This is a genomic window from Rhodococcus koreensis, from assembly GCF_017068375.1.
In the GTDB taxonomy this organism is placed as follows: Bacteria; Actinomycetota; Actinomycetes; order Mycobacteriales; family Mycobacteriaceae; genus Rhodococcus_F; species Rhodococcus_F koreensis.
In genome coordinates this window covers 1,482,586-1,539,214 of sequence record NZ_CP070609.1, presented here as the reverse complement: position 1 = coordinate 1,539,214, position 56,629 = coordinate 1,482,586, and the positions used below count along the sequence as shown (strand labels likewise).

Genomic DNA, 56,629 nt, shown 5'->3' with positions numbered 1-56,629 from the left:
CAGGCCGGCCCACTCGGCGGGCATCGGCAGCCAGGGCTCGCCCGTGCTGAACCCGAACGGCGGTTCGGTGCCCTCCCACGGAACGGGCACCCGGCATCCGTCGCGGCCCCGTTCGGTGTGACCGGACCGTTCCCACACCGGGTCCTGCAACGCCGAATCGGGCAGGACGACGTTGGGCAGGCCGAGTTCGGCGCCGTTGTACAGGAACGCCGCACCCGGCAGCGCCAGTTCGACGAGGATCATGGCCCGGGCGCGTGCGGTGCCGATCTCGCCGCCGCCGTACCGGGTGACCTCCCGTTCGACATCGTGGTTCGACAGGGTCCAGGTGGGGGTTCCGCCGACCTGGTCGACGGCGGTCAGGGAGTTCTCGATCGCCTCCCGGACCGTCTCCGCCGAGAACTCGGCCTCCGCCAGCCGGAAGTTGAACCCGAGGTGCAGTTCGTCGGGCCGGATGTACTCGCCGAAGCGTTCGTTGTCGCGGACCCAGATCTCCCCGACGGCCGCCGTGCCCGGGTACTCGTCGAGGATCTTGCGGATGCCGCGGTGGATGTCGTGGACTGCGGGGTTGTCGAACCGCGGGTCGTCGTCCGAGTTGTGCAGCAGTTCGTTGGCGGACCAGTCGTGATCCGGCAGACCTTCCGGCTTCGCCATGCCGTGCGCGACGTCGATGCGGAATCCGTCGATACCCCGGTCGAGCCAGAACCGGAGCGTCTTCGTGAGATCCTCGACGACCTCCGGGTTGTCCCAGTTCAGGTCGGGTTGCTCCGCTGCGAAGATGTGCAGGTACCACTGGCCGGGCGTGCCGTCGGCCTCGGTGATCCGGGTCCACGCCGGACCGCCGAAGATGCTCGGCCAGTTGTTCGGCGGCTCCGCGCCGTTCTCGCCGCGGCCGTCGCGGAAGATGTACCGGTTGCGTTCCGGACTGCCCGGCGGCGACGCCACGGCGGCGCGGAACCAGTCGTGCTCGACGCTGGTGTGATTGGGCACCAGGTCCATCGTCACCTTGATCTGGCGCGCGTGCGCCGCCTCGATCAGGTCGTCCATGACCTCGAGGTCGCCGAACAACGGGTCGATGTCGCGGGGATCGGACACGTCGTAGCCGTGATCGGCCATCGGGGAACGCATGACCGGGCTCAGCCAGAGGGCATCGACGCCGAGCAGTTCGAGGTAGCCGAGTTTGTCCCGCACTCCCTGGAGATCGCCGACGCCGTCACCGTTCGCGTCGGCGAACGAGCGGGGATAGACCTGGTAGAAGACGGCGTCGGACCACCAGGGTGCCGGCTGTGTGTCGTCGGCGGATGTTTCGGCGGGAGTGCTCACAATCGCCCATCGTGCCAAACGATCGTCCCCGCCACGACTCGACCGGCGTAATCGGCGCGCGTCGGCTTCAGAAGGCGGAGTTCACCATCGACGCCGCGGCCATGTCCATGTACTCCCGGAGAGCCTTGCGATGCGCGTCGTCGAGGGTCCCGGAATCGATCGACGCGATCGCCGTGTGCATGCACCGCAGCCACGCGTCGCGCTCGATCGGGCCGATCTTGAACGGGTGGTGACGCATCCGCAGTCGCGGGTGGCCGCGCTCGTCCGAATAGGTGTGCGGTCCGCCCCAGTACTGCTCGAGGAACATCCGCATCCGGCGCTCGGCCGGACCCAGATCTTCCTCGGGGTAGAGGGGCCGGACGATGTCGTCCTTGGCGACTTCCTCGTAGAAGCGCGCGGTGAGCTTGCGGAACGTCTCCGCTCCGCCCACCGCCTCATAGAAGGTCTGCTGCACGTCAGTCATGGCGTCTTCCATTGTGCACGTGCGGGCGGGAACCGTCTTCGTCACCGTCTGTTCACCGAATGTCCTGCATTTTTGTGGGAAATGGGCGTGCGCACGCAGGCAATTCATGGTGCACTTGGTGGCAATCTCCCGGAGGTCGCATGAAGAATCGACACAGCGCCCGCGCGCACCGACAACTCGTGCCCACTGATGCCCGGAGTGCCGGGGTTTCAGGGGCGTTTGCTTTACAAGTGATCACCGAAGGCTCCGCGCACAGCGCCGAGCCTTCTTTCCCGGGCGAGAATGCGGTTCCGCTCTGGATCAAGCGCCGGGTGCTTCTCCTGAACGTCACCTACGAGCCGCTCACCGCCCTTCCTGCCCGCCGTGCCGTGGTGTTGATGACCTGCGGTAAGGCCGACACCGTCCACGAGGATCCCCAGGCCCCGGTAGTCCACTCCGAGCAGTGGTCCGTTCAGGTGCCGTCCGTGATCCGCCTCCGGAACTACGTCCGCGTCCCGTATCGCGCGCGCGTTCCGATGACCCGCGCGGCCCTCATGCACCGCGACCGGTTCCGCTGCGCCTACTGCGGGTCCAAGGCCGAGACGGTCGATCACGTGGTTCCGCGCAGTCGTGGCGGCGAGCATTCGTGGGAGAACTGCGTGGCCTGCTGCGCGCCCTGCAACCATCGCAAGGCGGACAAGTTGCTGAGCGAACTCGGCTGGACGCTCCGGGCCTCTCTGGTGCCGCCGTCGGGCCCGCATTGGCGACTGCTGGCGTCGACGAAGGACCTGCACCCGTCGTGGATGCCCTACCTCGGTGAAGGCGCCGCCTGAGCGTTCCGCGCGACCCCTCCGCGAAGTTCGGCCCTGACGCTTCCCTTCGCACGGTTCTGGGCTACCGTTTGCGTTGTGAGCATTCTTGAGACAGTGCTGATATTCGTAGGAATTCCGGCGTTGATCACCGCCTTCTTCGCGGCGATGTCGTTCGTCGGCAAGAAGACGCCGGGCCCCGTGCCGCCCGCGTTCCACCTCGGCGAGGAATGGACGCATGCGCCGGTGCTGTGGAGCGCCGTCGACGAGGTGACCACGCACGGTCATCACGGCGGGCACCACGGCGCGCACGCCGGTTCGGAAGACCTGATTGGAGGCTCGGCAAGTGGCAAGTGGTGACCTGATCCCCGCGACCGTATCCGCGGACAATCTGCCCGTCGGCAGCGTCGTGACCGCCAGCGGTCGCATCTCGGGCGTGCACCGCGTCGGTGAGCCCTTCACCGACGACCTGCCGTTCACGACGGACGAACTCGTCCGCCTCGACGATGCCCTCACCGAAGGCACCCGCAAGACGAAGGTGCGCTTCAACGCGTACGTCGGCGACCTCGGCGAGAACACCGCGGCCGGCGCCGATGCGCTCTTCCCGACGACTCCCGAGGCGGAACGGTCCGTCCTCATCGCGGTCTCGCCCAACCAGCGGACGGTCGAGATCCGCAGCGGCCGGGCCGTGGCCGACCAGGTCACCGACCGGGTCGCCCAGCTCGGGGCGACGGCAGCGGTGTCGTCGTTCGGCGACGGAGACCTCATCGACGGTCTCGTCAGCGCCATTCGCGTGATGAGCGCGGCGATCGCCTCGCCGTAGATCCGCACAGATCGGCTTCCGCACGGCCCGTCACCGTTCAGTCCCGCTGAACTGTGACGGGCCGTCGGTGTCTCGGCGGCCGAGGGGGCTGAACCGTCCTCGACTTCTGTCGGTGGTCGATGCGAACATATGTTCGTGTCCGATTCGCCGCGCCCGCGCATCTCGAGTGGCGCCGAGGCGACCATCCTGCACGCCGACCTCGACGCGTTCTACGCCTCGGTGGAGCAACGGGACGACCCCGCACTGCGGGGTCGTCCGGTGATCGTCGGCGGTGGTGTCGTGCTGGCTGCGAGCTACGAGGCGAAGGCGTACGGGGTGCGCACGGCCAGTAGCGGTGCGCAGGCGTTGCGCCTGTGTCCGCACGCCGTCGTGGTGCGCCCGCGGATGTCGGCGTACGCGGCGGCGAGCAAGGCCGTGTTCGAGGTCTTCGGGCACACGACACCGCTGGTCGAGGGTCTGTCGATCGACGAGGCGTTCCTCGACGTCGCGGGTCTGCGCAAGATCGCGGGCACACCGGTCGACATCGCGGCGCGACTGCGCCGCGACGTGCGCGAGCAGGTGGGTCTGCCGATCACCGTCGGCGTCGCGAGAACGAAGTTCCTCGCCAAGGTCGCAAGCGCGGTGGGTAAGCCCGACGGACTGCTGCACGTGCCGCCGGACGGCGAGATCGAATTCCTCCACCCGCTGCCGGTCGAACGGCTGTGGGGAGTCGGGGCGGTGACGTCGCGCAAGCTCCGCGACGCCGGGATTGCCACCGTCGGCCGGCTGGCCCACTATCCGGAAGAGTTGCTCGTGTCCATCGTCGGACCGGCTGCGGGCCACCACCTCCACGCGCTCGCCTGGGCGCGGGATCCCCGTCCCGTGCAGGTGGGACGCAGACGGAGATCCGTCGGCGCCCAGCACGCCCTGGGGCGCAGACCCACGTCGAGGGAGGACGTGGACGCCGCCCTGGTGACGCTGGTCGACCGGGTGACGGGCCGGCTGCGCCGCGGCAGGCGGGTGGGGCGCACGGTGGTGCTGCGGCTGCGGTTCGACGACTTCACCCGTGCCACCCGGTCGCACACCCTGGCGCAGCCGTCGGCGCAGACGCAAACGATCCTCACCACGGCCCGGGGCCTGCTCGGCAACGCGATGCCGATGATCGAGAGCAAGGGCATCACCCTCGTCGGCGTCGCGGTGGCCAACCTCGAGGACGACTGCCCGCAGCAACTGGCGCTGCCGTTCGATCCCTACACGCGCAGCACGCTCGACACCACGCTCGACAGCCTCCGCGACCGGTTCGGCTCCTCGGCGGTAACCCGCGCGGTCCTGTTGGGCCGGGATCAGGGGGTGAGCGTGCCGATCCTGCCGGACTAGGCCGGCAGGATCGGCCACCGATCAGCTCGCGTCGAACTTCCGGGCCGCGAGCGAACGGACGATTCCCGCGCGGCCCTCGACCACCAGGCGGCGCAGGGCCGGCGGACGGTCGCCGGCCAGGAACTCGTCGGCCGCCGCCACGGACTCCTCGCTGATCGACCACGACGGGTACAGGCCCACCACCACGGTCTGTGCGACCTCGCTCGAACGCCGCTCCCACACCGCGGGAATGTCCGCGAAGTAGCGGGCGACGTACGGCTCGAGGATGTCGGACTGACCGTGACCGGCGAACGCGCCGATGATCGAGCGGGCGGTGATGTTCGGCACGGAGTCGTCGCCGACTACCCGGTTCCAGGCCTGTTCCTTCACCGCGGCCTGCGGGCGGACGGTGGCCGCGGCGGCGGCGTTGCGGGCCCCTGCCGCGGTCGGGTCGCGTTCGGCTTCGGCGTCGATGAACGGCGTCTCGATGCCGTCGGCGTCGATCTCACCGGCCCCGGCGAGGGCGGTGACGAGACGCCAGCGCAGATCCGTGTCGACGACGAGCCCCGGCAGCCCGACCGTTTCCGGTGCGGCGTCCAGCAGTTCCTGCAGGACCTCGGTGTGCCACGGCGACAGCTGCGCGCCCGCCAGCGCGTTGACGAACGCCAGCTGGTGATCCGACCCGGCCTCGGCTTCCCGCGCCAGTTCGAGCAGGCGGTTCGCGAAGTCGGGCCAGCCGTGTTCCTTGGACCACCCGGGTTCGGCGTAGCTGTGCAGCGCGGTCTGGGCCTGCATCAGCAGTCGCTGGACCACGCCGACCTCGGTTTCGGCGCCGATGCCGCGCTGTACGAGGGCAACGAAGTCCCGCGCCTTGAGTTCTGCCTGCCGCGTCATCTCCCACGCCGCCGACCACACCAGGGTGCGGGGGAGCGGCTCCTCGATGTCGCCGATCCGCTCGATGGCGGCGGCCAGCGAGTCGGGGTCGAGCCGCAGCGAGCAGTACGTGAGGTCGTCGTCGTTGACGAGGATCAGCTGACCGCGTTCGACACCGACGAGTTCGGTGACGTCGGTGCGTTCGGTGGCGTCGACGTCGAGTTCCACCCGCTTCGTGCGGACGAGTTTGCCGTCCCGGTCGTCGTACACGCCGACCGCGATGCGGTGCACCCGGTGCTCACCGGCACCCGGTGCGGCGCCGGACTGCAGAACGGTGAACCGGGTGAACTTCCCGTCCGCGTCGACGTCGAACTCGGGACGCAGGATGTTGAGCCCGGTCGTCTTGAGCCACTGGGTGCCCCAGTCGGACAGGTCGCGGCCCGAGGACTTCTCGAGTGCGCCGAGGAGGTCGTCGAACGTGGCGTTGTCGAAGGCGTGGTCGCGGAAGTAGTCCCGCAGACCGGACAGGAAGGGGTCGAGCCCGACGTACGCGACGAGCTGCTTGAGGACGGAGGCGCCCTTCGCGTACGTGATGCCGTCGAAGTTCACCTCGACCGCGGCGAGGTCCGGGATGTCGGCGGCGATGGGGTGGGTGGACGGCAGCTGATCCTGCCGGTAGGCCCAGGACTTCTCGACGTTGGCGAACGTGGTCCAGGCGTTGGTGTATTCGGTGGCCTCGCTCTGGCACAGCACGGAGGCGAATGTCGCGAACGACTCGTTGAGCCACAGGTCGTCCCACCAGCGCATGGTGACGAGGTCGCCGAACCACATGTGCGCCATCTCGTGCAGCACGGTCTCGGCGCGCCGCTCGTACGACGCCCGCGTCACCTTGGACCGGAAGACGTAGTCCTCGAGGAACGTCACGGCGCCGGCGTTCTCCATTGCGCCCGCGTTGAATTCGGGGACGAACAGCTGGTCGTACTTCCCGAACGCGTAGGGGGTGCCGAAGTTGCGGTGGTAGAAGTCGAAGCCCTGCTTGGTTTCCGTGAACAGGCGCTCGGCGTCCATGTGCTGCCCGAGGGAGGCGCGGCAGTAGATCGCGAGGGGGATGTCGCCGTGCTCGTCGGAGTAGTTGTCGGTCCACTCCGCGTACGGGCCCGCGATCAGCGCGACGAGGTAGGTGCTCATCTTCGGTGTGGTGCGGAAGATGTGCCTGCCGGGTTCGGCCGCCACCGTCTCGACGGTCGCGGAGTTGGAGATCACCTTCCAGTCGGCGGGGGACGTGACGTGCACGTCGAAAGTCGCCTTCAGGTCGGGCTGGTCGAAGCAGGCGAACATGCGCTTGGCGTCGGCCGTCTCGAACTGCGAGTACAGGTAGACGGCGTCGTCGGTCGGGTCCACGAAGCGGTGCAGACCTTCGCCGGTGTGCGAGTACGCGCAGTCCGCCTCGACCACCAGTTCGTTGCGTTCCGCAAGACCGGTGAGCGTGATGCCGGTGGACTCGTCGTAATCCGCGACGTCGACGGGGGAGCCGTTCAGCGTTGCCGAATGCACACGCGTAGCGACGATGTCGACGAACGTGGACGCGCCGGGGGTGGCCCCGAACGTGACGGTGGTCCGCGAGGAGAACGTCTCGACTCCGGGCTGAATTGTCGTCCCGACTCCGGGCTGACCTGTCCCGTCGGTGAGGTCGAGTTCGATCAGGTAGTTGTCGACGGTCAGCAGTCCGGCTCGTTCGGCTGCCTGTTCGCGGGTCAGGTTCGGTGGGGCCACAGAGGTCTCCTCGTGATCGGCGGCGGTGCTCGTACTCGATGCTGCCATCCCATCACGAGTGGGCCCGGGGCGTTAACCGGACAGGTCGGTCAACGGCACCGCGGGGTCGGCCAGCCGGTCGGGATCGACCGGGGCGGCGGAGGACACCAGTTGCTTGATCTGATCGGTGGCGTCCCAGATGTTGACGTTCATGCCGGCGAGGACGTGGTTGTCCGCGTCGAGCCAGAACGCGAGGAACTCCCGTCCGGGAAGGTTGCCGCGCACCACAACCCGCTCGTACCCGTCGGACGGCGCGTACCCGGTGTACTCCATGCCCAGGTCGAACTGGTCGGTGAAGAAGTACGGCAGCCGGGTGTATTCGGCCTCCTGGCCGAGCATGGTCGCGGCGGCGACCGCCGGCTGGTTGAGGGCGTTCGCCCAGTGCTCGACGCGGATCCGGGTGCCGAGTTGCGGATGCAGTTGCGCCGCGATGTCGCCGACCGCGACGACGTCGGGGTCACTGGTCTGCAATCCGGCGTCGACGAGAACTCCGCCGTCGACGTCGAGCCCGGCCCGTTCCGCGATCTCGACGTTGGGCGCGGCGCCGACGGCGACGAGGACCGCGTCGGCGGGCAGGACCGTCCCGTCGCCGAGTCGTACGCCGGTGGCCTTGCCGTCCTCGACGACGATCTGATCGACCGTGGCGCCGAGATGCAGCTGAACACCGTGCTCGCGGTGCAGTTCCGCGAACACGGTGCCCATCTCGGGGCCGAGCGAGCCGAGGAGCGGGAGTTCGGCGGCTTCCACGACCGTCACGTCGGCGCCCTTCTCCCGGGCGGAGGCTCCCACTTCGAGACCGATCCAGCCGGCGCCGATCACCACGAGCCGCCTGCCATCGCCGACCGCGGCGATCAACCGGTCCGATTCGTCGACAGTGCGCAGGTAGTGGACGCCTTCGGCGTCGGAACCGGTGATCGGTGGGCGGCGTGAGCGCGAACCCGTGGCCAGCGCGAGCTTGTCGTACCCGAGCGTGGAACCGTCCGGCAGCGTCACCGTGTGGGCGCCGAGGTCGAGGGCGGTGGCGGTGGTGCCGTACCGCAGGTCCACGTGATGGTCGCGGTACCAGTCGCCGTGGTGGACGGTGAAGTCGCCGAGAGCCTTCTTTCCGGCGAAGTGTTCCTTCGAGAGCGGGGGTCGCTCGTAGGGGAGGTGTTCCTCCTCCGAGAGGAGAATGATCGATCCGTCGAAATCCTTGTCACGCAATGCTTCTGCCGTTTTCGCTCCGGCGAGGCCACCGCCGACGACGACGAACGTGCGAGTGGAGGACATGTGAAGATGCTCCCTTCCGGTCGACCACTTCCGACCCTACTGCCGTCGGCGGGGTCTCCGGGAAGGATTCCCGGCAGCGAGGTGTTGACTGGACGGGAATGTGTACATCACCGAGAAGGAGCATCACGTGAGTGCTGGGACGAACACCGGGACCACCAAGGACGTCGCTGATTTCTGGTTCGACCCCCTCTGCCCGTGGTGCTGGATCACGTCGCGATGGATCCTCGAGGCCACACAGGTGCGGGACCTGGAGGCGAACTTCCACGTGATGAGCCTGGCCGTGCTCAACGAGGGCCGGGATCTGCCGGACGAATACCGCGAGCTGATGACCAAGGCCTGGGGGTCGGTGCGGGTGCTGATCGCGGCAGCACAGAAGCACGGCGACGAGATCCTGCTGCCCCTGTACACCGCGATGGGCACGCTCATCCACAACGAGGGCAACAAGGACCTGGGCGACGTGATCGTCAAGTCGCTCGCCGACGTGGGGCTGCCGGCCGAACTGGCCGACGCCGCCGAATCCGACGAGTACGACGCCGCGCTGCGGGAGAGCCACGCCGCGGGCATGGACGCCGTCGGACCGGACGTCGGAACCCCGACCATCCACGTCAACGGTGTCGCCTTCTTCGGCCCGGTGCTGTCGCGGATTCCGCGCGGGGAGGACGCGGGCAAGGTGTGGGACGGCGCGGTGGCGCTCGCCGGCTACCCGCACTTCTTCGAGCTCAAGCGCACCCGCAACGAGGACCCTCAGTTCGACTGAGTCGCGTCCCGGTCACCGAGTGACGGGCCCGGCCGGGTCGCCCGCGTACTGCAGTTGCAGCGGATCGCGGTAGATCTGGCCGGGTTTGACGAACAGGTGGCCGTGCCGGGTCCGGTTCCGCAGGGCGGCGGCGCGCCAGGTCAGCACCGGATGTCCCGACAGCAGATTCACGAACCACGGGAAGAACCCGCGTTCGGTGGTGGCCCGGTCGGCGAGTTCGTCGAATCCGACGACGCTCACCAGATACTTGCCCGCGCCGAGCACACCCATCGCGCCGCGGGCGCCCTGGGGCCGCACGCAGAAGCCGTGATTGTCGGCGGTGTATTCCATCGACCGGAACAGGGCGGACCCGACGACGGGAATGTAGTTGGCGGCGAACTGTCCTAGTTGCCGCCAGTACGAGGCATGGCCGGCGGCGATGTGCCCGACCTCGTGGCCGATGATGAAGGCGAGGGCGTCGGGCTCGCGGGCCTCGCCGCCGATCTCGAACAGATCGCTGTACACGACGACGAAGCGGCGGAAGCCGTGCCCGGACGCGAATGCGTTGATCCGGCCGTTCCCGAGGACGACGTACGCGTCGGGCGGCTCGGCCATCCCGAACCGTGCGGCCGCTTCCGCCACCATCCGGTAGCCGTCGGGGAACTGGGTGGGCGTCATCTTGATCCCGTTCACCTGCTGCGAGCCGTACAGCTGGCCGCGGCCGACGGCGATGAGGATCGGCGCGACCAGCACGATGAGCACCCAGGTGGACACCACCCCGAGGAACAGCGCCGCGATAGCCGCCACGTAGGCGACGACGGTGAGCACGACCGCGGCCACGAGCAGCGGGATCTCCCACGAGTGCCGGGCGGGCCTGTCGTTCGGCATGAGGCCCGGCAACGGGGCCGGGGGATTCCATCCCGTCCCGCCGCCCCACTGCTGCTGCGCGGGGGCCTGCCGATGTCCCGGATACGCCTGTCCCCAGTTCTGTCCGTTGTCGGGATACATGCTGATCACGATAAGCGTCCCGGGGCCCCGGCACGATTCGCGAGGACGCCTGACAGAATCACCAGTCATGCGCGTATACCTGGGTGCCGACCATGCCGGATTCGAACGTAAGAACGAGATCATCGAACATCTGAAAGCCGCAGGCCACGAGACCGTCGACTGCGGTGCTCACGTCTACGACGCCCTCGACGACTACCCCGCCTTCTGCATCGAGACGGCACGTCGTGTCGTCGCGGACGAGGGCAGCCTCGGCATCGTGCTGGGCGGCAGCGGCAACGGCGAGCAGATCGCGGCGAACAAGGTGAAGGGTGCGCGCTGCGCCCTGGCATGGAGCGTCGAGACCGCGCAGCTGGCCCGACAGCACAACAACGCTCAGCTGATCGGACTCGGCGGGCGCATGCACTCCCTCGAGGAGTCCCTCGCGATCGTGGACGCGTTCCTCGCCGCCGAGTGGTCGAACGAGGAGCGCCACCAGCGCCGTATCGACATCCTGTCCGAGTTCGAGAAGACCGGTGTCGCGCCGGCCCTGCCCGAGGCCTGATCGTCCTTGCCCGAAGGTCACACCCTGCACCGGCTGGCCCGGCTACACCAACGCCGGTTCGCCGGTTCGCCGGTGCGGGTGCTGAGCCCGCAGGGCCGATTCTCCGAGGACGCGGCCCTCGTTGACGGCCGCGTCCTCGTCAAGTCCGAGGCCTGGGGTAAACACCTGTGGCATCACTACGAGTCCGGGCTGGTCGTGCACGTCCACCTGGGCCTGTACGGAGCGTTCACCGAAGCGGCCGTTCCCATGGAACCGCCGGTCGGGCAGGTCCGGATGCGGATGGTCGGCGCCGAATTCGGCACCGACCTGCGCGGCCCGACGGCGTGTGAGGTTCTCCACCCGCCGCAGGTCGCCGCCATCGAGGCGCGACTCGGACCGGACCCTCTGCGCAAGGACGCCGACCCCGACAAGGCGTGGAAACGCATCTCGGCGTCGAAGACCCCGATCGGGGCGCTGCTCATGGATCAGGCCGTGATCGCGGGCGTCGGCAACGTGTACCGGGCGGAGGTCCTGTTCCGGCGCGGGATCGACCCGGACAGGCCCGGCCGCGGACTGTCCCGCGACGAGTGGGACGCGCTGTGGGCCGACCTCGTCGCCCTCATGAAGGTCGGTGTCCGCCGCGGCAAGATGCACGTCATCCGCCCCGAGGACGATCACGGGGATCCGGCATACGCGAAGGACCGCCCCCGGACGTACGTCTACCGGCGGGCGGGATCGCCGTGCCGCATCTGCGGCACACCGGTGGCCCACTCGGTCATGAAGGGCCGCAACCTCTTCTGGTGCCCGAGCTGCCAGCCGTCCTGACGGCCGCGTCAGAAGTCGAAGCCGCCACCGAAGTCGAAGCCTCCACCGCCGTCCCCGCCGCCGAAGTCGAATCCGCCGCCGCCGTCGCCGCCGGCGTCCCCGCCCATGTCGCCACCGGAATCGCCGCCGGCATCCCCACCGGAGTCGCCGCCGTCGCCGCCGGCATCTGCGCCCGCGTCACCGCCGCCGTCCTGCGAGGCGTCGCCCGCGCCGCTCTCGAAGGCCTGCGCGTCGTACCCCACGCCGGCCATCCCGGAGAACATCGCCGAGAACAGGAACATCGAACCGAGGCCCCACGCGCCCGCGACGAGGGCGGGCTTCCACCACGGCTCCGAGTACCAGCCTGCGGGAACCGGGCGCCCCGCGACGCGACCGCCCGGGTAGTAGTTCGGTGTCTTCGACGACGGGTTCGGTGACGCCGCGACCTGCCTGCCCTCGAACTCGACCTCACGGTCCTCGGTGACCGCGCCCGCGGACTTCTGCCCGTCGATCGACGGGATCTCGGGGCCGGGGTCCATGCCCATGGCCGTCCGGGCGGCACGGATGTAGTAGAGGCCTTCGAGTGCCGTCTGCTTGGCGAGGCGTGCCTGGACGGGGGTGGCGGCCTGATCGATCTGGGAGCCCGCCGCCGTGTAGCGCTCGGACGCGTCGGCCAGTGCCTGCTGTGAGGCGGTGTCGGAGCCGGTGAGGCTGTACACCTGTCCGCCGAGTCGTTCGATGGCCTGGCGTGCGTCCGCCTTGGCGTCCTCGAGCTGGTTCGCGGTCTGCCCGGCGCGGTTGTTGCGGCTCCTCACCACCAGGAAGGCGACCGCCGCCACGATCACGAGAATGAGTAGCAGTTCCACGGTGGGCCTCCGGAGTTCTCGCGGACCGCCGGCTGCGGGGGCTGCAACATCCACGAGTAGGGGACAAATCGGACATCTCCCAGAGTACTGATCGATATCGGGGTTACGCGCTCGGCGAACGGGGGCGAGGGGTAAGGCCGGGGGTCGCTCGATCGACTGTGACGCATGTCATAGCGAATCAGATGTGCGCGACCGCCCATGTGCAAGAAAAAAGGAGCGTTCCCTGGGGTGGGAACGCTCCTGTGCGGAGGGGATGACGGGAATCGAACCCGCGTAATCAGTTTGGAAGACTGAGGCTCTACCATTGAGCTACATCCCCGTGCATACGACAACCTGGGATCGCCATGCATGTCGTCTGCGATGAGTGACTGTACCCAACCTCGCTTTGGATTTCATAATCGGGGGGCCGTAGGATTCTTCCTCGGGTCCTCGCGAGGTTGGCGAGAGCCGGCTTCGACCGGGGTGTAGCGCAGCTTGGTAGCGCATCCGCTTTGGGAGCGGAGGGTCGCAGGTTCAAATCCTGTCACCCCGACCAGAACCACAGGGCAGGTAACTGCCGCACAGAAAAAGCACGACCACACGAAGGAGCCAGTCCGTGAAGAGCACCGTCGAGCAGCTCAGCCCGACGCGAGTCCGTATCAACGTTGAGGTGCCCTTCGAGGAGCTCAAGCCTGATTTCGACAAGGCCTACAAGGCCCTCGCGCAACAGATCCGTCTCCCCGGCTTCCGTCCGGGTAAGGCACCGGCCAAGTTGCTCGAAGCCCGTGTCGGTCGTGGCGCCGTCCTGGAGCAGGTCGTCAACGACGCACTCCCGTCCCGCTACTCCGAGGCCGTCACCAGCGCCTCGGTGAAGGCGATCGGTCAGCCCGAGATCGAGATCACGAAGATCGAAGACGGTGAACTCCTGGAGTTCACCGCAGAGGTCGATGTCCGTCCCGAGATCACGCTGCCCGACTACAGCGAGCTGAGCGTCACCGTCGATCCGATCGAGATCACCGACGAGGCCGTCGAGGAGCAGCTGCTGTCGCTGCGTCAGCGTTTCGGCACCCTCACCGGTGTCGAGCGTGCGGTCGAGGACGGAGACTTCATCTCCATCGACCTGTCGGCCACCGTCGACGGTGAGGCCGTTCCCGAGGCCACCGCGAGCGGTCTGTCGCACGAGGTCGGTTCGGGTCAGCTCATCGAGGGCCTCGACGAGGCCGTCGTCGGCGTCAAGGCCGGCGAGTCCAAGGAGTTCACCTCGACGCTCGTCGCCGGTGACCACGCGGGCAAGGAAGCTGTCGTCACCGTCACCGTCGGCACCGTCAAGGAGCGCGAGCTGCCTGCCGAGGACGACGAGTTCGCTCAGCTGGCAAGTGAGTTCGACACCCTCGACGAGCTGAAGGCCGACCTGCGTGAGCGCGTCGGACGCGTCCGCAAGGTCGAGCAGGCCGGTCAGATCCGCGACAAGGTCCTGGAGACCCTGCTCGAGACCGTCGAGGTCCCGCTGCCCGAGGCCGTCGTCAAGGCCGAGGTCGACGCTGCGCTGCACGACGCCGTGCACGGACTCGACCACGACGAGGAAGCGCTGAACAAGCTCCTCGAGGAGCAGGGCACGAGCCGCGAAGAGTTCGACAAGGACGCCAAGGACAGCGCCGAGCGCTCGGTGAAGACCCAGCTCCTGCTGGACGCCATCGCCGACGCCTCCGACGTCACCGTTGGTCAGGACGAGCTCACCGAGCGCATCCTGTTCCAGGCGCAGCGCTACGGCATGGCGCCGGAGCAGTTCATCCAGCAGATCCAGCAGGCCGGTCAGCTCGGCGCCGTGTTCGCCGACGTGCGTCGCGGCAAGGCTCTCGCCGGTGTCGTCGAGCAGGCCACCGTCACCGACACCTCGGGTGCCGCTGTCGACACCGCCGAACTGTTCGGCAACGGTGAGGCCGAAGCCGAAGAGACCGCGTCCACGGACGAGGTCGCGTCGGATTCCGCCGAGGGCGAAGACCAGAAGTAATGCTGGTCGCGGGGTGTTTCCCTCGCGTTCGGCTGTGAGATGTTTTCCGCTTTGAGCGAAGTAGGGCGGCACCGGGACTCCGGTGCCGCCCTACTTCGTTAGTGTCTGTGTCAGCAATCAACGATTTACGGAGAAGGCAGGTACCGTGACTTCCAATCACCTGGAGACTTTGCAGAGTCCCGCCATGACTTCAGCCACCGCTGGGTTGAACCTCAGCGACTCGGTGTACGAGCGCCTGCTGCGCGAGCGCATCATCTTCCTCGGTACCCAGGTCGACGACGACATCGCGAACAAGCTGTGCGCCCAGATCCTGCTGCTGTCGGCAGAAGATCCCAGCCGGGACATCTCCCTCTACATCAACTCGCCCGGCGGATCGGTCAGCGCCGGCATGGCTATCTTCGACACGATGCAGTTCGCCGAGTGCGACGTCGCGACGTTCGGAATGGGTTTGGCCGCGTCGATGGGCCAGTTCCTGCTCTCCGCCGGGGCCAAGGGCAAGCGGTACGCCCTCCCGCACGCGCGGATCATGATGCACCAGCCGTCCGCCGGAATCGGTGGTACCGCGAGTGACATCGCGATCATGGCCGAGCAGTTCGCGCACACCAAGCGCGAAATGGCCGAGCTGATCGCCGAGCACACCGGTCAGACGGTCGAGCAGATCACCGCCGATTCGGATCGCGACCGCTGGTTCACCGCACAGCAGGCTCTCGAATACGGTTTCGTCGACCACGTCGTCTCCCGCGCGGCGCAGGCGGGCGGGACCGGGCAGTAGCAGCCCGGCTTCCTCACTGACCGCTCCCACACATCCTTTGGAGAACTGATGACCAACCTGTTCGATCCCCGCAGCCTGGGAGGCCAGGCGCCTACAGGCCCCCAGTCGCGCTACATCCTGCCGTCGTTCATCGAGCACTCGAGCTACGGCGTGAAGGAGTCCAACCCGTACAACAAGCTGTTCGAGGAGCGCATCATCTTCCTCGGCGTGCAGGTGGACGACGCGTCGGCCAACGACGTGATGGCTCAGCTGCTCGTTCTCGAGTCGCTGGACCCCGACCGCGACATCACCATGTACATCAACTCGCCGGGTGGTTCGTTCACGTCGCTGATGGCGATCTACGACACCATGCAGTACGTGCGCGCCGACATCACGACGGTGTGCCTCGGCCAGGCCGCATCCGCTGCCGCGGTGCTGCTGGCGGCCGGTAGCCCCGGCAAGCGTCTGGCCCTGCCGAACGCTCGTGTCCTCATCCACCAGCCCGCGACCGGCGGCATCCAGGGTCAGGTCTCCGACCTCGAGATCCAGGCTGCCGAGATCGAGCGGATGCGTCGCCTGATGGAGACCACTCTCGCGAAGCACACCGGCAAGGACGCCGCCGTGATCCGCAAGGACACCGATCGCGACAAGATCCTCACGGCCGCCGAGGCCAAGGATTACGGAATCATCGACGACGTGCTCGAGTACCGCAAACTCAGCGCCCAGAAGTGATTTCCTGCCGCCCCGGCTCGGGCGACACGCCGTGACGGCGCGGTTGCCGCGAGCCGGGTGCGGGATCGGCAAGGCTGGCTTTCCCGGAAGATCGGTGCGCGAATCACCGACAACCAGTCGACCTCGCTCGCGATCTGCGGGTACGGTCACATAACGGGCTTTCGTTTTCGGTCGGTGCGCGCACGGCGTGGGATCGGTTCGATGGTTGCACGTAGACGAAGGAAGTAGGGACCTGACGAGATGGCACGCATCGGTGACGGCGGGGATCTGCTCAAGTGCTCTTTCTGCGGTAAGAGCCAGAAGCAGGTCAAGAAGCTCATTGCTGGGCCTGGGGTGTACATCTGCGACGAGTGCATCGACCTGTGCAACGAGATCATCGAAGAGGAGCTGGCCGAGTCCAGCGAGGTGAAGCTCGACGAGCTGCCGAAGCCGGCCGAGATCCGGGATTTCCTCGAGAACTACGTGATCGGCCAGGATGCCGCCAAGCGGACTCTCGCCGTCGCGGTCTACAACCACTACAAGCGCATCCAGGCCGGCGACAAGGGTCGTGATGCGCGCGGCGAGACGGTCGAGCTGGCGAAGTCGAACATCCTCATGCTCGGTCCCACGGGCTGCGGCAAGACGTATCTGGCCCAGACGCTGGCGAAGATGCTCAACGTTCCCTTCGCGATCGCCGATGCGACGGCGCTCACCGAGGCCGGCTACGTGGGTGAGGACGTCGAGAACATTCTCCTCAAGCTGATCCAGGCCGCCGACTACGACGTCAAGCGCGCCGAGACCGGCATCATCTACATCGACGAGGTCGACAAGATCGCCCGCAAGAGCGAGAACCCGTCGATCACACGGGACGTGTCCGGTGAGGGTGTGCAGCAGGCTCTGCTGAAGATTCTCGAGGGCACGCAGGCCAGCGTGCCGCCGCAGGGAGGTCGCAAGCACCCGCATCAGGAGTTCATCCAGATCGACACGACGAACGTCCTGTTCATCGTGGCGGGCGCGTTCGCCGGCCTCGAGCGGATCGTCTCCGATCGCGTCGGCAAGCGGGGCATCGGTTTCGGTGCCGAGGTGCGGTCCAAGGCGGAGATCGACACGCAGGACCACTTCGCGGAGGTCATGCCGGAAGACCTGATCAAGTTCGGGCTCATCCCCGAGTTCATCGGCCGTCTCCCTGTCGTGGCATCGGTGACCAACCTCGACAAGGAATCGCTCGTCCAGATCCTGTCGGAGCCGAAGAACGCACTGGTCAAGCAGTACAACCGGTTGTTCGACATGGACGGCGTGGAGTTGGAGTTCACCACGGACGCGCTCGAGGCCATCGCCGATCAGGCGATCCTCCGCGGCACCGGTGCTCGTGGTCTGCGCGCGATCATGGAGGAGGTCCTGCTTCCGGTCATGTACGACATCCCGAGCCGGGACGACGTCGAAAAGGTCGTGGTCAGCGCGGAGACGGTCAATGACAACGTGCTCCCGACCATCGTCCCGCGCAAGCCGGAGCGGGGAGAACGCCGGGACAAGTCCGCCTAGGCGGGGCGCGCTGTATCCTGGGTGCGAACTAACTCACTAGTTCGTACAAATGGAGGTAATGCGCGCGATGACCGCTCCCGGACCGATCTTTGTTCTCAACGGCCCCAACCTGAACCTGCTGGGGCAACGGCAGCCCGAGGTGTACGGGCGGGAGACGCTCGACGACGTCGTGGAGTTGTGCCGCACCGCCGCCGCGAAGGCGGGACGTGAGATCGTCGCGCGGCAGTCCAACCACGAGGGTCACCTGATCGACTGGGTGCACGAGGCCCGCACCACGGCGTCGGGCGTCGTGATCAACCCGGGTGGTTTCACGCACACGTCGGTGGCGCTGCGCGACGCCCTGGTGACGCTCGAGGTGCCCCTCGTCGAGGTGCACATCAGCAACGTGCACGCCCGCGAGGAGTTCCGGCACCACTCGTACGTGTCCGGGGTCGCCACGGGAGTGATCGCCGGACTCGGCATCCTCGGCTATTCGCTGGCCGTCGACTTCATCTGCAACAAGGGCTGACGGCGCCATGGGACGACAGGTTCGTACGAGCGTTGCCACGGTGTCCCTGAGTGGATCGCTGGAGGAGAAGGTCACCGCGATCGCGGCAGCCGGGTTCGACGGATTCGAGGTGTTCGAACCCGATTTCGTGAGCTCGCCGTGGTCGCCGCGTGAATTGGCATCCCGCGCAGCGGATCTCGGGCTCACCCTCGATCTGTATCAGCCGTTCCGCGATCTGGATTCGGCCGACGACGCGACGTTCGCGCGCAACCTGATCCGGGCCGAACGCAAGTTCGACATCATGGAGCAGCTCGGCTGCGACACCCTGCTGGTCTGCTCGTCGCCACTGCCCGAGGCGGTGCGCGACGACGCCCGCCTGACCGAGCAACTCCACACCCTCGCCGAGCACGCACACGGCCGGGGGCTCCGCATCGCCTACGAGGCGCTGGCCTGGGGCACGCACGTCAACAGGTACCGGCACGCGTGGAAGATCGTGCAGGACGCCGACCATCCCGCCCTCGGTACCTGCCTCGACAGCTTCCACATCCTCTCCCGCGGCGACGACCCGTCCGGCATCCGTGACATCCCGGGGGAGAAGATCTTCTTCCTGCAGCTCGCCGATGCGCCCCGGATGTCGATGGACATCCTGCAGTGGAGCCGGCACCACCGGAACTTCCCGGGGCAGGGCAACTTCGATCTCGCCACGTTCGGTGCCCACGTCCAGGCGGCCGGATACACCGGGCCGTGGTCGCTGGAGATCTTCAACGACACGTTCCGGCAGTCGTCGACGGGTCGCACGGCCGCCGACGCGCACCGCTCGCTGCTGTACCTCCAGGAGGAGGTCGCCCGGGTGCAGGCCGAGCACGGTGAGGACACCGGTCGGGGTCTGGCGCTGTTCGAGCCGCCGCCGCGCGCACCGCTCGAAGGCATCGTGTCGCTCCGGCTCGCCGCCGGTCCCGGTAAGGATTCCGACCTCCGGCAAGCGTTGCAGCACATCGGATTCCGTCTGGTGGGCCGGCATCGCAGCCACGACCTCCAGTTGTGGCGGCACGGCCGGATGACCATTGTGGTCGACGCCACCGCGGGCACGGTGTGGACGGCGCCGGGTCTGCCGGCGCACCTTCCGGTGCTCACCCAGATCGGCATCCGGTCGAGCGACCCCGACGCGTGGGGGGAGCGCGCCGCGGCGCTCGAAGTCCCGGTGCACGAGGTCCTGCTGCCCGGTGTGGACACCGCTCCCGAGTCCGATGTGGTGCGTCTCAAGATCACCGATGCGACGTCGCTGGATCTGCGCGGTCCGGGTAGCGCCGCGTCGTGGCAGTCGGCGTTCGACCTGTATCCGACGGAGTCGCGCTGGCAGGACGAGGTGCCGGTGTTTACCGGGGTCGATCACGTGGCGCTCGCCGTCCCGTCGGACAACTGGGACGGCATCATGCTGCTGCTCCGCTCGGTGTTCGCGATGGCGCCGCACGAGGGCCTCGACGTCACGGACGCGGTCGGGATGATGCGTAGTCAGGCGCTGACGATGGATCAGACGGGCGCCGACGGCGTCGACCGTCCGCTGCGCATCTCGCTCAACATGGTTCCGGGTGCGGTGTCGGGAAACTCCCACATCGCCGCGGCCCGGCGCGGTGGGATCAGCCACGTCGCGTTCGCGTGCACGGACATCTTCACCGCCGCGGCGACCATGCAGTCGAACGGCTTCGAGCCGCTCGTCATCTCGCCGAACTACTACGACGACCTCGAGGCCCGCTTCGGACTCTCCCGCGAACTCCTCGACCGCATGAGCGGTTCCGGCATCATGTACGACGCTGACGCCCACGGCGAGTTCTTCCACCTGTTCACCCAGACGGTGGGCGCCGACCTGTTCTTCGAGGTCGTGCAACGCGTCGGCGGTTACGAGGGGTACGGGGACGCGAACTCCGCGATGCGTCTGGCTGCCCAATTGCGGGCGGCCGGCTGAGCGGCCGACCCGACAGATAACGGCGCCCGTGGTCACGACCACGGGCGCCGTCGTCTTTCCGTTGAGCGCGGTGACAGTGACGTCCGACACGTCTGGAGCGTGACCACTGTCGTCGATGCGCGCTCCCGGGGTGCATGTGACTGATGGGGTCGAAAAATCCGACCGGAGTCGGCGACCGACTGCACAGGCGTCAATGCGACACGTGGGTTTTTGGCCAATACGTACTAACCTGTGTCGAAACCGTGACCGTTTCGTTATCAGTCACGAACTCGACGGAGGAATGTGGTCTTGGCTCTACACGCGAACACCGTCCCGCAGGCCCGGCATGCCCGGCGCACCCGTTCTGCGAAGTCCGCCCGCCGGCACGTGGTGGCGACCTCGCTGGCGGCTACTGCGCTGCTCGTGTCCGGCGCCATCGCCTCCGCCGCCACCGGGGAGGTGGCGCACGCATCCACCGAGGCGGGTGTGTCGCTCACTCCGCCGCCGCAGTTCCTGCAGGTCGAACGCCCGGAACTCACCGACCACACCGAGCAGATCCAGCGCGCCGCCCAGCGTGAGGTCGAGAGGCTGGTGGCCCAGAAGGCCGAGACCGAGCGCCTGGCCCGGGAGGCGGCCGAACAGGCCGCACGTCAGGCTGCGGCCGAGGAGGCGGCTCGCCGACCCGCGGTCCTGTTCCCGGCCGACGGCACGTTCACGTCCGGCTTCGGCCAGCGCTGGGGTACCAACCACAACGGCATCGACATCGCGAACTCCATCGGCACTCCGATCAAGGCCGTCACCAACGGCACCGTGATCGAGAGCGGTCCGGCGTCGGGCTTCGGGCTGTGGATCCGCCTGCAGCAGGACGACGGCACCATCGGCGTGTACGGCCACATCGACACCTCGTTGGTCTCGGTCGGGCAGCCGGTCCGGGCCGGCGACCAGATCGCCACCATGGGCAACCGGGGGCAGTCGACCGGACCGCATCTGCACTACGAGGTGTGGACGGCGAACGGAACCAAGATCGATCCGGCGGGCTGGCTCAATTCGCGCGGCGTCCCCGTGCCCGGAGGGCAGGGCAGCTAGGGGCACCTCGCTGCCTGCTGAGGTGAAAATGATGGGTTTCTGGTGTTGTCTGCTGGTTGCATCACCGCAAGACTGTCTCCATGACCCTCATTTCTCCTCCGCCGACCGGCCGGCGTGAGTGGATCCACGACTCGGACTGCGACCTCGACGCGTTCCGCGCCTCCGTGGACCGCTCGACGAATCTGACCGACTATCCGTTCGCCCACTCGATGGAGCAGAACGTTCCGGTGTACCGCAGCGAATCGCTGATTCCGCACCTCGACGAGGCGCAGTCCCGCCGTGCCGTGCAGACCGAACTCGTGCGCGCGCTCACCGACGGTCCCGGAATCGTGGTATTCCAGAACGCCTTCGGCGACCCCGCCGTGGTGGATCGTGCCACCGAACAGTTCGACCTCCTCATTGCGCAGCAGCATGCGTCGGGTGGTGTGGTGGGTGACCACTTCGGCAAGGCGGGCGCCAACGACCGCATTTGGAACGCCGCGCAGAAGCTGGCTCTCGGCGCACCGGACGTGTTCGCCGACTATTACGCCAACGACATCCTCGCGCTGATCTGCCAGAGTTGGTTGGGGCCGCTGTACCAGGTGACGTCGCAGGTCAACGTGGTCAATCCCGGTGGGGCCGCGCAGGTTCCGCATCGGGACTACCACCTCGGCATCGTGCCTTCGCACGAGCTGCCCGAGTATCCGGCGCATCTGCACCGGATGTCGGCGGCGCTGACGCTGCAGGGCGCGGTGGCGCACTGCGACATGCCCGTCGAGAGCGGACCCACCCTGTATCTGCCGTACTCGCAGCTGTTCGAGGCGGGCTATGTGGCATTCTCGCGGCCGGAGTTCGTCGAGTTCTTCCGCGACCGTCACGTCCAGTTGCCGCTCCGCAAGGGCGACGCGGTGTTCTTCAACCCGGCGCTCTACCACGGTGCGGGCCACAACCGTTCGGAGTCGATCCGGCGGATGGCCAATCTGCTGCAGATCTCGTCGCCGTTCGGCCGGGCGATGGAAGTGCTGGACCGTGAGGCCATGGCGAACGCCGTGTATCCGACGTTGCTGGCCCGGCAGAGTGTGGGGGCGAGCGAGCGGACTCTCCGCAATGCCGTCGTCGCGACCGCCGAGTGCTACCCGTTCCCGACCAACCTCGACCACGATCAGCCGGTGCACAGTCTCGCGCCGGCCACCCAGGTGGACACGGTGTGGGAAGCGTTGCGGGACAGCGTCGGTCCGGCGGTGCTCGCGGAGCGTCTGGCCGCGCAGACCGCGCGGCGGCAACCGTGAACGGGCTCCGAGGCGTGATCGACGGACACGCGGATTCACTACGACAGCACCGTCCGGTGCGATTGGACGAGACACGACGATGACGATTCGACTTGCAGGCGCGCCCATTTCGTGGGGAGTGTGTGAGGTGGAGGGCTGGGGTCACCAGCTCGATCCCGACCGGGTGCTCACCGAGATGCGCGACGCGGGCCTCGCGGCCACCGAACTCGGTCCGGACGGATTCCTCCCTTCGGATCCATGCGAGCTGACGGACACCCTCGCCCGGTACGACCTGACGGCGGTCGGAGGATTCGTGCCGGTGCTCCTGCACGACCCGGATCACGACACGGTCGCTGCGATCGGCGGGGCGCTCGATTCGCTCGTCGCGTCGCGGTCGGAGGTCATCGTCCTGGCGGCGGTGACGGGGGCGGTCGGCTACGATTCGCGCCCCGAACTCGACGACTCCGGATGGAAGACGTTGCTGCGCAATCTCGACCGTCTGTCGTCCGCTGCTGCCGACCGGGGCCTGCGGGCGGTGATCCACCCGCACGTGGGGACGATGATCGAGAACCGCGCCGAGGTGGACCGCATCCTGGACGGCTCGTCGATCCCGCTGTGCCTGGACACCGGACATCTCCTGATCGGCGGCACCGACCCGCTCGACCTGGTCTCCACGGCCCCCGAGCGGATCGCCCACGCACACCTGAAGGATGTCGATGCGACACTCCTCGGCCGGGTCCGGGCGGGTGAACTCACCTACACCGAGGCCGTCGCCCAGGGCATGTACACGCCGCTCGGTACCGGCGACGTGGACATCGCCGGTGTGGTCGAGCGGCTGCAGAATCAGGCCTACGACGGCTGGTACGTCCTCGAACAGGACACCATTCTCGCGGCGGAACCCGAGGGCGAAGGTCCCGTGCGCGACGTCGTCCGAAGCGTCGAATACCTGAAAAGCATCGCGAAGTAGGGCCTTGTGCCGACGGGCGCGGCTACGACCGGGCAGGCCCGGTCGTGCCGCGCACCATCAGGTGGGGGTCGATCACGAAATCCTGCGGGTCGAGGTCCTCGTCCTCGAGTCGGCCGACGGCGAACTGCACGGCGTGCCGCGCCAGGCCCTCCGTGTCCTGCCGCACGGTGGTGAGGTCGATCCGCGACAACTGCGACAGGTGGCTGTCGTCGTACCCGACGATCGAGATGTCGCCCGGCACGTCGACGTGGGCACGGGTGAACACGTCCATGAGGCCGATGGCGCAGCGGTCGTTGCCGGCGAGCACGGCGGTGGGCAGGCGGTCCTCGGCCAGCAGGGTGTTCGCGGCGGCGACGCCTGCCTCCTCGGTGTGCTGACCGGGAATGACGCGAATGTGGTCGGAGAGGTCGTGCCTGCGCATCGCCGCGAGATATGCGCGACGCCGCTCGGGTGAGCCCGGGTCCGCGCCGCCGTCGACGTGCGCGATCTCGCGATGTCCGAGTTCGACCAGGTGGTCCACGGACTGCCGGATGCCTTTGGCGTCGGCGGTCCGCACGGTGTCGACAGCGGTGTGGGGGAGTGCGCGGCCGACCACGGTGACCACGGCCCGGTCCGCGAGCGTGCGCAGATAGTCCGCCTCGGAGAGGGGGCCGAGCAGGATCAGGCCCTCACACCGGTGGCTGAGGAGCGCTTCGATCGCCTTGTGCTCGTCGCGGGTGGGTGCGCTCGCGGACAGCAGGACCTCGTATCCGGCGGCTTCGGCCTCCGCGTAAATCGTTCCGATCAGGTCGGCCTGGAAGGTCTGGTGGACGTCCATGAGCACCCCGAGGGTGCGGCTGCGGCCGCGGGCGAGCATGCGGGCGGCCCGGTCGAGGCGGTAGCCGAGTTCGTCCGCGGCCTGCAGGACGCGGTCCCGGGTCTCGTCGGACGCGCCCGGTTTGTTGCTGAAGATCAGTGACACGAGGGTGCGTGACACCCCGGCCCGCGTCGCGACATCGGCCATCGTGGGGCGTCGGTGCAGGCCCGCCGGTGCCCGCTCCGCATCCGCGTGCGCGGTGGCTCGGTCGTCGAGCATGTCGATCTCCCTCGGTTGCGTCGTCAGGGACGTTCTCACGGATCGCGACCCCAGCCCTTGACACCTTCTGTGATTCACCTCATAGTAGACAACTGAAGCGCGTTAGTGAAGCGCTTCAGTCCAGGAAAGTACGCCTCTCGGCTGCATCGAGCCGAGCGCGTCCCGGGCGATATCGACACACGTGAACCGATCTTCCGTGTCGTGATGCGTGAGCATTCCCAGAAAGGCCACACCTGATGTTGACCACCAAGGCTGCCAGTGCACGCGGAAGAGGCGGCGCTGCGAATAACGAGCGCAGTCACAAACGCTTCCTGACCAAGCTCACCGTCATCTCCACGCTCGGAGGCCTGCTGTTCGGCTACGACACCGGCGTGATCTCCGGTGCGCTCCTCTACATGAAGGACGAGTTGAACCTCAGTGCGGTCGGCGAAGCCACCGTCGTGAGTTCACTGCTCTTCCCCGGTGCGGCCGTCGGCGCGCTGCTGGGCGGCCGGTTGTCCGATGCCCTCGGACGTAAGCGCACGCTGCTCGTCTGCGCGGGCCTGTTCCTCGTCGGTGCCCTCGGGTGTGCGATGGCTCCCAACGTGGAGATCATGGTGCTGGCCAGGATCGTCCTCGGTCTCGGTGTGGGCGCCGCCGCCGTCACCTGCCCGCTGTACCTGGCCGAGATGGCCCCGGTGGAGCGGCGCGGCCGGATGGTCACCATCAACGAACTGATGATCGTCACCGGTCAGATGCTCGCCTTCTCGATCAACGCCCTGCTCGATCACCTCATCGAGGATCCGACGGTGTGGCGGTACATGCTGGCCATCGCGTCGGTGCCCGCGGTTCTCCTGCTGCTCGGCATGCTCGTGCTCCCGGATTCACCGCGCTGGTACGCGTCGAAGGGCCGCCTCGCCGAAACCCGCAGGACCCTCGAAATGAGCCGCAGCGAGTCCGAGGCCGCCGACGAGTACGCCAGCATCAGCTTCCACGCCGCCCGCGACCGGAAGTCGAAGACCAGCGGCGCCGTCCACTACCTGCGTGACTACCCCTGGATGCGCCGGATCCTCTGGATCGGCTGTGGTCTGGCCATCGTGCAGCAGGCGACGGGCATCAACACGGTCAACTATTACGCGCCGACGATCCTCGAGCAGAGCGGGCTGGGTGTCAGCGCGTCCCTGGTGGCCACCATCGCGGTCGGTGTCACATCGGTAGTCATGACGATCCTCGGAATCGTTCTGCTGGGCTTCGTAAATCGCCGCAAGATGCTGCTCACCGGTTTCATCGGTGTGGCCTCCTCGCAGGCCGCGCTGTCGCTGGTGTTCCTGCTGCCCTCGTCCACCGGCCGCAGCTACATCATCCTTGCCGCGATGATGGTGTTCGTCGCCTTCGTCCAGTGCTTCATCGGCACCTGCGTGTGGTTGCTGCTGTCGGAGATCTTCCCGATGGCCATCCGCGGGTTCGCGATGGGTATCGCGGTATTCGTGCTCTGGACGACCAACGCGTTCATCTCGTTCGTCTTCCCGATCCTCAACTCGGTTCTCGGATCCACCGGAACGTTCGGCCTGTTCGTGCTCGTGAACCTGATGTCGGTGTACTTCGTCTACCGCTTCGTCCCGGAAACCAAGGGCCGCAGCCTCGAAGAGTTGGAGGACCGGCTCGGCGCAGGTAACCCCGCCACATCGGCAGCAGGAAACGCCGCCGCCGTCGCGACTCACTGATCGACGGTTCTCACGCACCGGTACCACCGCCTGCGGGTGGTGGTACCGGTGCGTTGCGGTGTGTGCGGCGCCGCCCGTGGAGTTGGTTCAGGTACTCGGCGTCCTGCTGGTCGTGGGAGAGTTCGGTGAGCAACCGGAGGGCAGGGAGTGCTGCATCTCTCGGATGTGGTTGTGGGTCAGTTCGATTGCCGCCCCTTCCGGTTCGGTTCGAATGATTTCGCCGCGTGGCGTGGTCCATTCGAGTTTCCCCGCTCCGGTCTGCCGAACGGTCCAGGAGCCGTCGGTTTTCAGCCGGTGGTGACGCCGGCAGAGGCAGGCGAGGTTCGACTCGACCGTCAGACCGCCGTTCTCGGGGCGGTTGCGGTCGAACGGGGTCGTGTGGTCGATGTCGCAGAGCCGTGCGGACACCTGGCAGTTGGGGAAGCGGCAGTTGCCGTCGCGGGCCCTGATCCGGCGGCCGAGAGCCGTCCCCGGTGCGTAGGTGAGTTCGGGTCTGGTTGCTGCGTTCCGGATGTAGGTCACGGGTATGCCATGAGTCTTCTGAACGGGGCCGGCCCCGAGGACGTGCCCACCTGGGTTGCCTTCGGTGGCCAGCGTGTGGATACGCTGGAAGACACTGTCGGCGGCCAATGTACGCGCGGAGTCCGCACAGATCGGCCCGTATCCCTCGAGGTGGGCGGGAAGGTCGTCGAGTCCGAGGAACGTCGAGGCGTTGACCACGATCTGGACGAGCGGTGCCCGCCGCGTGCCCGCAGTGGCGACGCGGGCCGGGCACTGTTCCCGACCGCACAGGCAGAAGAGGCGTCCGGTGCCGTCTGGGGGTACCTCCCTGCACGAAGTGCTTGGGGGACCAGCGCGGTGAGTGCGTCGACTCGGCGTTGAGGGAGGGTGCGTGGGTCGTGGGCGCAGACGTCGTGGATCGACATTTCCCGCAGCCGCATTGCGAGGGTGTGGGCGTCGGCGGCGGGGAGGTGGCCATCGAGGTAGGCCATGCCGTTCTCCGCGGGCCGGATCCACACGTCGCGATCGGCGATGGCGAGTTTGTTGCGGTGGGCGACGCTGTCGGGGTCGTGGCGGGCGATGAGCCGTCGAGCGCGGGCGCGCAGTTTCGACGGCGGCAGGGAGCGTCCGTCGAGGATCGCGGCTTCGAGTTGCTCCAACTTGCTGTCGCTGACGCCGGTGAGCATCGCGGCGACGACCCGTGCCTGATCGAGGTCGATTCGCCCGGCCGCGAATGCGACTCGGGTGCCGTGCAATCGGTGGCGCAGTTCGAGTCCGAGGTCGATCCAGGCGGTCACCACCGGTTCATTGATTCCGAGTGCGACCGACACCTCCACTGACGCGTGGGAACCGGAATGAGCCGGATTGATGCCGCGCCGTTCGTCTTCCTCGTAGCAGAGATCGTAGAACTCGGTCACCGCGACAACCTGCCGGTATTGAGCCTGCGCCAGCACCGATTTGCCTCTTCGGAGCCCCTCGACAGCCACGATCCCCGGCGGCGTCGCGTCGAGTGCGGCCGCGCTGGAACTGTTGTCCCCCATGGTCTTCAACCCCCGGTATCGAACGTATCTTCGATCCTACCGGGGGTCGCCGACAAGTATCAGAGAATTTTTCGGGCGTGTAGGGGCTCGCTGCCGGTGGCATTCTGAGACACTGCGACCTGCGGACTTGTCGCCTGTCTCACGGCATGACTACCGCAATCTGTCTCAATTCGCTGGCATTTATTGAGCGATCGGGAAGCGGGCCGTGCCGATGCCCTGTCGCGACGGGCGATCAGCACGCCCTGAAACCCACGCGGGCGGTAGGTAGCTTGGACGGATCATTCGAATCTTGTGGGGCTGGCTGTCTTCTGGCCTGTCAGACCTGTAGAGGAAGGCTTTTTGCGGGATGCTGACCCACTCGATGGCCCAGACGTTGCCGAGCCGGTGAACCGTCGGTGAGCCGCCGTCTTCGAGAGTGAGATCGATCTGGACCTCGGGCTCGGCGTTACCGTGGAGGACCCACCATGAGGCGCCGGGGACGTCCCCCGGCGTGTGCTCTTCGATCAGACTCTCCGCGTTGTCAAGGAGTGGTGGCCTCCACATGGAACCAACCGTCGTCGGCCAGTAGGCAACTTCGCCAAGCCGTTCAGGGGCCGCAACACATGACGTCCGTCATCACGCGCCAGTATGACTACGCGCGAGATTTCCAGGACGAGACTACGAATATTCATCGACGACTCCCGTTTCGAACGATACGGACCGAGCCCAGAAGCAGGTGCAACTTTGCGCCGAATAGCGATCGGCAACGGTCACCGATCTGAATAGACCGGTTGCGCGTGCCGGGCAAAGCCTCAGCCACAGACCTGTGGTGCGGAGAGAAACAATCCGCCACAGACGAAGGCGCGGGATAGCTTCCACTCGTTGTTGACACGCACGAAGGGAATTGGTCCCACTGGGTACGGTTCCATGCCTTCGATGTGGCCCTGCCCAGTCGCGTTGACCATCTCTGGGCCGACGGGTTCCACTGCGGTGAACTGGAGGTATTGGGGTGAGGGTTGCGCACCCCAAGCCCGCGCGATCGGCAGGGTCTGGTCGGTGGGACCATCCAGGAGCCGCGCCCGGTCCTCCTCGCGTATCGAGTAGTTGGTGGTGGCGTTGTACAGGGCGGTCAGTTGCTCGGCGGTGGGCACGGGATCGGTGATCGGCGCCGGCGGCGGTGCGAACTGTGTGGATTGGACGACGGCGGTCGGATCGCGCGATTCGGTGCCCTCGGGCGAGCAGGCGCCGGCGACGGTTGCGATCGCGACAAGAGCGCTGGCACCTATCGCGGCTTTCCTCACCCTCATGATCCAGGTATCGCCCCAAGTCGACGCAACGTGACAAGCCCGTGCCACACCAACCCCTGGTTGCATCTCCATCATCGATCGGATGCCGGTATCGATCCCTATCCGACCAGCGGGCGGTACTCGCAGAGCTGGAGCACCGTGTTGCGCACGACACGCCGCTTCCGTCTCCGAGGTAACAGCGTCGAGACGGGGCCTGGTGTGCAGTCACTTAATCGCACCGGCGGGCAGCTCGGACGCGCGAAGATAGCGTTATGCCGATCCAGGACTTGTGGAATCAGGACAGTTTGGTGTGGCACTTCGGCTTGCTCGACGGTGGTCCGGCGATCGGGTCTGATCACGACGTTGAGGCGCCGCAGGTATGGGTGCGTGCTCTCGAAGCTGTCGCCCGCGATCTGCGGTGCCTGCGGTACGGGCGCGACGTGCGGTTGGACGGATCGGGGTGGGAGCTTGCCGTTAACGGCGACTACGCCGTCACCATTGGCTGGCAGGGCGTACGCGGCATCAGTGGGTTCGCCCGCTGCGACGGCTTGTCGATGGATGCTCCGTTCGATGAGGCCGCGGTCTGGGTGGCCGATACCGTTCAGTCAGATCTTGCTGGCTACGACTTCGTGCAGTGGCCCTCACAGGGACAACACATGCTGCTGCCGCGGAAGCGCGACGATGGTCCGGTTTGGATCGATACCCATACCGACGACACCGTTGCCGCCATTGGCGAGCTCTGTCAGCACATCGGCCGGTGGGGCAAGACTCAGGTCCGTGAGTCGCTGAGGGATCGACTAACGCTCATCGAATGACGACCTGCGCGATGCAGGAGACCACCGGACGACCGGGGCACCACCGGATGGCAGAAAGCGCCCCGGTGTTCAATCGCGATCGACGCGCTCGGCCTGCCCCATGCGGTGGGCCGCACAGTCCCATGGCCAACGTCGCGACACTGCTCGCGCTCATCGCCGTCGTTGTCCCGATCTGACACAGGGCCGGTTGCCGGCTCAGTCCGATCTGGAGCGGCGTGGGTTCGGAGAAACTGGCGAATTCGAGATCCTCAAATCCACCAAACATGCCGTGCTCCCGGTACCGCCAGCGAAGCTCCCGTTTGGGTGAACTTCTCGTTCAGTACCGGGAGTAGTGCTGTCCAGTCGCCTGTTCGCCAGCGCAGATGCACTTTCGGTCGAGGTTTCGGTCCGAGGTCACGGCGCAAAACCGAATACCGAGCGCATCGTGGGAATCCGGGCTGTGCGGACATGCCGTGCAGGACAACGTCGATTCCATTGCCCGGGCAGGGCTAGGTGACTCGGAAGCCGCTAGAGAGTTCGACACATCGGTCGGGTTCGACGCCATGGCGGCGCTCCAGTTCTCGGCCCTTGACTTCGGGCCGGTTTGGGCGCCGAGGACGACATGGCGCGACCGCGCATATTCGAATGACCCTCGACATCCACGAGGCTACACTCCCCGCCGCCCCTTAGGCTCCGCGGGGAACGACCCTCACGCAGCAGAAGTGTCAGCGCACGGACCGTATTGCGGGAACGCGTCGGCGGTTCACAACGTCCCGACGACCCTTTTCGACCCTGGGCGATCCTGTCGCAATTGCAACCGAACGAGTCCTCGATGTTTCGTTGCGGAATCTTCGCCGTAAGCGGAACCCGCATCGGCACGTCCCGCAAGCCGGCCGTTGACCGGAACTCGCTGACCAGCGCCGTTCCGTAGCCCCGTCCGATGATGTTGTCCTTTCGGGGCGTCAATCGGGACACCCCGAACGATCTGGATCACGCCGAAGGTGGGCGAGCCTCTCCACGATGACGGATCCGCCACCGGCCCGTCACTCGCCGTGAGATTCCGCCACCGGATTCGAGACCCGCCATGCCGCCACGTCGAATGCAATCTCACCCAAGTGGCCAACCGGACACCGAGTGGCCATCCCAGATGAGATTTGGCCCCGAGTCTCGCGACGCTACCGGACGGCTGACGCGAAGGTGTGAAGTGCGCGAGGTGGAGTAGTGGGAAGGGGCTGCCGTCTGCATCGCACAACAGCGGCGAACCCACGCCGCGGCCCCGGTGCATGTCGTCGACGAACAGCCTTTCCATCTTCCCGGTCTCGGGGCCGGAGAATCCGGCGGCGACGCGTCAACTGCTGCCTGTGTGGTCGAGAGCGGGCTGCCACGACGCATTGCTCGTGGTGGGCGACGCGTCATCGGTGATGGAGTTGTGCGTCGCCTGCATCCCTCGTTCCAGCTGGCGGCCAGGACCGGAATCTCTTCCTCGTCGACGCGCCCACGTAGTTCGATGCTTCTTCATCGGTCACGGCCGCACCTGAGACCGCGCTCGTGCGTGGTTGACGAGTCCAGAGACTCGTCAACCACGCACGGGCGCGGAGAGCCTCGCGAGGGTGGCGGCCCCGATGCGCTGTGCCGATTCGCCGAGTTGGGTTTCGCGGATGCGGGCGAGAGGGCGGTGTCCGGAACCGGTTGCGAGAGAGGCATAGACGTCCCGCGCATGGTCGAGGAACAGCGGAGCCGAGCCGCTGACACCGCCGGCGATGACGACGAGGTCGGGGTCGTAGACGTCGCCGACCATGGCGAGTCCGACACCCAGCCACCGTGCGAACTCCTCCATCGTGCGGATGGCCAGCGGGTCGCCGTCCCGCGCGGCGCTCGCGATCCGGCGGCCGGTGAGCGATCCCGGATCGCTCGCCACCTCGCGTGCGAGGATCGTCGAACTCGTGGGGTCGGCGGCGAGAAGCTCGATGGCCGTGTCCACGAGTGCTGTTCCGCTGCAATACCGTTCCCAGCACCCGCGCTTGCCGCAGGCGCAGGGTCTGCCGCCCGGAACCACCTGCAGGTGGCCGAGTTCGGGAGCGACTCCGTGGCTCCCGCGGTACAGCGTCCCGTCGATGAGCAGGGCCGCACCGATGCCGGTGCCGATCGCGACCATCACCACGTTGCGACCGCCGGCGGCGGCCCCGAACCGGTGCTCCGCCCACGCGGCCGCGTTCGCGTCGTGTTCGAGGACCACCGGCAGCCCGAGCCGCTCGCTGAGGTCGTTGGCGACCGGCACGTTCTTCCACGGCAGGTGCGGCGCGAACCGCACGGTGGTGAGGTCGGGGGTGATGAAGCCGGCCACCGCAAGCCCGACGGCGGACACGGGATGGCGGCCCGCGAGTTCGCGAACGGCACGGTCGAGCGCGTCCTCGAGGGCCTTGGCCGATTGCGGTGTGGGCGCCTGCACGGAATCGAGCACCTCGCCGGTGTCGTCGACCACGCAGGCCCGGATACTGGTACCACCGACGTCGATGCCGACGGTGAGAGCGGAGACAGGCACGGAGGCGACGGTACTCACCGTGCCGAGGCCGTCGCCGCCTCGGGTACCGCCCGGGAATCCTCCCAGGCATCGAGCCGGCTGATCGCGGTCCGGGCGACCACCTGTTGTTCCGTGACGGCGAGGTGTCCCCGGGTCCGGCCCAGGAACGACCACGTCCAGGACATGGCGGTCGCGAGCCGGCTCTTGAATCCGACGATGTAGACCAGGTGGATCAGGAGCCACAGCAGCCAGGCGAGCAACCCGGTCAGTTGGAGGCGGCCGACCTTCGCGACCGCATTGAAGCGGGAGATCATCGCCATGCTGCCCTTGTCCGTGTAGCGGAACGGGGCGCGTTCGGGCTTGTCGCGACCCTTCCGGTGGGCCCGCACCTCGGCGGCGATCAGCTGCGCGGCGTAGCGGCCACCCTGGATCGCGACCTGCGCGACGCCGGGAAGACCGTCCCGGTTCATCATGTCCCCGACGACGAAGACGTTGCTGTGGCCGGGCAGGGTGAGGTCGGGTTCGACGAGGACCCGGCCCGCGCGGTCGGTGCCGGCGCCGGTCTGTTCGGCGAGTTGCCTGCCCAGCGGGCTGGCTGCGACGCCCGCAGACCAGATCTTGCAGGTGGCCTCGATCCGCCGCTCGGCTCCGTCCTGGTCGCGGACGGTGAGTCCGTCGTCGTCGACGTCGGTCACCATCGCGCCCAACTGGATCTCGACCCCGAGATTCCCCAAAGTGTCCGCGGCCGCCCGGCGCAGCTTGTCGTCGAACGGCGGGAGCACCGTCGGCGCCGCGTCGAGCAGGATGATGCGCGCGTCACGGGGATCGATGGTGCGGTACGCGCCGGCGAGAGTGCGATGCGCGAGCTGGGCGATCTCGCCCGCCATCTCGACTCCGGTGGGTCCGGCGCCGACTACGACGAACGTCAGCAGGCGCGCCCGCTCGGCGGGATCGGTGCTCACCTCGGCGCTTTCGAAGGCCCCGAGGATGCGGCCGCGCAGCTCGAGGGCGTCGTCGATCGTCTTCATTCCAGGTGCGTGCTCGGCGAAATGGTCGTTGCCGAAATAGGATTGGCGGGCGCCCGCCGACACGACGAGACTGTCGTACTCGGTGACGGTCGTGCGGCCCCGGTGGGTGGACGTGACGGTCCGGTCGGCGACGTCGATCTTCTCGACTCCGCCGATGAGGACGGACGCGTTCTGCTGGTCCTCGAGGACGAGCCGGGTCGCGGGCGCGATCTCGCCCTCGGACAGGATTCCCGTCGCCACCTGGTACAGCAGCGGCTGGAACAGGTGATGCGTCGTGCGATCGATCAGAGTGACATCGACGTCCGTCCGTTTCAGGGCCTTGGTGGCGAAGAGGCCGCCGAATCCCGATCCGATGACCACGACCCGATGACGGCGGGCGAGAGAGGTGTCGCTCATGAAGTTCCTTTCGATCGAACGGACGCCGCGCCGGACCGCGGACGGTCCGGCGCGGAGAACCAGTACTTATGCGTTCTGGGGGAATCCGAGGTTGAGGCCGCCGTGGCTGGGGTCGAGCCAGCGGGTGGTGACGACCTTGCCGCGGGTGAAGAAGTGGACGCCTTCGGTGCCGTGGGCGTGGGTGTCGCCGAACAGGGAGTTCTTCCAGCCGCCGAAGCTGTAGTAGGCCATCGGGACGGGGATGGGGACGTTGATGCCGACCATGCCGACCTCGACCTCGTTCTGGAATCGGCGGGCGGCGCCGCCGTCGTTGGTGAAGATGGCGGTGCCGTTGCCGAACTGGCTGGAGTTCACCAGTTCGAGGGCTTCGTCGTAGGAGTCGACGCGGATGACGGACAGGACGGGTCCGAAGATTTCGTCGGTGTAGACGGACATGTCGGTGGTGACGTGGTCGATGAGGGTGGGGCCGAGCCAGAATCCGTCCTTGCCGCCGTCGGGCTGCACGGTGCGGCCGTCGACGACGATGGTGGCGCCGTCGTTTTCGCCGGCGTCGATGTAGGAGGCGACCTTGTCGCGGTGCACCTTCGTCACCAGCGGTCCCATGTCGGAATCGCGGGTGCCGTCACCGATCTTCAATGTGTCGGTGCGCTCTTTGATTTTCGCGACGAGTTCGTCGGCGATGTCGCCGACGGCGACGAGGGCGGAGATGGCCATGCAGCGTTCGCCGGCGGATCCGAAGCCGGCGTTGACCATGGCGTCGGCGGCGAGGTCGAGGTCGGCGTCCGGGAGGACGATGGCGTGGTTCTTCGCGCCACCCAAGGCTTGGACGCGTTTGCCGTGGGCGGTGCCGGTGGCGTAGACGTACTGGGCGATGGGGGTGGAGCCGACGAAGCTGATGGCCTTGATTGCGGGGTTGGTGAGGAGTTCGTCGACGGAGGTCTTGTCGCCCTGCAGGACGTTGAACACCCCGGCCGGGAGGCCGGCTTCGGCCCAGAGTTCGGCCATCCAGATGGCGGCGGTGGGGTCCTTCTCGGACGGCTTCAACACCACCGTGTTGCCGGCGGCGATGGCGATGGGGAAGAACCACATCGGGACCATGGCGGGGAAGTTGAAGGGGGAGATGATGCCGACGGGGCCGACGGGTTGGCGGAGGGAGGAGACGTCGACGTTGGTGGAGGCGTTTTCGGTCATGTCGCCTTTGAGCAGGTGGGCGATGCCGCAGGCGAATTCGACGACCTCCTGGCCGCGGGAGACTTCGCCGAGGGCGTCGGAGACGACCTTGCCGTGTTCGGAGGTGATGATCTCGGCGAGTTCGCCCTTGCGCTGGTTGAGTAGTTCGCGGAATGTGAAGATGATCTGGGTGCGCTTGGCGAGGGAGGTGTCGCGCCAGGCGGGGAAGGCGGCGGCTGCGGCGTCGATGACGGCGCGGGCGTCCTCGACGCTGGCGAGGGCGACCTGTCCGGTGACGGCGCCGGTGGCCGGGTTGGTGACGGGGGCGGTGTTACCGCTGGTGCCGGCGAAGGTCTTGCCGTCGGACCAGTGTGCGATCTCGCGAGTGATGTTGGTGCTCATGTGTTGTCCTTTCACCGCGTGCGCGCGATGTAATCCTTCATGGTCTTCAGTTGGTAGCGGGAGACGTCGTGTGCGTTCTCGTCCTCGGCGAAAACGCTGGACACCATCACCGTGTCGGGCTTGTCGTAGAAGCCGAGTTCGCCGAGACCGCCGAAGAACTCGTCCCAGTCGAGGTCGCCGTCGCCGATCTTGAGGTGCTGATGCACACGAACCGGGTTGCCGGGCGGATTGGTGATGTACCGGAGTCCGTGCGAGCGATGGTGATCCATCGTGTCCGCGACGTGAACGAGCCGGAGCATGTCGCCCGCCGCGCGCATGATCTCGAGCATTCCGGCGCCCATGTGGTACGAGTGGCACGCGACGAATACGAGGCCGAAGTTCTTGGAATTGATGCCACGGATCATCCGGATGGCGTCCAGGCCGTTCTCCACGAAGTCGTCGGGGTGCGGGTCGATGCGAACGTCGATGCCTTCACGCTCGATGATGGGGACGAGTTCCTCCATCGACCGGTAGAAGGCGCGCTCCGACTCCTCGGCCTTCTCCGGCCGGCCGCTGAACTCGGTGTTCATCACGTTCACACCGAGGTCGACGGTGATCTGGATGGCGCGCTTCCAGTACCGCACCGCCGCCTCGCGGGCGTCCTCGTCCGGGCCGGACCACCGCAGGACCGGCAACACCGAGGCGATGCCGACGCCGGCGTCGCTGCAGGCCTTGCGGAACTGACGGACCAGTTCGTCGTCGGCCTTCGGGTGGTTGAAGAACGGGATCATGTCGCGGTGCGGCGTGAGCTGCAGGTGCTCGAAGCCGAGTTCCGCGACGACAGCCGGCAATTCGAGCAGCGAGTAGTCGTGGTGGAACGGGGTGGGATCGAGTGCGATCTTCATCGTGATCAGGCTCCCGGTCCGATGGGTCGCTCCGCAGGCTCCGCTCCCGGAATGGAGGAACGGTCGACCATCTCGACGGTGACGCGCTCGCCCGTCTCCAGTGACTGCACGCCGGCCGCGCACACGGCGGCGGCGGCGTAGCCGTCCCACGCGCCGGGGCCGTCGACGTAGTTACCCGTCTCCGCGCCCGTGCGGACGGCGTTCACCCACCGCTGGATCTCGACGTCGTACGCCTGGCCGAAGCGTTCCTTGAACGACGGGGTGATCTCTCCGCCGTACATGCCGGCACCCGAGCGGCCGGTTCCCGCGCCGGTACCGTACCTGCGGACCAGTCCGACGTCGAGGCCGATGAACGCCGAACCCTTCTCGGCGACGATCTCGGTGCGCACCTCGTAGGCGACACCGGTGGTCACGAACAGTTCGACGTCGACGTGACGACCGGACTCGGTGCTGAAGAACGCGATCTGCGGGTCCTGAAGTCCCTCGGGCGCACCGGGGTTCGCGGCGGGCTTGAGGACGTGGACCGACGTGATCTCCTCGTCGAACAGGAAGCGGGTGACGTCCACCTCGTGGACCAGCGAATCCTTGACGATCATCGAGCTGTCGAAGCTCGGCGGCACCACCGGGTTGCGGTGCACGCAGTGGGCGAGGAGCACCCGCCCGAACACGCCGTCGTCGATGAGGGACTTCAGCTGCTCGTACTCGTGATCGAAGCGCCGCATGAAGCCGACCTGGATCAGCTTCTTGCCGAGCTCGGCTTCCGCCTTGACGATCTCGAGGGACGTGGCGACATCGGTGGTCAGCGGCTTCTCACACATCACCGGCTTGCCGTGCTCGAGGCAGGCCAGGAGCTGCTTCTCATGTGTCGGACCGGGGGTGGCCAGGACGACCGCGTCGACACCGGGGTCGGCGATCGCGTCGAGCGGGTCGTTGACCACGCGGCAACCGGGGATTCCGGCCGCGATCTCCTCGGCCTTCTCGGTGAAGTAGTCGTTGACGACGGCGACGGTCGCACCCTTGATGCGGTCGGTGATCCGCGCGACGTGGTCGGCGCCCATCATTCCGACACCCAGGACGGCGATGCGCAGGTCGTTGCTCTCGGACATAGCTGACTAGCTCCTGACGTGGTCGGTTAGACGAACTTGACGGACGGGATCCCGCAGGACCCCAGGTACTTGCGGGTGCGCTGGGCGATCGGGAGCGGCACGTCCACGGCGCAGGGGTAGAGATCCTGCTCGACGATCGCGAACACGTCGATGTCGAGCTTCTCGATCGCGGCGAGCAGCGGCGGCAGGTCGGGGATGCCGAGCGGGGGCTCGATCATCGCGCCGAGTTTGACGGCTTCGCCGAACGGCAGGTCCTCGGCCTCGACCTTGGCGCGAACCTCGGGATCGACCTGCTTGAGGTGCAGGTATCCGATCCGTTCGGGGGCCCGCTCGATGATCGCGAGGTTGTCGCCGCCGCAGTAGCTGATGTGGCCGGTGTCGAGGCAGAGGTTGACGAATTCGCTGTCCGTGCCGTCGAGGAAGCGGTACACGTTCTCCTCGGTGTCGACGTGGCTGTCGGCGTGCGGGTGGTACTGCGCCTTGACGCCGTACTGCTCGAACATCTTCTTGCCCAGCTCGTTCATGCCGCCGGTCTTCTTCTTCCACTGTTCCGCGGTGAGGTTGCGGTCCTCGAGCACCTCGCCGGTGCCCGGGTCGCGCCACATCTCCGGGATCACGACCACGTGCTTGCCGCCGACGGCGGCGGTCAGCTTCGCGACGTCCTCGATCTGGGTCCACACGGCATCCCAGGAGTCGTCCTGGTGCAGGTGCTCGAAGACGGTGCCCGCCGACAGCTTCAGATTGTGGGCGGCCAGTTCGTCGCGGAGTTGCTGCGGGTCGGTGGGCAGGTAGCCGTACGGCCCCAGCTCGATCCACTCGTAACCGGATGCGGACACCTCGTCGAGGAACCGGCCGTAGGGGGTCTGCTGCGGGTCTTCCGGGAACCACACGCCCCAGGAGTCGGGGGCCGATCCGACGCGAATGACGCTCATCGGGAAATCCTTTCGAAAGTTCTGCTGGGGGCGGGTCAGTTGCCGGACGGGCGGAGGAACGGACGCTGGATCTTCTTCCACTGCGCGTACGTCTCGTACGCGTTCTGCGTGGACTCGAGGGTGCTGGTCGAGCTGACCGGGACGTCCCACCAGGATTCGCTGTCCGGGGCGGCGATCCGGGGGTCCGTCTCGACGTGGATGACGGTGGTCTTGTCGGTCGCCTTCGCTACCTTGACGGCGTCGGCGAACTCGGCGGCCGTGTTCGCGCGGATCACGTCGGCGCCGAGGCTCGCCGCGTTGGCCGCCAGATCGACGGGCAGGATGTCGCCGTCGAGCCGGCCGTTGTCACCCCGGTAGCGGTAGTCGGTGCCGAAACGCTGGGAGCCCAGTGATTCCGACAGCGATCCGATGGACGCGAAGCCGTGATTCTGCACGAGGACCACGATGACCTTGACGTTCTCCTGCACGGCCGTGACGAGTTCGGTGGCCATCATCAGGTAGGAGCCGTCGCCGACCATGATGAACACGTCGCGGTCGGGGCATGCCATCTTGGCGCCGATACCACCGGCGACCTCGTAGCCCATGCAGGAGAATCCGTACTCGACGTGGTAACCCTTCGAGTCGCGGGTGCGCCACAGCTTGTGCAGGTCGCCGGGCATGGAGCCGGCGGCGCACACGACGACGTCGCGAGGATCGGACAGCGTGTTGGCGAGGCCGATGACCTGGTTCTGGTTGAGGCCGAGCGAGTCGTCGTCGATCTTGTAGACCGCGTCGACCGTGGACTCCCAGTGTTCTGCGAGTTCGGCTGTGCGCAGACGATACTCGTCGGAAACCCAGTAGTCGCCGAGTGCCGCGGTGAGCGCCTCGAGTGCCTCGCGGGCATCCGCGACGACGCTGACGCCACCCTGCTTCACCGAGTCGATCGACGCCACGTTGATGTTGACGAACCGCACGTCGGGGTTGTTGAACGCGGTGCGCGACGCCGTGGTGAAGTCGCTGTAGCGCGTGCCGATGCCGATGATCACGTCGGCCTCGGTGGCGAGAGCGTTGGCCGCGGTCGTGCCCGTCGAGCCGATCGCCCCGACCGACTGCGGGTGGTCGTACGGCAGCGAACCCTTGCCGGCCTGACTCTGGCCGACCGGAATGCCGGTCGACTCGACGAACGAGGCCAGCGCCTCGGTGGCGCCGGAGTAGATGAGGCCACCGCCCGCGACGATCAGCGGCTTCTTCGCCGACCGGATGACGTCCGCGGCCCGCGCGATCGCCGACTTCTCGGGGAGCGGCCGGGCGACGTGCCACGTGCGCTCGGCGAACATCGACTCGGGCCAGTCGAACGCCTCCGCCTGCACGTCCTGCGGGATGGCGACGGTGGCCGCGCCCGTCTCGACAGGGTCGGTCAGCACGCGCATCGCGCCGAGCAGCGCCGACGGCAACTGCTCGGGCCGCCAGACGCGGTCGAAGTAGCGCGACAGCGGCTTGAACGCGTCGTTGACGGTGACGTCCCCACTCGACGGCAGTTCGAGTTCCTGCAGCACCGGTGCGCTCGCGCGGGTGGCGAACGTGTCGGCGGGCAGCAGCAGGACGGGCAGCCGGTTGATGGTGGCGAGCGCCGCACCGGTCAGCATGTTGGTCGAGCCGGGGCCGACGCTGGCCGACACGGCCCAGGTCTGCAGGCGATCCTTCTGGCGTGCGTACGCGACCGCGCTGTGCACCATCGCCTGCTCGTTACGGCCGAGGACGTACGGCAGTTCCGGTTCGGTGCCGGCCTCGACGGCGTCGATCTCGGCCTGCAGCAGCGCCTGACCGAGACCGGCGACGTTGCCGTGACCGAAGATGCCGAAGCAGCCTGCGAAGAACTTGGTGCGTTCGCCGTCCCGCTCGACGTATTGGCCGGCGAGGAATCGGATGGTCGCCTGAGCCACCGTGAGGTGGACGGTGCCCTCGGCGTTGGGGTTCTTGCTCGCCGACATCGGCGCGGTGGACACCACGGTCATGCTCCTTCGGACGGTGCGTGGAGGGGGAGGCGGGGATCGACGGTCTGGTGTTCCCAGCTGCCGCGCAGCCAGGTGTGTGCCGGGTCGTCGCAGATGTTCCAGGAACGTTCTTCGCCCGGCCCGGCCATCACGTTCAGGTAGTACATGTGATGTCCGGGGGCGGCGATCGACGGTCCGTGGTAGCCGTGCGGGACGAGGACCACGTCGCCGGATCGCACTTCCTCGAGCACCTCGATGGGCCGCTCGGGAGTGCCGTACACACGATGGTAGCCGAATCCGGTGCCGCCGAAATCCACTGCGGTGTCGCCGGCTTCGGCGATCTCGAAGTAGTAGATCTCCTCGAGCTGGGATTCGACGTCGCTGTTTTCGTCGTGCTTGTGGCTCGGGTACGACGACCAGTTGCCGCCGGGCGTGATGACCTCGCACGCGATGATCGAGTCGGCCTCGAATCGGTCGGCGGTGCCGAAGTTGTGCACCTGCCGGCTGCAGTTGCCCGCGCCGCGCAGTTCGACGGACACGTCCGCGGCCGGAACGTACCGGAACGGGAACTTCTGCCGGGCGCGGGCGCCGCACAGTGCGAAACGGCCACCGGTCGCGCTCGCCACCGTGTAGGCGGAGGCCCGTCCCACGTAGGCGAAGTCGCTCGGCCCGTCGAACACGGACCGGCGCCCGGTGAGCGCGAACTCGGTCCCCTCACTCGACACCGACGCCGACCCGGCCAGCGGCACGACGATGATCTCGTCGTCGCCGGTGGTGAGTTCGGCCGACCCGCCGGGTGCCAGGGTGAGCACCCGGAGGCTCGATTCCGTCCAGCCCGCCGACTCGGGGGTGACCTCGAGGTCGAACGGCCCGGTGGCCGCGGAACCGACCGGAACGTAGTACTTGCTGTTCATCGTGGGCCTCTCCGGCGTGCGTCAGTGAACGAGGGATACGGCGGTGTCGACCGCGGCGGCGACGTCCTCGTCCCGCGGGTACAGCAGGGTGCGTCCGACGATCAGGCCGCGGACCGATGGCAGTGCGAGGGCCTTCGCCCAGCTCGCGAACGTCTCCTCGGGGGCCGTCTGCGGGTCTCCGCCGAGCAGCAGCGTGGGGAGCGTCGTCGCGTCCATGACGCGTTCCATCTCGTCGACCACCGGAAGCTTCATCCAGGTGTAGGCGGACGTGGAGCCCAGTCCCTGGCTGATGTGGATGGACTTGATCACGGCGTCGGCGCTGAGGTCGTTCTTGACCTTGCCGTCGACACGCCGCGACAGGAACGGTTCCACCATCGCCATCAGCCCGGCCGCGGCCAGCGAATCGACGGCCTCCGCGCAGGCGGTGAGGGTGGAGAGGGTGCCCGGATCGTCGAGGTCGATGCGGCACAGCATCTTTCCGCCGTTCATGCCGGCCTTCGCGGTGCCCGCCGCGCTGTAGCCGGTCATGCGGTCGTCGAGTTCGAAGCTGGCGCCTGCCAGGCCGCCGCGGTTCATCGACGAGATGACCACCTTGTCGTCCAGCGCGCCGAGCAGCACCAGATCGTCGAGGATGTCGGCGGTGGCGAGCACGCCGTCCACGCCGGGATTGCGCAGCGCGGTGCGGAGGCGGTCGAGGAGATCCGTGCGACTGTTCATCGCGGTCGGGCGGTCGCCGACCGACAGCGCGCCGCGGGCGGGGTGGTCGGCGGCGACGATCATGAGCCGGCCGTTGCCGCGCACCGTGGGCCGGGCGATGCGGGTCGCCCAGGCACGGTCGATGGCGGCCGGATCACTGGCGCGTACCTCGGTGACGTCGGCGTAGGACGCGCAGACTGCGCGGTGAGCGAGAGTTTCAGACATTGACAGCCTCCGAAGCGGTGGATTCGGCGAGCTCACGGACCTCGTCGGCCGTCGGCATCGCGGTGGAGCATTCGAGCCGGGAAGCGACGATCGCCCCCGCGGCGTTGGCGTAGCGCAGGATCTTCTCGAGCGGCCACCCGGCGAGCAGGCCGTGGCACAGCGACCCGCCGAAGCTGTCGCCGGCGCCCAGGCCGTTGACGACGTCGACCTCGTTGGGCGGCACCGTGATGGACTGCGTGCGGGTCTTGCCGAGCACACCCTTGGGGCCCTGCTTGACGATGGCCAGTTCGACGCCGAGGTCGAGCAGCGCATCGGCGGCCTTGTGGGCGTTGGTCTCGCCGACCGCGATCTCGCACTCCTCGCGGTTGCCGACCGCGACGGTGACGTGCTGGAGGGCACGCTGCACCTGCGCGGTGGCGTCGGCGGGGGAGGACCAGAACATCGGGCGGTAGTCGAGGTCGAGAACGGTGTGGCTGCGACGTCCGCGAGCTTCCCATGCGGCGAAATGTGCGCTGCGGCTGGGCTCTTCGGACAGTCCGGTGACGGTCGACCAGTACAGCTTCGCGTCGCGGACCGCGTCGAGGTCGAGGTCTGCGGGCTTCACCTGCAGGTCCGGGGCGACCGGCTTGCGGTAGAAGTACAGCGGGAAGTCGTCCGGCGGGAAGATCTCGCAGAACGTGACGGGGGTCGGGTGGTCGGTGTCGATGCCGACGTACCGGTTGTCGACGCCGAGATCGGTGAGTGCGGTGCGGACGTAGCGTCCGAACGGATCGTTGCCGACGCCCGAGATGAGAGCGCTGCGGCAGCCGAGGCGGGCGGCGGCGACGGCGACGTTGGCGGCGCTTCCGCCGAGGAACTTGCCGAACGTCTCGACGTGCTCGAGTCCGACGCCGGTCTGCAATGGGTAGATGTCCACACCGCAGCGCCCGATGGCGAGGACGTCCAATCCGTTCCGGTTGGGTTGCGTCTGGTTGGTGGTCAAGGCTGACTCCCGAATAGGTCGTTGTGGGTGGTCTGCGCAGGGCGCCGAGGTCTGGTTGAAACTGTGCTCCACATCACCGGCTCCTGTCAAGACTTTGTCCTGACATTATTACTTGAAGTCAATCTGGTGTTAGTGTTCGCATACACTGCCGGAAAGATCGGCGGCGGCGGACGTCGCCACGCGCACGAGGATCGGAGTTGTCCGTGGGTGCACCACTCGCAGTCGAGCTCGACAGATCGAGCCCGGTTCCGCTGTATTTCCAGCTCGCGCAGACGATCGAGAACGCGATCATCGGCGGGGAACTCGCGCCCGGCGACCGCTTCGAGAACGAACTGGCGCTCGCCAAACGACTGAACCTGTCGCGCCCGACCACGCGCCGCGCCATCCAGGAACTCGTCGACAAGGGATTGCTCGTCCGCAAACGCGGTGTCGGCACGCAAGTCGTGCAGAGCGCCGTGCACCGGCCGGTCGAGCTCACCAGTCTCTTCGACGACCTCGCCCGCGCAGGGCAGAGCCCGACCACCAAGCTCCTCGACTACCAGGTCGCCGTGCCTGCCGAGGACGTGGCCGCCGAACTCAACCTGCAACCCGGCAGCGAGGTCGCGTCCATCCGGCGCCTCCGCAGCACCAACGGCGAACCACTCGCGCTGATGACCAACCACATCCCGGTGGATCTCGCGCCGGACCCCGACGAACTCGAGGCGCACGGCCTCTACCACGCACTCCGCGCCCGCGGCGTGCACATTCGCCTCGCACGGCAACGCATCGGCGCGAAAGCGGCGAGCAAGGCGGAGGCGTCACTCCTCGACGAGAAGACCGGGGCGCCGCTGCTCACGATGAACCGGACCGCGTTCGACGACTCGGGAAGCGCCGTCGAGTTCGGCAGCCACTGCTACCGGGCGTCGCGGTACTACTTCGACACCACCGTTGTCGATCGTTAGGACGGGGCGCGCGACGTCGTTCCCCCGGGGAATGGCCCTGCTGGTGGCGGGCGCCCTCTTCATGGAGATTCTCGACGCCACCATCATCGCCCCCGCCGTCCCGCTGATCGCCGACTCCTTCGGCGTCGACCCCGTCGACGTCAACATCGCGATCTCCGCCTACCTCGTCACGGTCGCGGTCCTCATCCCGGCGAGCGGGTGGGTGGCCGACCGGTTCGGGACCCGCCGGGTGTTCGTGGCCGCCATCGCCGTGTTCACCCTGGCGTCCATCGGGTGCGCCGCGAGTGTGTCGTTGCCGATGCTCGTCGCGATGCGGGTGCTGCAGGGAGTCGGCGGCGCCATGATGGTGCCGGTCGGACGGCTCGCGGTGCTGCGGTCGAGCACGAAGGGCGATCTCGTCCGCGCGATAGCCCTGCTGACGTGGCCCGCGCTCGCCGCGCCCGTCATCGCGCCCCTGCTCGGCGGCGCGATCGCCACGGTGGGCTCGTGGCGGTGGATCTTCGTCATCAACATTCCCATCGGGGTCCTCGGAATCCTGCTGTCGCTGAGGCTGGTTCACGGGGCCGGCTCGCGGTCGGCGAGGAGGCTGGACTGGCGGGGCCTGCTCGGGGTCGGAACGGGGATCGCGGCGGCGCTGATCGCCCTGGAAAGTATCCGCGTGACGGGCACGGACTGGCGCCGGGTCGCGCTCGGGGGAGTGGTCGCGGTCGTCCTGCTGGTCGCGTCCGCGGTCCATCTCGTCCGCACACCGCACCCACTCGTCGACGTCCGCGTGCTGCGCGTCCGGACGCTGCGCGCCACCGTCACCGGAGGTTCGCTCTACCGCCTGATCGTGACGGCCGTGCCCTTCCTGCTGCCACTGCAGTTCCAACTCGGCTTCGGCTGGACGCCGTTTCTCGCGGGTTTACTCGTCGCCGCGCTGTTCGCAGGCAACATCGCGATCAAACCCTTCACGACGCCGCTGATGCGGCGCTTCGGTATCAGGCCGATCCTGCTGGTGAACGCGCTGCTGTCGGTGGGCTGCTTCGGGTTGCTCGCCGCACTGAGTTCGTCGACCCCGATGCCCGTCATCGCGGCGGTCCTCTTCGTGAGCGGAGCCCTGCGTTCGGTCGGATTCACCGCGTACAACAGTCTCGCGTTCTCCGACGTCGATCGCGCCGACCTCACGCACGCGAACACTCTGAATGCCGCGGTGCAGGAACTGGCAGCCGGCCTCGGGATCGCACTCGCGGCTCTCGCGCTCACCGCGTTCACGCCGCTGGCGACGTCGTCCGAGCACGGGTTCGGTTCCGAATATTCTTGGACCTTCGTCCTTTTGGGCGTGCTGATGCTCGGCACGGTAGTCGACACGCTGCGTCTGCCGCGCGACGCCGGTGCATCGGTCACGCGCTGAGCGCGTCCCCTTATTTCGGCATTTCCGCTCGATTTCCGGGCCCACAGCGGTGACACGTGTCCCCCCGCATTTGATATGTGGTCCTAATGTCCAGACAAACTATTGACTTTCGGGTGTGACGCGTATTACATCTAAGGCACACGGCCAAGACGTCAACGAGCCGTTCGTCCCCCCGAGAGGAAAAACAGATGAACTTCCCCAATCGGCGTCGCGTGGCGGTGGTGGCCTGCGCGAGTGCCCTGGTGATGAGCCTCGCGGCGTGCTCGAGCACCGGCGGCAAGCCGGACAGCAGCGGCTCCGGGATCGGCGCGGGCAGCGCCGACACCCCGCGCATCACGATCGCGATGGTCACCCACGCGGCGCCGGGTGACACGTTCTGGGACCTGATCCGCACCGGTGCGCAGGATGCCGCCGACAAGGACAACGTCGAACTGAAGTACTCCTCCGATCCGCAGGCCCCCAACCAGGCCAACCTCGTGCAGACGGCGATCGACTCCAAGGTCGACGGCCTCGCACTCACCCTCGCCACCCCCGAAGCGATGGCGCCCGCCGTCAAGAGCGCGCAGGACGCGGGTATCCCGATTTCCGCGTTCAACGCCGGATACGGCGCTTGGAAGGACATGGGCGTCACGCAGTACTTCGGGCAGGACGAGACCATCGCCGGCCAGGCTGCGGGCAACCGGCTGAACGACGACGGCGCCAAGCACGTCGTCTGCGTCATTCAGCAGCAGGGCCAGATTCAGCTCGAATCCCGTTGCGCCGGTGCCAAGCAGACGTTCCGCGGCACGTTCGAGACGCTCAACGTGAATGGTGAGGACATGCCGTCGGTGAACTCGACGATCGCCGCCAAGCTCCAGCAGGACCCGTCCATCGACGGCGTGCTCGCGCTCGGCGCGCCGATCGCCCTCACCGCCGTCCAGTCCGTCGGTAACGCGGGCAGCCCCGCCAAGGTCTTCACGTTCGACACCAACGCCGCGCTCGTCGACGCCATCTCCGACGGCAGCGTGCAGTGGGCCATCGACCAGCAGCCGTACCTGCAGGGCTACCTGGCGATCGATTCGCTGTGGCTCTACCTGAACAACGGCAACGTCATCGGCGGCGGCGGGCCGACACTGACCGGGCCGTCGTTCATCGACAAGACCAACATCGACAAGGTCGCCGAGTACGCCAAGGCCGGCACCCGCTGACCGGCGGTCGATTCACATGACAGGACACACGATCCGGACCCCGGTGGGTCCATCTCTCGCACACACAATCACCGTCACCATCGACCCGGTCGCAGGACCGGCCGGCACCGCACAACGCTGAGATCCACCGGCGCGGAGAGGAAATCATGTCCACACAGCAAGATCTGGACCTTGCCAGTCACAAGGTCGTCCACGACGAACGGGTGAAGGAACAAAAACGCCTGCAACGGCTGCTGGTCCGCCCCGAGATCGGGTCCCTGTTCGGTGCGATCGCGATCTTCGTCTTCTTCATGGTCGTCGCACCCCCGTTCCGCAGCCCCGAGGCGCTGGCCACGGTGCTCTACGCCTCCTCCACGATCGGGATCATGGCCTGCGCGGTCGCGCTGCTGATGATCGGCGGGGAGTTCGACCTCTCCGCCGGCGTCGCGGTCACCACCAGCTCGCTGGCGGCGTCGATGATCGCCTACAACCTGCACCTGAACCTGTGGGCCGGCGCCGCCCTCGCCCTGGTGGTCTCGCTCGCGGTCGGGTTCTTCAACGGCTACCTGGTGATGAAGACGAAGATCCCCAGCTTCCTGATCACCCTGAGCTCGTTTCTGATGCTCACCGGCATCAACCTGGCCGTCACCAAACTCGTCACCGGGCAGGTCGCCACCCCCAGCGTCTCGGACATGGCCGGGTTCGACTCGGCGAAGAAGGTGTTCGCGTCCTCGTTCGTCGTCGGCGGGGTGTCGGTGCGGATCACCGTGCTCTGGTGGCTGCTGTTCACCGCGATCGCCACCTGGGTGCTGTTCAAGACCCGGATCGGGAACTGGATCTTCGCCGTCGGCGGCAACCAGGACTCCGCCCGCGCCATCGGCGTCCCGGTCACCAGGGTCAAGATCGGGTTGTTCATGACCGTCGGGTTCGCCGCCTGGTTCGTCGGCATGCACCTGCTGTTCTCGTTCAACACCGTCCAATCCGGGCAGGGCATCGGCAACGAGTTCCTCTACATCATCGCCGCGGTGATCGGTGGCTGCCTGCTCACCGGCGGGTACGGCACCGCGATCGGCGCCGCGATCGGCGCGTTCATCTTCGGTATGACGAACCAGGGCATCGTCTACGCCGGCTGGAACCCGGACTGGTTCAAGTTCTTCCTCGGCGCGATGCTGCTGTTCGCGGTCATCGCCAACAACGCCTTCCGCAACTACGCCGCCAAGAGGTGACCCGTATGAGTACCATCGAACAGATGCCCGTCGATACCGAACCCGGTGGTGGCGACAAGATCCCGCTGATCGAACTGAAACACGTCGGCAAGCAGTACGGCAACATCATCGCCCTGCAGGACATCAACCTGCGCGTGAAGGCCGGGGAGGTCACCGGTGTGCTCGGCGACAACGGGGCCGGCAAGTCCACCCTGATCAAGATCATGGCCGGGCTGCACCAGCAGAGCGAGGGTGAGCTGCTCGTCGACGGTGAAGCCCTCACGTTCGGCTCCCCGAAGGAGGCCCTGTCCAAGGGCATCGCCACCGTGTACCAGGATTTGGCGGTGGTATCGCTGATGCCGGTGTGGCGCAACTTCTTCCTCGGCCAGGAACTGCGGAAGGGACCGCTCAAGACCCTCGACGCGAACGGTATGCGCGCCACCACGATGTCCGAGTTGTCGAAGATGGGCATCGAGCTGCCCGACGTCGACGCCCCCATCGGCTCGCTCTCCGGCGGTCAGCGCCAGTGCGTGGCGATCGCCCGGGCGATCTTCTTCGGCGCCCGCGTCCTGATCCTCGACGAGCCCACCGCCGCCCTCGGTGTCAAACAGTCCGGGATGGTGCTGCGCTACATCTCCGCCGCCAAGGAACAGGGCTTCGGGGTCGTGTTCATCACCCACAACCCGCACCACGCCTACATGGTCGGCGACCACTTCGTGCTCCTCAACCGGGGCCGGCAGAAGCTGGACTGCACCTTCGACGAGATCAGCCTCGAAGAACTCACCCAGCAGATGGCCGGCGGCGACGAACTCGAAGCACTCACCCACGAACTCCGGCGCTAGGAACCGACACGACGATGCGCCCGGCACACGTGCCGGGCGCATCGTTCGTTTCCGAGTGGATCAGACCTTCGCGTTCGCTTTCGTCTTCGTGAGCGCGACGTCCTCCTTGTCGAGGTCGAGCAGCGGGGTGCGGGAGTTCTCCTTGGCGGTGGAGGCGGACGCCGCGGCGATGAGTGCGCAGACGGCGGTGAAGATCGCCACCGGCACCCAGTTCTTGGGGTCGCCGCCGCGGAGGGCCTGGGCGATGGTCGGTGCGAAACCGGCCAGAGCGAAACCGAGCTGAGTGCCGATCGCCATGCCGGAGTAGCGAACCCGTGAGGAGAACATCTCGGCGTAGAACGCGGGCCAGATGGCGTTGGTCCCGGCGTAGACGCCACCCATCAGCAGGATGCCCGCCAGGAAGATCATCGTGACGTTGCCGGTGCCGATCGCGGCGAAGTACAGGAAGATTCCGGCGGCCGAACCGATTGCGCCGCCGATGAACACAGGCTTGCGGCCGATGCGGTCGGACAGGATGCCGAACAGCGGCTGCGAGACGAGGGCCACCGTGTTGGCGGCGATCGCGACCCACAGCATGGTGGTGCGGCTCATCCCGATCTCCGGGGTGGTGGCGTATGCGAGGCCGAACACGGAGAACACGGTGCTGACGACGGCGATGAAGGCGCAGAAGACGACGCGCAGAACGTCGCGCCAGTGCGTGCGGAAGAGGTCGACGACGGGCAGCGGGGCGGGCGCCTCGTCCAGCGCCTCCTTGTTGGCGATGAAGATCTCGGGCTCTTCGAGCTTGCGACGCACGATGTAGGCGACGACGAGGACGAGCAGGCTGCACCAGAACGGGACGCGCCAGCCCCAGCTGTAGAGGGTCTCGTCGGGCAGTGCGGCGACGGGGATGAACGCGAGACTCGCGACGATGAAGCCGGCCTGGGTGCCGGTGAGCGTCCAGCTGCAGAAGAAGCCGCGACGGTGAGCGGGGGAGTGCTCGAGGGTGAGTGAGCCCGCACCCGACTGTTCGCCGGCCGCGGAGACGCCCTGGCAGATGCGCAGGAGCACCAGCAGCACCGGGCCGACCATCCCGGCCTGCTCGGACGACGGGAGGCAGCCGATCAGGAACGTGACGACGCCCATGAGCACCAGGCAGAACATCATCACCTTCTTGCGCCCGGCCCGGTCGCCGAAGTGTCCGACGAACACGGCACCGATGGGGCGTGCGACGTAGGAGATGCCGAACGTGGCCAGCGACAGCAGCAGCGGGTTCTTCGATCCCTCGAAGAACACGTGCGGGAACACCAGCGCGGCAGCCGAGGCGAAGATGTAGAAGTCGTAGTACTCGAGCAGGCTGCCGAAGAAGGCGGCCTTCGCGGCCTTCTTCGCGTTGGTGGGATCAGCGTTGGGGTCGACGGAGGAGCGGCCTTTGCCGTCACCATTTCGACCGGAGACGCCGGTGCCGTAGTCGATGGTCATCGATACTCCTGGGGAGCGAGGAATGTGAACACTGGCGGCTCGAACGAGCAGGTGTTCGTAGGTCGTATAAGCAAGGTAACCCAGGTCACAGCCTCGAGTCAATAATGGTCGAAATAGTTAGTTCATACTTTTCCCGGCTGCTGCAGGTAGGCCAGGACGACGTCGCCGATCATTGCGCGCAGGTGGGGGCGGTTCTCCGCGCCGGTGAGATCCCAGTCGAACAGCGCCTTGAACGTGTACCGATTCGCCACCCGGAAGACGCAGTACGAGCTGATGAGCATGTGGATGTCGAGCGCCGTCGTGTCGGTGCGGAAGATGCCCGCGTCCTGCCCCCGCTGGAGGATCCGGTCGAGCGTGCGGATCGCCGGCGCCTGCGTCTCGGGGAGGCCCTCGGCCTGGACGAGGTTGACGCCGCGATTGGTGTTCTCGATCGCGACGAGGCGGATGAAATCGGGGTGCGCCTCGTGATGGTCGAACGTCAGCTCGGCGAGTGCCCGGATCGCCTCGGCCGGCTCGAGGTGGTCGACGTCGAGTTGGGACTCCTCGTAGCGAATCTCCTCGTAGGCGCGCTGCAGGACCGCCCGGTACAGGCCGTCCTTGTCGCCGAAGTAGTAGTAGAGCATCCGTTTCGTGGTGGCGGTCTTCGCCGCGATCTCGTCGATGCGGGCCCCGGTCAGGCCCTTGTCGGCGAACTCTGTCATCGCCACCCGCAGGATGTTCTCCCGGGTCTTCTCGGGATTGCGCGTGCGCTTGGCCGCCTGCTTCTCGGGGATGGCGCCCGTGGTCTCGCTTCGTGTCATTCCTGGAACTCCTGCCTGTGCTGTCTTCCGCGCGGTATGGAGGTATGCTACCGTGACATAACTCACTAGATAGTTAATTAGTTCTCGCCCTCTCCCGGAAGTGATCCCCATGACCTCTCGTGACCTCGATGCCCCCACCGCCCGCCCGTCCTACCTGTGCGGTCTGATCGGCACCGGGATCTCGAAATCGCTGACCCCGCCGCTGCATGAGGCAGAGGGTCGCGCGCAGGGTCTCGGGTACGTCTACCGGATCCTCGACCTCGACACGCTGGGCATGGGTGTCGAGGGATTGCCGCGGCTCCTCGACGCCGCCAAGCTCCTCGGATTCAACGGGCTCAACATCACGCATCCCTGCAAGCAGGCGATCATTCCGCTGCTCGACGACCTGTCCGACGACGCCCGCAAACTCGGCGCGGTCAACACGGTCCACATCGACGGCGGGCGCCTGATCGGCCACAACACCGACTGGTCCGGATTTGCGCGCAACATGGACGAGGGCCTCGAAGGCGCGCCGATGAACCGCGTCGTGCAACTCGGGGCGGGCGGGGCCGGAGCGGCCGTCGCCTACGCAGCCCTCACCCGGGGCGTCGGACACTTCACGATCATCGACGCCGACGCCACGCGCTCGACGGCTCTGCGCGACTCGCTCGCCGAACTGTTCCCGGACCGGGAGATCCAGGCAGGCGACCTCGCCGCCGTTCCCGCCGCGGTCGGTGCGGCCCAGGGTCTCATCCACGCGACGCCGATCGGCATGGCGGCACACCCCGGCATGGCACTCGACGCCGCACTGCTGCGCCCCGACCTGTGGGTCGCGGATGTCGTCTACCGTCCGGCCGAGACCGAACTCCTCCGCCGCGCCCGTGAAATCGGCGCCCGGACGCTGAGCGGAATCGGCATGACCATCGGTCAGGCCGTCGACTCCTTCCGGATCTTCACCGGCCTCGAACCGGACGCCCAGCGGATGCGTGAGTACATGGGTCTGCTGTTGGAAGCGGAGGACGCCGCCGCGCTCGCGGGCGCGTAAGGCCCGCGTCTGCCACACGGCGGCGCAGACTGTCACGGTGAGGTTATTGCTGCTCGCCGACACTCATGTCCCGAAACGGGCGCGAGACCTGCCCGCCGGGGTGTGGGACGAGGTCGACCGCGCCGACGTGGTGATCCACGCCGGCGACTGGGTCGATGTCCCCACGTTCGAGGCGCTGCGCTCACGCTCGGCGCGACTCGTGGCGTGCTGGGGCAACAACGACGGCGACGACCTGCGGGCCCTGATGCCGGAGCGAGCCGACGTGACCCTGGACGGTGTGCGCATCACCGTCGTGCACGAGACCGGGGCCGCCGCGGGCAGGGAGAAACGGATGTCGGCCGCCTACCCGGACACCGACGTCCTGGTCTTCGGGCACAGCCACATTCCCTGGGACACCACCACGGAAACCGGTCTGCGACTGCTGAACCCGGGATCGCCGACCGATCGGCGGCGTCAGCCGCACTGCACGTACCTGACCGCCACCGTGCGCGACGGGGAACTCGGCGACGTGGAGTTGCACCGGTTGTGACCGGCCCCGGACGCACATCGGCGAGCAGGCCCGGAGCCTGCTCGCCGATGTGCGTGCGCTGAAAGCCGCTGGATCAGACCCGCTCGAACACCGCGGCCAGTCCCTGACCGCCGCCGATGCACATCGTCTCGAGCCCGTAGCGGGATTCGCGACGGTCCATCTCCCGCAGGAGGGTGGCGAGGATGCGACCGCCGGTGGCTCCGACGGGGTGCCCGAGCGAGATGCCGGACCCGTTGGGGTTGAGGCGTTCGTCGGTGGGGTCGAGGTCCCAGCTGCGGAGGACGGCGAGGGTCTGCGCGGCGAAGGCCTCGTTCAGTTCGATGACACCCAGGTCGGACAGCGACAGTCCGAGCTGACCGAGCGCCTTCTCCGTGGCGGGCACCGGGCCGATGCCCATGGTGCGCGGCGGGACCCCGGCCACGGCCCAGGACGCCATCCGGGCGAGGGGCTTCAGTCCCAGTTCCTTCGCCTTCTCGGCGGTCGTCACGATGCACACGGCGGCGCCGTCGTTCTGTCCGCTGGCGTTGCCGGCGGTGACGGTGGAGGCGGAGTCGATCTTGGAGCGGATGGCGCGGAGCTTGGACAGCGACTCCACCGTGGTGTCGGCGCGCGGGTGCTCGTCCTTGTCGACGACGAGCGGGTCCGACTTGCGTTGCGGCACCGTCACTCCGACGATCTCCTCGGCGAAGCGCCCCGATTCCTGCGCGGCGACGGCCCGCTGGTGCGACTGCACGGCGAGCGCGTCCTGGTCTTCACGGCTGATGTCGAACTCGGCGCGCAGGTTTTCGGCGGTCTCGATCATGCCGCCGGGCACGGGGAAGTTCGCGCCGCCGGCGGTGACGCGGGCGCGGGCGAGCCGGTCGGCGAGTTGCACCCCTTCGCCCTTGACGCCCCAGCGGATGTTGGGGTTGGTGTAGAACTCGGCCTGGCTCATGGATTCGGCGCCGCCGGCGAGCACGAGGTCGTTGCCGCCGGACGCCACCTGCAGCACGGCGGTGATGACGGCCTGCAGACCGGATCCGCAGCGGCGATCCACCTGCATGCCGGGGACGTCGATGCCGAGTCCGGCGTCGAGGGCGGCGATCCGGCCGAGGGCCGGGGCCTCTCCGCCCGGGGACGCCTGACCGAGGATGACGTCGTCGATCTGGCTGCCGTCGATGCCGGTGCGTTCGACGAGCGCCGTGATGACGGTGGCGGCGAGGCTCTGGGGAGTGATGTCCTTGAACACTCCGCCGAACCGCCCGACCGGCGTCCGGAGGGGCTCGCAGATGACGACGTCACGCATGGAAAGGCCTTTCGTGAAGATTCCTCGCCACCGTCAACGGTTGACGGTGGCGAGGTCCTGTTCGATGTCGGTTGCGGTGACCCGCAGCGACGGGATGAGATCGGAATGCAGATCCTCGAGGCTGTACCGCGCGGCCGGCGTGGAGATGTTCACCGCGGCGACGGTGAGCCCGGAGGCGTTGCGGATCGGTGCGGCCATCGACCGCAGGCCTGCCTCGAGTTCCTGGTCGAGAACACAGATGCCGTCCGCGCGGACCGCGAGAATCGCGGCCTTCAGCTCGTCGCGGGCCGTGATCGTGCGCTCGGTGAGCCGCTGGATGTCGAGCTTCTCGAGGTACGCGTCGAGTTCGTCGTCGGGCAGTCCCGCCAGCAGGACCCGTCCCATCGAGGTGGCGTACGCGGGCAGCCGGGTGCCGATGGTGATGCCCACCGTCATGATCCGGCTGACGGGCACGCGGGCGACGTACACGATGTCGGCGCCGTCGAGGATCGACACCGACGACGACTCGTGGACCTTGTGGCTCAACTTCTCGAGGTGCGGCTGCGCGACCTCCGGCAGTGACAGGCTCGACAGGTAGCTGTACCCGAGTTCGAGGACCCGCGGGGTGAGCCAGAATGCGGAACCGTCCGTGGCCACGTAGCCGAGTTCGACGAGGGTGAGCAGGAACCGGCGCGCGGTGGCGCGGGTCAGGTCGGTGGCGCGGGCGACGTCGCTGAGCGTGCGCCGCTGATTCTGGTGATCGAAGCAGCGGATCACGGCCAGGCCCCGGGCCAGCGATTGCACGTAGTCGGGGGACGGGAGGATCTTCTCCGTCGGTTCGGTAGCTGTCATGTCTGCGAATCCTCCACTGTCGGCTCGGCGGCCAGGTCGGCGAGGGCCTGCTTGCCGAGGGCGAACCCGAGATTGCTGTTGGGCACTCCCGCGTAGACGGCGGTGTGGAGGAGCACTTCGCCGATGGTGTCGGCGTCGACGCCCGCGCGGAGGGCGGCCCGGATGTGCATGTCGAGTTCGTGCTCGTTGCCGACCGCGGTGAGGACGGCGATCGTGAGCAGCCGGCGCAGTTCGTGGTCCAGCCCGGGGCGCGACCAGATGTCGCCCCACGCGGTGCGGGTGATGAAGTCCTGGAACGGTGCCGTGAAGTCGGTGGTCCCCGCGACGGAGCGGTCCACGTGGGCGTCGCCGAGCACCGAGCGGCGCACGGTCATGCCCTGTGCGTGCGCGGCGCGTCGTCCGCGCGCGTATCCGCCGCCGGCGATGTGTTCGCGCAGCAGCGCCGTGACGGCGCCCGCCTGCTCGAGGTTCGCGACGTGGGCGGCGGGGGAGAGCACCTCGAACCGGGCGCCGGTGATGCCGTCCGCGAGGACCTGCATGACCGACGGCGGGGTGGACGGATCCTCCTCGCCCGCGATCACCAGTGTCGGTGCGCTGATCCGGGCGAGGTCGGCGGTGAAGTCCCAGTCGGCGAGGGCGTCGCAGCACGCGGCGTATCCCTCGGGCGACGTCGACGCGATCATGTCGCGGTAGTGCCGGACGAATTCGGGGTCCCGCTTGGCCAGGCCCTCACTGAACCAGCGTGCGACGACGGCATCGGCGAGCGATTCGGGGCCGTCGGCGCGCGACGCGGCGGCCCGTTCGATCCATCCCTGCGGTTCGCCGAACTTCGCGGCGGTGCACAGCAGCGACAGCGACAGCACCCGCCGCGGGGTGTGCGCGCCGAGCCACTGGGCGATCGCGCCGCCCATGGACAGTCCGACGAAGTGGGCGGCGTCGACTCCGAGGGAGTCGAGCAGTGCGAGAACATCCTCGGACAGTTCGCGGACGGAGTACGGCCCGTCCGGTGCGGGCGACTCGCCGTGGCCCCGCTGATCGACGGCGACGACCCGGCATTCGTCGGACAGCGCCGCGATCTGCGGGTCCCACATGGACCGGTTGGAGCCGAGCGATCCGAGCAGGACGACGACGGGGGCGTCGGCCGCGCCGCTGCGGGGTCCGGAGATTTCGTGTGCAAGTGCGACTGTCATCGCGTTCCTTCCCGGCCGCGGGCCACTGTGTCCAGTGCGCGGTCGACGATGTCGTGGGCGTGGCCGAGGTACCCGGCAGGGTCGAGCAGGGCGCGGATCTCGTCCGCAGGCAGGTATTCGAGGAGCCCCGGATCCTCGTCGAGTCGGTGCCCGCTCCGGCAGGCGGCGGTGACGAGGTCCCGCGCGTTGTCGGTGTGGGCGGACAGGGCTCCGGTGACCCGTTCCGCGAGGAGCAGGCCGCCGGTGACGTCGAGGTTGCGGGCCATCGCGTCGGGGTGGACGTTCAGTCCGCCGAGCGAGTCGGCGATCCGCGCGACGGCGCCACCGGTGAGGCGCAGCAGGTCCGTGAGCGTTTCCCACTCGGCATGCCAGGGGCCGGCGGCGCGCTGCTGCTCGTGATCCATCGAGCCGAGGATCGTCGCGACGAGTCCCGGGGTGCGGCGGGCCGCGGCGCGGGCGGCGATCGCGGCCACCGGATTGCGTTTGTGCGGCATGGCCGAAGAACCGCCGGGCGACCCTTCGCTGACCTCGGCGACCTCGGTGGACGACAGGAACACGAGGTCGGTGGCGATCTTCGACACCGCGCCCGCGGCCGTTCCGAGCGCCGACGCGAGCAGTGCGATGCGGGTGCGGTCGGTGTGCCAGGGCACGTCCTGGCGTGCGAGTCCGAGTTCGTCGGCGAGGATGTCGGCGACGTCGAGGCCGTGCGGGTAGAGCGCGGCGGACGTGCCGGCCGCGCCGCCCAATTGCACGGGAAGGCCGTCGAGTGCGTCGAACAGTGCGCGAGAAGCCCTGTGCAGTGCGGTCATCCACCCGGCGGCGAGGACGCCGAACGTGGTGGGCAAGGCCTGCTGGCCCAGGGTGCGGCCGGCGATCGGGGTGCCGCGCTGGGCCCGCGAGAGGGCCTCGGCGCACAGCACCGCCTCGTCGAGGGACGCCAGGACGTGCGCGCCCGACCGGCGGCACAGCAGCATCAGGGCCGTGTCGAGAATGTCCTGACTCGTGGCGCCCTTGT

At 67.6% G+C, this 56,629-nt stretch carries 52 protein-coding genes and 2 tRNA genes (2 of these 54 running past the window's edge); 26 read left to right on the top strand and 28 right to left on the bottom strand.

The features are described 5' to 3' along the window. Both JWS14_RS07145 and JWS14_RS07140 read right to left on the bottom strand, forming a co-directional pair. Positions 1 to 1,320, bottom strand: the 5' portion of a protein-coding gene (locus JWS14_RS07145) for a glycoside hydrolase family 13 protein (protein WP_206012756.1). 276 nt of this gene lie to the left of the window's left edge; the window shows 1,320 of its 1,596 coding nt (coding positions 1-1,320); its start codon is at positions 1,318 to 1,320; the stop codon falls past the left edge of the window. A gap of 67 nt (positions 1,321 to 1,387) precedes the next feature. After that, a complete protein-coding gene (locus JWS14_RS07140) occupies positions 1,388 to 1,783 on the bottom strand; it encodes a globin (protein WP_043824253.1) in 396 nt (131 codons plus the stop codon). Between the two features lie 140 nt (positions 1,784 to 1,923). Here JWS14_RS07140 and JWS14_RS07135 point away from each other — a divergent pair, with 140 nt between their 5' ends. From JWS14_RS07135 to dinB, 4 genes are all read left to right on the top strand, one after another. Next, on the top strand, positions 1,924 to 2,595 hold the full coding sequence (locus JWS14_RS07135; protein ID WP_167372212.1) for an HNH endonuclease: 672 nt from the start codon (positions 1,924 to 1,926) through the stop codon (positions 2,593 to 2,595). Positions 2,596 to 2,670: 75 nt separating this feature from the next. Next, positions 2,671 to 2,931 (top strand): aa3-type cytochrome oxidase subunit CtaJ, encoded by a 261-nt coding sequence (gene ctaJ, locus JWS14_RS07130; RefSeq protein WP_012688329.1) that lies wholly within the window; start codon positions 2,671 to 2,673, stop codon positions 2,929 to 2,931. Then, positions 2,918 to 3,394, top strand: a complete 477-nt coding sequence (locus JWS14_RS07125) for a DUF5130 domain-containing protein (RefSeq protein ID WP_206012755.1) — start codon at positions 2,918 to 2,920, stop codon at positions 3,392 to 3,394. The genes ctaJ and JWS14_RS07125 overlap by 14 nt, the downstream gene beginning before the upstream one ends. 129 nt (positions 3,395 to 3,523) lie before the next feature. Continuing rightward, positions 3,524 to 4,750 (top strand): DNA polymerase IV, encoded by a 1,227-nt coding sequence (dinB, locus tag JWS14_RS07120; RefSeq protein ID WP_072947072.1) that lies wholly within the window; start codon positions 3,524 to 3,526, stop codon positions 4,748 to 4,750. A gap of 21 nt (positions 4,751 to 4,771) precedes the next feature. Here dinB and pepN read toward each other — a convergent pair whose 3' ends face one another. Continuing rightward, positions 4,772 to 7,375 (bottom strand): aminopeptidase N, encoded by a 2,604-nt coding sequence (gene pepN, locus JWS14_RS07115; protein WP_206012754.1) that lies wholly within the window; start codon positions 7,373 to 7,375, stop codon positions 4,772 to 4,774. A 72-nt stretch (positions 7,376 to 7,447) separates the two neighbouring features. Then, positions 7,448 to 8,683 carry an NAD(P)/FAD-dependent oxidoreductase gene (locus JWS14_RS07110; RefSeq protein ID WP_072947074.1) on the bottom strand — a complete coding sequence of 412 codons (1,236 nt, stop codon included), beginning with the start codon at positions 8,681 to 8,683 and terminating at the stop codon, positions 7,448 to 7,450. 127 nt (positions 8,684 to 8,810) lie between these two features. Here JWS14_RS07110 and JWS14_RS07105 point away from each other — a divergent pair, with 127 nt between their 5' ends. After that, positions 8,811 to 9,440 carry a DsbA family oxidoreductase gene (locus JWS14_RS07105; protein ID WP_206012753.1) on the top strand — a complete coding sequence of 210 codons (630 nt, stop codon included), beginning with the start codon at positions 8,811 to 8,813 and terminating at the stop codon, positions 9,438 to 9,440. Positions 9,441 to 9,452: 12 nt separating this feature from the next. Here the strand turns inward: JWS14_RS07105 and JWS14_RS07100 are convergent, their stop codons facing one another. Continuing rightward, positions 9,453 to 10,427 carry a M48 family metallopeptidase gene (locus tag JWS14_RS07100; RefSeq protein WP_420855109.1) on the bottom strand — a complete coding sequence of 325 codons (975 nt, stop codon included), beginning with the start codon at positions 10,425 to 10,427 and terminating at the stop codon, positions 9,453 to 9,455. A 67-nt stretch (positions 10,428 to 10,494) separates the two neighbouring features. Here JWS14_RS07100 and JWS14_RS07095 point away from each other — a divergent pair, with 67 nt between their 5' ends. Next, entirely contained in the window at positions 10,495 to 10,968 is a 474-nt protein-coding gene (locus JWS14_RS07095) for a ribose-5-phosphate isomerase (RefSeq protein WP_005248193.1), read from the top strand. A 6-nt stretch (positions 10,969 to 10,974) separates the two neighbouring features. Further along, positions 10,975 to 11,772, top strand: a complete 798-nt coding sequence (locus JWS14_RS07090; RefSeq protein ID WP_206012751.1) for an Fpg/Nei family DNA glycosylase — start codon at positions 10,975 to 10,977, stop codon at positions 11,770 to 11,772. An 8-nt stretch (positions 11,773 to 11,780) separates the two neighbouring features. On the opposite strand, the gene JWS14_RS07085 is transcribed toward JWS14_RS07090, so the two are convergent. Both JWS14_RS07085 and JWS14_RS07080 read right to left on the bottom strand, forming a co-directional pair. Then, complete coding sequence (locus tag JWS14_RS07085; protein ID WP_095865132.1) at positions 11,781 to 12,617, bottom strand: hypothetical protein; 837 nt, start codon at positions 12,615 to 12,617, stop codon at positions 11,781 to 11,783. Between the two features lie 248 nt (positions 12,618 to 12,865). Further along, positions 12,866 to 12,936 (bottom strand) — tRNA-Gly (locus JWS14_RS07080). Positions 12,937 to 13,075: 139 nt separating this feature from the next. Here JWS14_RS07080 and JWS14_RS07075 point away from each other — a divergent pair. From JWS14_RS07075 to JWS14_RS07030, 10 genes are all read left to right on the top strand, one after another. Next, a tRNA-Pro gene (locus tag JWS14_RS07075) sits at positions 13,076 to 13,152 on the top strand. 60 nt (positions 13,153 to 13,212) lie between these two features. Further along, positions 13,213 to 14,607, top strand: a complete 1,395-nt coding sequence (gene tig, locus JWS14_RS07070; RefSeq protein WP_072947078.1) for a trigger factor — start codon at positions 13,213 to 13,215, stop codon at positions 14,605 to 14,607. A gap of 184 nt (positions 14,608 to 14,791) precedes the next feature. Continuing rightward, positions 14,792 to 15,379: an ATP-dependent Clp protease proteolytic subunit gene (locus JWS14_RS07065; protein WP_011594411.1), complete on the top strand. Its 588-nt coding sequence runs from the start codon at positions 14,792 to 14,794 to the stop codon at positions 15,377 to 15,379. A gap of 48 nt (positions 15,380 to 15,427) precedes the next feature. Then, positions 15,428 to 16,090 (top strand): ATP-dependent Clp protease proteolytic subunit, encoded by a 663-nt coding sequence (locus tag JWS14_RS07060; RefSeq protein ID WP_072947079.1) that lies wholly within the window; start codon positions 15,428 to 15,430, stop codon positions 16,088 to 16,090. Positions 16,091 to 16,330: 240 nt separating this feature from the next. Further along, complete coding sequence (gene clpX / locus JWS14_RS07055; protein WP_005248181.1) at positions 16,331 to 17,611, top strand: ATP-dependent Clp protease ATP-binding subunit ClpX; 1,281 nt, start codon at positions 16,331 to 16,333, stop codon at positions 17,609 to 17,611. Positions 17,612 to 17,678: 67 nt separating this feature from the next. Beyond that, positions 17,679 to 18,119, top strand: a complete 441-nt coding sequence (gene aroQ / locus JWS14_RS07050) for a type II 3-dehydroquinate dehydratase (RefSeq protein WP_072947109.1) — start codon at positions 17,679 to 17,681, stop codon at positions 18,117 to 18,119. 7 nt (positions 18,120 to 18,126) lie between these two features. Then, complete coding sequence (locus JWS14_RS07045; protein ID WP_095865134.1) at positions 18,127 to 20,061, top strand: bifunctional sugar phosphate isomerase/epimerase/4-hydroxyphenylpyruvate dioxygenase family protein; 1,935 nt, start codon at positions 18,127 to 18,129, stop codon at positions 20,059 to 20,061. A gap of 288 nt (positions 20,062 to 20,349) precedes the next feature. After that, the gene (locus JWS14_RS07040; RefSeq protein WP_083395963.1) at positions 20,350 to 21,126 is read left to right on the top strand and encodes a M23 family metallopeptidase; all 777 of its coding nucleotides are present in this window, start codon (positions 20,350 to 20,352) and stop codon (positions 21,124 to 21,126) included. Positions 21,127 to 21,206: 80 nt separating this feature from the next. Then, positions 21,207 to 22,394, top strand: coding sequence for a phytanoyl-CoA dioxygenase family protein (locus tag JWS14_RS07035; protein WP_083395823.1), 1,188 nt, complete (start codon positions 21,207 to 21,209; stop codon positions 22,392 to 22,394). Positions 22,395 to 22,473: 79 nt separating this feature from the next. Next, on the top strand, positions 22,474 to 23,340 hold the full coding sequence (locus JWS14_RS07030) for a sugar phosphate isomerase/epimerase family protein (protein ID WP_095865135.1): 867 nt from the start codon (positions 22,474 to 22,476) through the stop codon (positions 23,338 to 23,340). Between the two features lie 22 nt (positions 23,341 to 23,362). On the opposite strand, the gene JWS14_RS07025 is transcribed toward JWS14_RS07030, so the two are convergent. Further along, positions 23,363 to 24,415, bottom strand: a complete 1,053-nt coding sequence (locus JWS14_RS07025) for a LacI family DNA-binding transcriptional regulator (protein WP_083395824.1) — start codon at positions 24,413 to 24,415, stop codon at positions 23,363 to 23,365. Between the two features lie 236 nt (positions 24,416 to 24,651). Here JWS14_RS07025 and JWS14_RS07020 point away from each other — a divergent pair, with 236 nt between their 5' ends. Then, positions 24,652 to 26,118 carry a sugar porter family MFS transporter gene (locus tag JWS14_RS07020; RefSeq protein WP_095865136.1) on the top strand — a complete coding sequence of 489 codons (1,467 nt, stop codon included), beginning with the start codon at positions 24,652 to 24,654 and terminating at the stop codon, positions 26,116 to 26,118. A gap of 87 nt (positions 26,119 to 26,205) precedes the next feature. Here the strand turns inward: JWS14_RS07020 and JWS14_RS07015 are convergent, their stop codons facing one another. From JWS14_RS07015 to JWS14_RS07005, 3 genes are all read right to left on the bottom strand, one after another. Next, positions 26,206 to 26,640 (bottom strand): HNH endonuclease signature motif containing protein, encoded by a 435-nt coding sequence (locus JWS14_RS07015; RefSeq protein ID WP_206012750.1) that lies wholly within the window; start codon positions 26,638 to 26,640, stop codon positions 26,206 to 26,208. Further along, a complete protein-coding gene (locus JWS14_RS07010; protein ID WP_206012749.1) occupies positions 26,637 to 27,659 on the bottom strand; it encodes a DUF222 domain-containing protein in 1,023 nt (340 codons plus the stop codon). Before JWS14_RS07010 ends, JWS14_RS07015 begins: the two co-directional genes overlap by 4 nt. 791 nt (positions 27,660 to 28,450) lie before the next feature. After that, positions 28,451 to 28,945, bottom strand: coding sequence for an MTB12 C-terminal domain-containing protein (locus tag JWS14_RS07005; RefSeq protein ID WP_206012748.1), 495 nt, complete (start codon positions 28,943 to 28,945; stop codon positions 28,451 to 28,453). A gap of 251 nt (positions 28,946 to 29,196) precedes the next feature. On the opposite strand from JWS14_RS07005, the gene JWS14_RS07000 reads away from it, so the two are divergent. Beyond that, complete coding sequence (locus JWS14_RS07000) at positions 29,197 to 29,739, top strand: hypothetical protein (RefSeq protein WP_072947087.1); 543 nt, start codon at positions 29,197 to 29,199, stop codon at positions 29,737 to 29,739. A 316-nt stretch (positions 29,740 to 30,055) separates the two neighbouring features. Here JWS14_RS07000 and JWS14_RS49985 read toward each other — a convergent pair whose 3' ends face one another. From JWS14_RS49985 to iolC, 11 genes are all read right to left on the bottom strand, one after another. After that, positions 30,056 to 30,214, bottom strand: coding sequence for an RGCVC family protein (locus JWS14_RS49985; protein ID WP_241031656.1), 159 nt, complete (start codon positions 30,212 to 30,214; stop codon positions 30,056 to 30,058). 1,080 nt (positions 30,215 to 31,294) lie between these two features. Continuing rightward, positions 31,295 to 32,278, bottom strand: coding sequence for an ROK family protein (locus JWS14_RS06990; protein WP_072947088.1), 984 nt, complete (start codon positions 32,276 to 32,278; stop codon positions 31,295 to 31,297). Beyond that, the gene (locus JWS14_RS06985; RefSeq protein WP_072947089.1) at positions 32,275 to 33,663 is read right to left on the bottom strand and encodes an NAD(P)/FAD-dependent oxidoreductase; all 1,389 of its coding nucleotides are present in this window, start codon (positions 33,661 to 33,663) and stop codon (positions 32,275 to 32,277) included. Before JWS14_RS06985 ends, JWS14_RS06990 begins: the two co-directional genes overlap by 4 nt. A 66-nt stretch (positions 33,664 to 33,729) precedes the next feature. Further along, positions 33,730 to 35,235, bottom strand: a complete 1,506-nt coding sequence (locus tag JWS14_RS06980) for a CoA-acylating methylmalonate-semialdehyde dehydrogenase (protein WP_206012747.1) — start codon at positions 35,233 to 35,235, stop codon at positions 33,730 to 33,732. 11 nt (positions 35,236 to 35,246) lie between these two features. Continuing rightward, positions 35,247 to 36,119 carry a sugar phosphate isomerase/epimerase family protein gene (locus tag JWS14_RS06975; protein ID WP_095865146.1) on the bottom strand — a complete coding sequence of 291 codons (873 nt, stop codon included), beginning with the start codon at positions 36,117 to 36,119 and terminating at the stop codon, positions 35,247 to 35,249. A gap of 5 nt (positions 36,120 to 36,124) precedes the next feature. Further along, positions 36,125 to 37,225 (bottom strand): Gfo/Idh/MocA family protein, encoded by a 1,101-nt coding sequence (locus JWS14_RS06970; RefSeq protein ID WP_095865147.1) that lies wholly within the window; start codon positions 37,223 to 37,225, stop codon positions 36,125 to 36,127. Positions 37,226 to 37,251: 26 nt separating this feature from the next. Beyond that, entirely contained in the window at positions 37,252 to 38,157 is a 906-nt protein-coding gene (locus JWS14_RS06965; RefSeq protein WP_072947093.1) for a sugar phosphate isomerase/epimerase family protein, read from the bottom strand. A gap of 35 nt (positions 38,158 to 38,192) precedes the next feature. Continuing rightward, a complete protein-coding gene (iolD, locus tag JWS14_RS06960) occupies positions 38,193 to 40,151 on the bottom strand; it encodes a 3D-(3,5/4)-trihydroxycyclohexane-1,2-dione acylhydrolase (decyclizing) (RefSeq protein ID WP_206012746.1) in 1,959 nt (652 codons plus the stop codon). Then, positions 40,148 to 41,044, bottom strand: coding sequence for a 5-deoxy-glucuronate isomerase (iolB, locus tag JWS14_RS06955; protein ID WP_206012745.1), 897 nt, complete (start codon positions 41,042 to 41,044; stop codon positions 40,148 to 40,150). Before iolB ends, iolD begins: the two co-directional genes overlap by 4 nt. Before the next feature lie 21 nt (positions 41,045 to 41,065). Beyond that, on the bottom strand, positions 41,066 to 41,965 hold the full coding sequence (locus JWS14_RS06950) for a Cgl0159 family (beta/alpha)8-fold protein (RefSeq protein WP_072947095.1): 900 nt from the start codon (positions 41,963 to 41,965) through the stop codon (positions 41,066 to 41,068). After that, positions 41,958 to 42,947: a 5-dehydro-2-deoxygluconokinase gene (gene iolC / locus JWS14_RS06945; protein WP_072947096.1), complete on the bottom strand. Its 990-nt coding sequence runs from the start codon at positions 42,945 to 42,947 to the stop codon at positions 41,958 to 41,960. Before iolC ends, JWS14_RS06950 begins: the two co-directional genes overlap by 8 nt. 203 nt (positions 42,948 to 43,150) lie before the next feature. On the opposite strand from iolC, the gene JWS14_RS06940 reads away from it, so the two are divergent. The 5 genes from JWS14_RS06940 (at position 43,151) to JWS14_RS06920 (ending at position 48,494) form a co-directional block, all read left to right on the top strand. Continuing rightward, complete coding sequence (locus JWS14_RS06940; RefSeq protein ID WP_072947097.1) at positions 43,151 to 43,888, top strand: GntR family transcriptional regulator; 738 nt, start codon at positions 43,151 to 43,153, stop codon at positions 43,886 to 43,888. Positions 43,889 to 43,919: 31 nt separating this feature from the next. Beyond that, entirely contained in the window at positions 43,920 to 45,281 is a 1,362-nt protein-coding gene (locus tag JWS14_RS06935; protein ID WP_095865149.1) for an MFS transporter, read from the top strand. A gap of 188 nt (positions 45,282 to 45,469) precedes the next feature. Beyond that, complete coding sequence (locus JWS14_RS06930) at positions 45,470 to 46,468, top strand: substrate-binding domain-containing protein (protein ID WP_124391183.1); 999 nt, start codon at positions 45,470 to 45,472, stop codon at positions 46,466 to 46,468. Positions 46,469 to 46,614: 146 nt separating this feature from the next. Continuing rightward, entirely contained in the window at positions 46,615 to 47,673 is a 1,059-nt protein-coding gene (locus JWS14_RS06925; RefSeq protein ID WP_072951783.1) for an ABC transporter permease, read from the top strand. A 5-nt stretch (positions 47,674 to 47,678) separates the two neighbouring features. Continuing rightward, positions 47,679 to 48,494, top strand: coding sequence for an ATP-binding cassette domain-containing protein (locus tag JWS14_RS06920; RefSeq protein WP_072951781.1), 816 nt, complete (start codon positions 47,679 to 47,681; stop codon positions 48,492 to 48,494). Between the two features lie 60 nt (positions 48,495 to 48,554). Here the strand turns inward: JWS14_RS06920 and JWS14_RS06915 are convergent, their stop codons facing one another. Together JWS14_RS06915 and JWS14_RS06910 are read right to left on the bottom strand one after the other, a co-directional pair. Beyond that, entirely contained in the window at positions 48,555 to 49,955 is a 1,401-nt protein-coding gene (locus tag JWS14_RS06915) for an MFS transporter (RefSeq protein WP_095865151.1), read from the bottom strand. Between the two features lie 122 nt (positions 49,956 to 50,077). Then, positions 50,078 to 50,755 carry a TetR/AcrR family transcriptional regulator gene (locus JWS14_RS06910; RefSeq protein WP_072946549.1) on the bottom strand — a complete coding sequence of 226 codons (678 nt, stop codon included), beginning with the start codon at positions 50,753 to 50,755 and terminating at the stop codon, positions 50,078 to 50,080. A 109-nt stretch (positions 50,756 to 50,864) separates the two neighbouring features. Here JWS14_RS06910 and JWS14_RS06905 point away from each other — a divergent pair, with 109 nt between their 5' ends. Both JWS14_RS06905 and JWS14_RS06900 read left to right on the top strand, forming a co-directional pair. Beyond that, positions 50,865 to 51,779, top strand: a complete 915-nt coding sequence (locus JWS14_RS06905) for a shikimate dehydrogenase (RefSeq protein ID WP_206012744.1) — start codon at positions 50,865 to 50,867, stop codon at positions 51,777 to 51,779. Positions 51,780 to 51,816: 37 nt separating this feature from the next. Further along, on the top strand, positions 51,817 to 52,308 hold the full coding sequence (locus JWS14_RS06900) for a metallophosphoesterase family protein (RefSeq protein WP_206012743.1): 492 nt from the start codon (positions 51,817 to 51,819) through the stop codon (positions 52,306 to 52,308). A gap of 73 nt (positions 52,309 to 52,381) precedes the next feature. Here the strand turns inward: JWS14_RS06900 and JWS14_RS06895 are convergent, their stop codons facing one another. The 4 genes in view from JWS14_RS06895 to pcaB are tightly spaced (at most 33 nt apart) and all read right to left on the bottom strand, a layout consistent with a single transcriptional unit that may run on beyond the window. After that, on the bottom strand, positions 52,382 to 53,593 hold the full coding sequence (locus JWS14_RS06895; protein ID WP_072946552.1) for an acetyl-CoA C-acetyltransferase: 1,212 nt from the start codon (positions 53,591 to 53,593) through the stop codon (positions 52,382 to 52,384). Between the two features lie 33 nt (positions 53,594 to 53,626). Then, complete coding sequence (locus JWS14_RS06890) at positions 53,627 to 54,424, bottom strand: IclR family transcriptional regulator (protein ID WP_072946553.1); 798 nt, start codon at positions 54,422 to 54,424, stop codon at positions 53,627 to 53,629. Continuing rightward, positions 54,421 to 55,614: a bifunctional 3-oxoadipate enol-lactonase/4-carboxymuconolactone decarboxylase PcaDC gene (pcaDC, locus tag JWS14_RS06885; protein WP_206012742.1), complete on the bottom strand. Its 1,194-nt coding sequence runs from the start codon at positions 55,612 to 55,614 to the stop codon at positions 54,421 to 54,423. The genes JWS14_RS06890 and pcaDC overlap by 4 nt, the downstream gene beginning before the upstream one ends. Then, a protein-coding gene (gene pcaB, locus JWS14_RS06880; RefSeq protein WP_206012741.1) for a 3-carboxy-cis,cis-muconate cycloisomerase crosses the window boundary here: on the bottom strand, positions 55,611 to 56,629 show its 3' portion. It continues 334 nt past the right edge of the window; only the last 1,019 of its 1,353 coding nucleotides appear in the window; its start codon lies beyond the right edge, outside the window; the stop codon is at positions 55,611 to 55,613. The genes pcaDC and pcaB overlap by 4 nt, the downstream gene beginning before the upstream one ends.

What these genes read in the sequence shown, in the direction of transcription:
- JWS14_RS07100 (WP_420855109.1), bottom strand. Translation starts at nt 10,427, where the DNA reads ATGTATCCCGACAACGGACAGAACTGGGGACAGGCGTATCCGGGACAT.
- iolD (WP_206012746.1), bottom strand. Translation starts at nt 40,151, where the DNA reads ATGACCGTGGTGTCCACCGCGCCGATGTCGGCGAGCAAGAACCCCAAC.
- JWS14_RS07065 (WP_011594411.1), top strand. Translation starts at nt 14,792, where the DNA reads ATGACTTCAGCCACCGCTGGGTTGAACCTCAGCGACTCGGTGTACGAG.
- clpX (WP_005248181.1), top strand. Translation starts at nt 16,331, where the DNA reads ATGGCACGCATCGGTGACGGCGGGGATCTGCTCAAGTGCTCTTTCTGC.
- JWS14_RS06985 (WP_072947089.1), bottom strand. Translation starts at nt 33,663, where the DNA reads ATGAGCGACACCTCTCTCGCCCGCCGTCATCGGGTCGTGGTCATCGGA.
- JWS14_RS07010 (WP_206012749.1), bottom strand. Translation starts at nt 27,659, where the DNA reads ATGGGGGACAACAGTTCCAGCGCGGCCGCACTCGACGCGACGCCGCCG.
- JWS14_RS07000 (WP_072947087.1), top strand. Translation starts at nt 29,197, where the DNA reads ATGCCGATCCAGGACTTGTGGAATCAGGACAGTTTGGTGTGGCACTTC.
- JWS14_RS06920 (WP_072951781.1), top strand. Translation starts at nt 47,679, where the DNA reads ATGAGTACCATCGAACAGATGCCCGTCGATACCGAACCCGGTGGTGGC.
- JWS14_RS07030 (WP_095865135.1), top strand. Translation starts at nt 22,474, where the DNA reads ATGACGATTCGACTTGCAGGCGCGCCCATTTCGTGGGGAGTGTGTGAG.
- JWS14_RS07140 (WP_043824253.1), bottom strand. Translation starts at nt 1,783, where the DNA reads ATGACTGACGTGCAGCAGACCTTCTATGAGGCGGTGGGCGGAGCGGAG.
- JWS14_RS07135 (WP_167372212.1), top strand. Translation starts at nt 1,924, where the DNA reads ATGAAGAATCGACACAGCGCCCGCGCGCACCGACAACTCGTGCCCACT.
- JWS14_RS07110 (WP_072947074.1), bottom strand. Translation starts at nt 8,683, where the DNA reads ATGTCCTCCACTCGCACGTTCGTCGTCGTCGGCGGTGGCCTCGCCGGA.
- JWS14_RS07060 (WP_072947079.1), top strand. Translation starts at nt 15,428, where the DNA reads ATGACCAACCTGTTCGATCCCCGCAGCCTGGGAGGCCAGGCGCCTACA.
- dinB (WP_072947072.1), top strand. Translation starts at nt 3,524, where the DNA reads ATGTTCGTGTCCGATTCGCCGCGCCCGCGCATCTCGAGTGGCGCCGAG.
- JWS14_RS06975 (WP_095865146.1), bottom strand. Translation starts at nt 36,119, where the DNA reads ATGAAGATCGCACTCGATCCCACCCCGTTCCACCACGACTACTCGCTG.
- JWS14_RS06910 (WP_072946549.1), bottom strand. Translation starts at nt 50,755, where the DNA reads ATGACACGAAGCGAGACCACGGGCGCCATCCCCGAGAAGCAGGCGGCC.
- iolB (WP_206012745.1), bottom strand. Translation starts at nt 41,044, where the DNA reads ATGAACAGCAAGTACTACGTTCCGGTCGGTTCCGCGGCCACCGGGCCG.
- JWS14_RS49985 (WP_241031656.1), bottom strand. Translation starts at nt 30,214, where the DNA reads ATGGAATCGACGTTGTCCTGCACGGCATGTCCGCACAGCCCGGATTCC.
- JWS14_RS06970 (WP_095865147.1), bottom strand. Translation starts at nt 37,225, where the DNA reads ATGTCCGAGAGCAACGACCTGCGCATCGCCGTCCTGGGTGTCGGAATG.
- JWS14_RS06930 (WP_124391183.1), top strand. Translation starts at nt 45,470, where the DNA reads ATGAACTTCCCCAATCGGCGTCGCGTGGCGGTGGTGGCCTGCGCGAGT.
- JWS14_RS06895 (WP_072946552.1), bottom strand. Translation starts at nt 53,593, where the DNA reads ATGCGTGACGTCGTCATCTGCGAGCCCCTCCGGACGCCGGTCGGGCGG.
- JWS14_RS07095 (WP_005248193.1), top strand. Translation starts at nt 10,495, where the DNA reads ATGCGCGTATACCTGGGTGCCGACCATGCCGGATTCGAACGTAAGAAC.
- JWS14_RS06905 (WP_206012744.1), top strand. Translation starts at nt 50,865, where the DNA reads ATGACCTCTCGTGACCTCGATGCCCCCACCGCCCGCCCGTCCTACCTG.
- JWS14_RS06965 (WP_072947093.1), bottom strand. Translation starts at nt 38,157, where the DNA reads ATGAGCGTCATTCGCGTCGGATCGGCCCCCGACTCCTGGGGCGTGTGG.
- pcaDC (WP_206012742.1), bottom strand. Translation starts at nt 55,614, where the DNA reads ATGACAGTCGCACTTGCACACGAAATCTCCGGACCCCGCAGCGGCGCG.
- JWS14_RS06915 (WP_095865151.1), bottom strand. Translation starts at nt 49,955, where the DNA reads ATGACCATCGACTACGGCACCGGCGTCTCCGGTCGAAATGGTGACGGC.
- JWS14_RS07045 (WP_095865134.1), top strand. Translation starts at nt 18,127, where the DNA reads ATGGGACGACAGGTTCGTACGAGCGTTGCCACGGTGTCCCTGAGTGGA.
- JWS14_RS06950 (WP_072947095.1), bottom strand. Translation starts at nt 41,965, where the DNA reads ATGTCTGAAACTCTCGCTCACCGCGCAGTCTGCGCGTCCTACGCCGAC.
- JWS14_RS06925 (WP_072951783.1), top strand. Translation starts at nt 46,615, where the DNA reads ATGTCCACACAGCAAGATCTGGACCTTGCCAGTCACAAGGTCGTCCAC.
- JWS14_RS07005 (WP_206012748.1), bottom strand. Translation starts at nt 28,945, where the DNA reads ATGAGGGTGAGGAAAGCCGCGATAGGTGCCAGCGCTCTTGTCGCGATC.
- JWS14_RS07035 (WP_083395823.1), top strand. Translation starts at nt 21,207, where the DNA reads ATGACCCTCATTTCTCCTCCGCCGACCGGCCGGCGTGAGTGGATCCAC.
- aroQ (WP_072947109.1), top strand. Translation starts at nt 17,679, where the DNA reads ATGACCGCTCCCGGACCGATCTTTGTTCTCAACGGCCCCAACCTGAAC.
- JWS14_RS06935 (WP_095865149.1), top strand. Translation starts at nt 43,920, where the DNA reads ATGGCCCTGCTGGTGGCGGGCGCCCTCTTCATGGAGATTCTCGACGCC.
- JWS14_RS06980 (WP_206012747.1), bottom strand. Translation starts at nt 35,235, where the DNA reads ATGAGCACCAACATCACTCGCGAGATCGCACACTGGTCCGACGGCAAG.
- JWS14_RS06890 (WP_072946553.1), bottom strand. Translation starts at nt 54,424, where the DNA reads ATGACAGCTACCGAACCGACGGAGAAGATCCTCCCGTCCCCCGACTAC.
- JWS14_RS07025 (WP_083395824.1), bottom strand. Translation starts at nt 24,415, where the DNA reads ATGCTCGACGACCGAGCCACCGCGCACGCGGATGCGGAGCGGGCACCG.
- JWS14_RS07020 (WP_095865136.1), top strand. Translation starts at nt 24,652, where the DNA reads ATGTTGACCACCAAGGCTGCCAGTGCACGCGGAAGAGGCGGCGCTGCG.